Annotated in this window: 50 protein-coding genes; 28 read left to right on the top strand and 22 right to left on the bottom strand. The window is 73.4% G+C overall.

Annotation, left to right across the window (positions count from 1 at the left end; all coding sequences use genetic code 11):
- The first annotated feature begins 36 nt into the window (after positions 1 to 36).
- Both AC3ERT_RS28395 and AC3ERT_RS28390 read left to right on the top strand, forming a co-directional pair.
- Entirely contained in the window at positions 37 to 1,206 is a 1,170-nt protein-coding gene (locus AC3ERT_RS28395) for a DUF3500 domain-containing protein (protein WP_435177578.1), read from the top strand.
- 9 nt (positions 1,207 to 1,215) lie between these two features.
- Positions 1,216 to 2,073, top strand: a complete 858-nt coding sequence (locus AC3ERT_RS28390) for a fumarylacetoacetate hydrolase family protein (protein WP_435177576.1) — start codon at positions 1,216 to 1,218, stop codon at positions 2,071 to 2,073.
- Positions 2,074 to 2,096: 23 nt separating this feature from the next.
- Here AC3ERT_RS28390 and AC3ERT_RS28385 read toward each other — a convergent pair whose 3' ends face one another.
- Complete coding sequence (locus AC3ERT_RS28385) at positions 2,097 to 3,038, bottom strand: SDR family oxidoreductase (RefSeq protein ID WP_435129338.1); 942 nt, start codon at positions 3,036 to 3,038, stop codon at positions 2,097 to 2,099.
- A gap of 233 nt (positions 3,039 to 3,271) precedes the next feature.
- On the opposite strand from AC3ERT_RS28385, the gene AC3ERT_RS28380 reads away from it, so the two are divergent.
- Positions 3,272 to 4,114: a helix-turn-helix transcriptional regulator gene (locus AC3ERT_RS28380; protein ID WP_335974381.1), complete on the top strand. Its 843-nt coding sequence runs from the start codon at positions 3,272 to 3,274 to the stop codon at positions 4,112 to 4,114.
- Positions 4,115 to 4,168: 54 nt separating this feature from the next.
- Here the strand turns inward: AC3ERT_RS28380 and AC3ERT_RS28375 are convergent, their stop codons facing one another.
- On the bottom strand, positions 4,169 to 5,062 hold the full coding sequence (locus tag AC3ERT_RS28375; RefSeq protein ID WP_335974385.1) for a LysR family transcriptional regulator: 894 nt from the start codon (positions 5,060 to 5,062) through the stop codon (positions 4,169 to 4,171).
- Between the two features lie 145 nt (positions 5,063 to 5,207).
- Here AC3ERT_RS28375 and AC3ERT_RS28370 point away from each other — a divergent pair, with 145 nt between their 5' ends.
- The 5 genes from AC3ERT_RS28370 to AC3ERT_RS28350 all read left to right on the top strand — a co-directional run bounded on the left by AC3ERT_RS28370 (position 5,208) and on the right by AC3ERT_RS28350 (position 9,829).
- A complete protein-coding gene (locus tag AC3ERT_RS28370) occupies positions 5,208 to 5,960 on the top strand; it encodes an amino acid ABC transporter ATP-binding protein (protein WP_435177573.1) in 753 nt (250 codons plus the stop codon).
- Positions 5,961 to 6,165: 205 nt separating this feature from the next.
- Positions 6,166 to 7,140: a glutamate ABC transporter substrate-binding protein gene (locus AC3ERT_RS28365; RefSeq protein ID WP_435177571.1), complete on the top strand. Its 975-nt coding sequence runs from the start codon at positions 6,166 to 6,168 to the stop codon at positions 7,138 to 7,140.
- Positions 7,141 to 7,144: 4 nt separating this feature from the next.
- Positions 7,145 to 7,792 carry an amino acid ABC transporter permease gene (locus AC3ERT_RS28360; RefSeq protein WP_335974396.1) on the top strand — a complete coding sequence of 216 codons (648 nt, stop codon included), beginning with the start codon at positions 7,145 to 7,147 and terminating at the stop codon, positions 7,790 to 7,792.
- The gene (locus tag AC3ERT_RS28355; protein ID WP_435177569.1) at positions 7,789 to 8,787 is read left to right on the top strand and encodes an amino acid ABC transporter permease; all 999 of its coding nucleotides are present in this window, start codon (positions 7,789 to 7,791) and stop codon (positions 8,785 to 8,787) included. Before AC3ERT_RS28360 ends, AC3ERT_RS28355 begins: the two co-directional genes overlap by 4 nt.
- Positions 8,788 to 9,088: 301 nt before the next feature.
- Positions 9,089 to 9,829, top strand: coding sequence for a class II glutamine amidotransferase (locus tag AC3ERT_RS28350; protein WP_435177567.1), 741 nt, complete (start codon positions 9,089 to 9,091; stop codon positions 9,827 to 9,829).
- An 88-nt stretch (positions 9,830 to 9,917) separates the two neighbouring features.
- Here AC3ERT_RS28350 and AC3ERT_RS28345 read toward each other — a convergent pair whose 3' ends face one another.
- The 8 genes from AC3ERT_RS28345 to AC3ERT_RS28310 all read right to left on the bottom strand — a co-directional run bounded on the left by AC3ERT_RS28345 (position 9,918) and on the right by AC3ERT_RS28310 (position 19,406).
- Positions 9,918 to 10,235, bottom strand: a complete 318-nt coding sequence (locus AC3ERT_RS28345; protein WP_335974406.1) for a hypothetical protein — start codon at positions 10,233 to 10,235, stop codon at positions 9,918 to 9,920.
- 83 nt (positions 10,236 to 10,318) lie between these two features.
- A complete protein-coding gene (locus AC3ERT_RS28340) occupies positions 10,319 to 11,668 on the bottom strand; it encodes a protoporphyrinogen/coproporphyrinogen oxidase (protein ID WP_435177565.1) in 1,350 nt (449 codons plus the stop codon).
- Positions 11,665 to 13,299 (bottom strand): class I adenylate-forming enzyme family protein, encoded by a 1,635-nt coding sequence (locus tag AC3ERT_RS28335; protein ID WP_435177563.1) that lies wholly within the window; start codon positions 13,297 to 13,299, stop codon positions 11,665 to 11,667. The genes AC3ERT_RS28340 and AC3ERT_RS28335 overlap by 4 nt, the downstream gene beginning before the upstream one ends.
- Positions 13,296 to 14,360, bottom strand: coding sequence for a UbiA family prenyltransferase (locus AC3ERT_RS28330; RefSeq protein ID WP_435177561.1), 1,065 nt, complete (start codon positions 14,358 to 14,360; stop codon positions 13,296 to 13,298). Before AC3ERT_RS28330 ends, AC3ERT_RS28335 begins: the two co-directional genes overlap by 4 nt.
- A 93-nt stretch (positions 14,361 to 14,453) precedes the next feature.
- Positions 14,454 to 16,262: a class I adenylate-forming enzyme family protein gene (locus AC3ERT_RS28325; protein ID WP_435177559.1), complete on the bottom strand. Its 1,809-nt coding sequence runs from the start codon at positions 16,260 to 16,262 to the stop codon at positions 14,454 to 14,456.
- The gene (locus AC3ERT_RS28320) at positions 16,259 to 17,983 is read right to left on the bottom strand and encodes a CoA transferase (protein ID WP_435177557.1); all 1,725 of its coding nucleotides are present in this window, start codon (positions 17,981 to 17,983) and stop codon (positions 16,259 to 16,261) included. Before AC3ERT_RS28320 ends, AC3ERT_RS28325 begins: the two co-directional genes overlap by 4 nt.
- Entirely contained in the window at positions 17,980 to 18,825 is an 846-nt protein-coding gene (locus AC3ERT_RS28315) for a class I SAM-dependent methyltransferase (RefSeq protein ID WP_335974428.1), read from the bottom strand. Before AC3ERT_RS28315 ends, AC3ERT_RS28320 begins: the two co-directional genes overlap by 4 nt.
- Before the next feature lie 77 nt (positions 18,826 to 18,902).
- Positions 18,903 to 19,406 (bottom strand): hypothetical protein, encoded by a 504-nt coding sequence (locus tag AC3ERT_RS28310; protein WP_335974430.1) that lies wholly within the window; start codon positions 19,404 to 19,406, stop codon positions 18,903 to 18,905.
- Positions 19,407 to 19,769: 363 nt separating this feature from the next.
- On the opposite strand from AC3ERT_RS28310, the gene AC3ERT_RS28305 reads away from it, so the two are divergent.
- Positions 19,770 to 21,020 carry a nucleotide sugar dehydrogenase gene (locus AC3ERT_RS28305; protein WP_435177554.1) on the top strand — a complete coding sequence of 417 codons (1,251 nt, stop codon included), beginning with the start codon at positions 19,770 to 19,772 and terminating at the stop codon, positions 21,018 to 21,020.
- A 109-nt stretch (positions 21,021 to 21,129) separates the two neighbouring features.
- Here the strand turns inward: AC3ERT_RS28305 and AC3ERT_RS28300 are convergent, their stop codons facing one another.
- Both AC3ERT_RS28300 and AC3ERT_RS28295 read right to left on the bottom strand, forming a co-directional pair.
- Positions 21,130 to 22,200, bottom strand: a complete 1,071-nt coding sequence (locus AC3ERT_RS28300; protein ID WP_435177623.1) for a DegT/DnrJ/EryC1/StrS family aminotransferase — start codon at positions 22,198 to 22,200, stop codon at positions 21,130 to 21,132.
- Positions 22,201 to 22,307: 107 nt separating this feature from the next.
- A complete protein-coding gene (locus AC3ERT_RS28295; protein ID WP_435177552.1) occupies positions 22,308 to 23,603 on the bottom strand; it encodes a DegT/DnrJ/EryC1/StrS family aminotransferase in 1,296 nt (431 codons plus the stop codon).
- A 325-nt stretch (positions 23,604 to 23,928) separates the two neighbouring features.
- Here AC3ERT_RS28295 and AC3ERT_RS28290 point away from each other — a divergent pair, with 325 nt between their 5' ends.
- From AC3ERT_RS28290 to AC3ERT_RS28265, 6 genes are read left to right on the top strand one after another with little or no spacing between them, the layout of a single operon-like run.
- Positions 23,929 to 25,095 (top strand): Gfo/Idh/MocA family oxidoreductase, encoded by a 1,167-nt coding sequence (locus tag AC3ERT_RS28290; protein ID WP_435177550.1) that lies wholly within the window; start codon positions 23,929 to 23,931, stop codon positions 25,093 to 25,095.
- The gene (locus tag AC3ERT_RS28285; protein WP_435177548.1) at positions 25,085 to 26,101 is read left to right on the top strand and encodes a sugar phosphate isomerase/epimerase family protein; all 1,017 of its coding nucleotides are present in this window, start codon (positions 25,085 to 25,087) and stop codon (positions 26,099 to 26,101) included. The genes AC3ERT_RS28290 and AC3ERT_RS28285 overlap by 11 nt, the downstream gene beginning before the upstream one ends.
- The gene (locus tag AC3ERT_RS28280; RefSeq protein ID WP_435177546.1) at positions 26,098 to 28,770 is read left to right on the top strand and encodes an Ldh family oxidoreductase; all 2,673 of its coding nucleotides are present in this window, start codon (positions 26,098 to 26,100) and stop codon (positions 28,768 to 28,770) included. Before AC3ERT_RS28285 ends, AC3ERT_RS28280 begins: the two co-directional genes overlap by 4 nt.
- On the top strand, positions 28,770 to 29,777 hold the full coding sequence (locus AC3ERT_RS28275; protein ID WP_435177544.1) for a Gfo/Idh/MocA family protein: 1,008 nt from the start codon (positions 28,770 to 28,772) through the stop codon (positions 29,775 to 29,777). The genes AC3ERT_RS28280 and AC3ERT_RS28275 overlap by 1 nt, the downstream gene beginning before the upstream one ends.
- Positions 29,771 to 30,235: a DUF6917 domain-containing protein gene (locus AC3ERT_RS28270; protein WP_435177542.1), complete on the top strand. Its 465-nt coding sequence runs from the start codon at positions 29,771 to 29,773 to the stop codon at positions 30,233 to 30,235. Before AC3ERT_RS28275 ends, AC3ERT_RS28270 begins: the two co-directional genes overlap by 7 nt.
- Before the next feature lie 25 nt (positions 30,236 to 30,260).
- Positions 30,261 to 30,692 carry a carboxymuconolactone decarboxylase family protein gene (locus AC3ERT_RS28265; protein WP_335974465.1) on the top strand — a complete coding sequence of 144 codons (432 nt, stop codon included), beginning with the start codon at positions 30,261 to 30,263 and terminating at the stop codon, positions 30,690 to 30,692.
- A 28-nt stretch (positions 30,693 to 30,720) separates the two neighbouring features.
- Here the strand turns inward: AC3ERT_RS28265 and AC3ERT_RS28260 are convergent, their stop codons facing one another.
- On the bottom strand, positions 30,721 to 32,268 hold the full coding sequence (locus AC3ERT_RS28260; RefSeq protein ID WP_435129270.1) for an FG-GAP and VCBS repeat-containing protein: 1,548 nt from the start codon (positions 32,266 to 32,268) through the stop codon (positions 30,721 to 30,723).
- Between the two features lie 204 nt (positions 32,269 to 32,472).
- Here AC3ERT_RS28260 and AC3ERT_RS28255 point away from each other — a divergent pair, with 204 nt between their 5' ends.
- Complete coding sequence (locus AC3ERT_RS28255; protein ID WP_435177540.1) at positions 32,473 to 33,873, top strand: helix-turn-helix domain-containing protein; 1,401 nt, start codon at positions 32,473 to 32,475, stop codon at positions 33,871 to 33,873.
- A 326-nt stretch (positions 33,874 to 34,199) separates the two neighbouring features.
- On the top strand, positions 34,200 to 35,258 hold the full coding sequence (locus tag AC3ERT_RS28250; protein WP_435129436.1) for a glycoside hydrolase family 19 protein: 1,059 nt from the start codon (positions 34,200 to 34,202) through the stop codon (positions 35,256 to 35,258).
- 108 nt (positions 35,259 to 35,366) lie between these two features.
- Here AC3ERT_RS28250 and AC3ERT_RS28245 read toward each other — a convergent pair whose 3' ends face one another.
- The 4 genes from AC3ERT_RS28245 to AC3ERT_RS28230 form a co-directional block, all read right to left on the bottom strand.
- Entirely contained in the window at positions 35,367 to 36,011 is a 645-nt protein-coding gene (locus tag AC3ERT_RS28245; RefSeq protein WP_435177538.1) for a DUF3159 domain-containing protein, read from the bottom strand.
- Between the two features lie 430 nt (positions 36,012 to 36,441).
- A complete protein-coding gene (locus AC3ERT_RS28240) occupies positions 36,442 to 36,570 on the bottom strand; it encodes a hypothetical protein (protein WP_435177536.1) in 129 nt (42 codons plus the stop codon).
- A gap of 63 nt (positions 36,571 to 36,633) precedes the next feature.
- Complete coding sequence (locus AC3ERT_RS28235) at positions 36,634 to 37,392, bottom strand: ABC transporter permease (protein WP_435177621.1); 759 nt, start codon at positions 37,390 to 37,392, stop codon at positions 36,634 to 36,636.
- A gap of 587 nt (positions 37,393 to 37,979) precedes the next feature.
- Positions 37,980 to 38,837, bottom strand: coding sequence for an ABC transporter ATP-binding protein (locus tag AC3ERT_RS28230; RefSeq protein ID WP_435177534.1), 858 nt, complete (start codon positions 38,835 to 38,837; stop codon positions 37,980 to 37,982).
- Positions 38,838 to 39,087: 250 nt separating this feature from the next.
- Here AC3ERT_RS28230 and AC3ERT_RS28225 point away from each other — a divergent pair, with 250 nt between their 5' ends.
- The 4 genes from AC3ERT_RS28225 (at position 39,088) to AC3ERT_RS28210 (ending at position 43,397) form a co-directional block, all read left to right on the top strand.
- Positions 39,088 to 39,531, top strand: a complete 444-nt coding sequence (locus AC3ERT_RS28225; protein ID WP_435177532.1) for a lamin tail domain-containing protein — start codon at positions 39,088 to 39,090, stop codon at positions 39,529 to 39,531.
- A gap of 361 nt (positions 39,532 to 39,892) precedes the next feature.
- Positions 39,893 to 40,882, top strand: coding sequence for a hypothetical protein (locus AC3ERT_RS28220; protein ID WP_435129255.1), 990 nt, complete (start codon positions 39,893 to 39,895; stop codon positions 40,880 to 40,882).
- 54 nt (positions 40,883 to 40,936) lie between these two features.
- On the top strand, positions 40,937 to 42,475 hold the full coding sequence (locus tag AC3ERT_RS28215; protein ID WP_435177530.1) for an amino acid permease: 1,539 nt from the start codon (positions 40,937 to 40,939) through the stop codon (positions 42,473 to 42,475).
- A 67-nt stretch (positions 42,476 to 42,542) separates the two neighbouring features.
- Complete coding sequence (locus AC3ERT_RS28210) at positions 42,543 to 43,397, top strand: GNAT family N-acetyltransferase (RefSeq protein WP_435177528.1); 855 nt, start codon at positions 42,543 to 42,545, stop codon at positions 43,395 to 43,397.
- Positions 43,398 to 43,431: 34 nt separating this feature from the next.
- Here AC3ERT_RS28210 and AC3ERT_RS28205 read toward each other — a convergent pair whose 3' ends face one another.
- Together AC3ERT_RS28205 and map are read right to left on the bottom strand one after the other, a co-directional pair.
- Complete coding sequence (locus tag AC3ERT_RS28205; RefSeq protein ID WP_435177526.1) at positions 43,432 to 44,790, bottom strand: MFS transporter; 1,359 nt, start codon at positions 44,788 to 44,790, stop codon at positions 43,432 to 43,434.
- A gap of 186 nt (positions 44,791 to 44,976) precedes the next feature.
- Positions 44,977 to 45,744, bottom strand: a complete 768-nt coding sequence (gene map, locus AC3ERT_RS28200; protein ID WP_435129243.1) for a type I methionyl aminopeptidase — start codon at positions 45,742 to 45,744, stop codon at positions 44,977 to 44,979.
- 56 nt (positions 45,745 to 45,800) lie between these two features.
- Between map and AC3ERT_RS28195 the strand changes: the two genes are divergently transcribed.
- Positions 45,801 to 46,067: a helix-turn-helix domain-containing protein gene (locus AC3ERT_RS28195; RefSeq protein WP_335974512.1), complete on the top strand. Its 267-nt coding sequence runs from the start codon at positions 45,801 to 45,803 to the stop codon at positions 46,065 to 46,067.
- Between the two features lie 132 nt (positions 46,068 to 46,199).
- On the opposite strand, the gene AC3ERT_RS28190 is transcribed toward AC3ERT_RS28195, so the two are convergent.
- The gene (locus AC3ERT_RS28190; RefSeq protein ID WP_335974515.1) at positions 46,200 to 47,624 is read right to left on the bottom strand and encodes an MFS transporter; all 1,425 of its coding nucleotides are present in this window, start codon (positions 47,622 to 47,624) and stop codon (positions 46,200 to 46,202) included.
- A gap of 172 nt (positions 47,625 to 47,796) precedes the next feature.
- On the opposite strand from AC3ERT_RS28190, the gene AC3ERT_RS28185 reads away from it, so the two are divergent.
- Both AC3ERT_RS28185 and AC3ERT_RS28180 read left to right on the top strand, forming a co-directional pair.
- Positions 47,797 to 48,519, top strand: a complete 723-nt coding sequence (locus AC3ERT_RS28185; protein ID WP_435129239.1) for a TetR/AcrR family transcriptional regulator — start codon at positions 47,797 to 47,799, stop codon at positions 48,517 to 48,519.
- Between the two features lie 446 nt (positions 48,520 to 48,965).
- Positions 48,966 to 51,389, top strand: coding sequence for an endonuclease/exonuclease/phosphatase family protein (locus AC3ERT_RS28180; protein WP_435177619.1), 2,424 nt, complete (start codon positions 48,966 to 48,968; stop codon positions 51,387 to 51,389).
- A gap of 123 nt (positions 51,390 to 51,512) precedes the next feature.
- Here AC3ERT_RS28180 and AC3ERT_RS28175 read toward each other — a convergent pair whose 3' ends face one another.
- Entirely contained in the window at positions 51,513 to 52,157 is a 645-nt protein-coding gene (locus AC3ERT_RS28175; RefSeq protein ID WP_335974522.1) for a TetR/AcrR family transcriptional regulator, read from the bottom strand.
- 62 nt (positions 52,158 to 52,219) lie between these two features.
- On the opposite strand from AC3ERT_RS28175, the gene AC3ERT_RS28170 reads away from it, so the two are divergent.
- From AC3ERT_RS28170 to AC3ERT_RS28160, 3 genes are read left to right on the top strand one after another with little or no spacing between them, the layout of a single operon-like run.
- Positions 52,220 to 53,152, top strand: a complete 933-nt coding sequence (locus tag AC3ERT_RS28170; protein ID WP_435177524.1) for an SDR family NAD(P)-dependent oxidoreductase — start codon at positions 52,220 to 52,222, stop codon at positions 53,150 to 53,152.
- Positions 53,153 to 53,211: 59 nt separating this feature from the next.
- A complete protein-coding gene (locus AC3ERT_RS28165) occupies positions 53,212 to 53,694 on the top strand; it encodes a cytidine deaminase family protein (RefSeq protein WP_435177522.1) in 483 nt (160 codons plus the stop codon).
- Between the two features lie 19 nt (positions 53,695 to 53,713).
- The gene (locus tag AC3ERT_RS28160) at positions 53,714 to 54,139 is read left to right on the top strand and encodes a hypothetical protein (protein ID WP_335974532.1); all 426 of its coding nucleotides are present in this window, start codon (positions 53,714 to 53,716) and stop codon (positions 54,137 to 54,139) included.
- A 70-nt stretch (positions 54,140 to 54,209) separates the two neighbouring features.
- Here the strand turns inward: AC3ERT_RS28160 and AC3ERT_RS28155 are convergent, their stop codons facing one another.
- Positions 54,210 to 54,620 carry an SRPBCC family protein gene (locus AC3ERT_RS28155; protein ID WP_435129230.1) on the bottom strand — a complete coding sequence of 137 codons (411 nt, stop codon included), beginning with the start codon at positions 54,618 to 54,620 and terminating at the stop codon, positions 54,210 to 54,212.
- Positions 54,621 to 55,130: 510 nt separating this feature from the next.
- On the opposite strand from AC3ERT_RS28155, the gene AC3ERT_RS28150 reads away from it, so the two are divergent.
- A complete protein-coding gene (locus AC3ERT_RS28150; protein WP_435177520.1) occupies positions 55,131 to 56,168 on the top strand; it encodes a glycoside hydrolase family 16 protein in 1,038 nt (345 codons plus the stop codon).
- The last annotated feature ends 60 nt before the right edge of the window (positions 56,169 to 56,228 follow it).

Raw genomic sequence — 56,228 nt, 5'->3', positions numbered from 1 at the left:
CGCGAGGCGCGACCGAAGCAGGGGTGGGGAGCGGAGATGTCTGAGGTGTACGAGGCGCCCGAGGTGATCCGCCGGATGCTGGTGAACACCACCGCGCTGCTGAACTGCCTGAGTCCGGAGCAGCGCGCGCAGGCGTGGTTCCCGTTGGACAGCCCGCACCGCAAGGACTGGGACTTCGTGCCGAAGCCGGACCGGACCGGGGTGCCGCTGGCGGTGCTGGACCGCCATCAACGGGCCCTGGCGCACTCCTTGTTGAGCGCCGGGCTGAGCACGCGCGGCTACTCGATGGCGTTGTCCGTCATGGCGATGGAGAACGTGCTGCGCGAGGTGGGGGCGCACCGGTTCGGGGTCGCGGCCGCGGACATGCGCAACCCGGACCTGTACTTCTTCTCGTTCTTCGGCCGCCCCAGCCACGAGGACACCTGGGGCTGGCGGGTGGTCGGCCACCATCTGTCGCTGAACTACACCATCGTCGACGAGCGTTTCCTGTCCGTCACCCCCTGCAACATGGGCAGCCAGCCGGCGTCCGCCGGCGTCATCGCCCCGCTCCACGACGACGACCGGCTCGGCTTCGACCTGCTGCACGCCCTGTCGCCGCGGCAGCGGTCCACGGCGGTCATCCACCATGTCGCGCCGGCGGACTTCGTCACCCGGCAGGTGCCGCTCATCGGCAAGGTGGAGTATCCCGACTACTGGGACCTCGGCATCCCCTCGTACGTGATCACCGACGAGGACCGGGAGGCGCTGAAGTTCGAGAAGGACACCCCGCGCGGCATCGCGGTCAGCGACCTGGCGCCGGAACAGGCCGAGGTGTTCTGGTCGCTGGCGGCGAACCACCTGCACCGCATGCCGGCGGCCGTCGCCGAACGGCAGCTGGAGCGGCTGCGGGACGAGGGCGCGGACAACATCTTCTTCTGCTGGGCGGGCGGGGACCGGCAGGGGACGTCGCACTACTACCGGATTCAGAGCCAGCGCCTGCTCTTCGAGTTCGACAACGCCATCGACAACGGCAACCACATCCACTCGATGTGGCGGGACTACCGGAACGACTTCGGGCACGAGCTGCTCCTCGACCACTACGAGCGGGAGCGGCTGACCGGGCACCATCTGCGGACCCGGCTGACCTCCTCCGTTCCGGACGACGAGGATGCCCGGCGCGACACCGGCGGTACCCGGCCGGTGGGACCGAGTTCGCACACCATTTGAGGAGTTCCCTTGATTCTCTGCTTCTTCGACGGCGGCCGGCTCGGCGTCGTGGGCGGCGGCCGGGTGGCCGAGGTGCCCGAGTCGCTGGTGCCGGGCACGACCCGGCCGCAGGACCGCCTGGCCGCACTGATCGAGAGCTACGACGAGGTGCGCGACCGGCTGGTCGCGCTGCCCGGGGACGCCTCGCCCGCGCTGGCCGAGGTCGTACTCGAGGCGCCGGTCCCGTCCCCGCAGCAACTGCTGTGCGCGGTGAAGAACTACGCCGACGACCGGCAGGGCGTGGCGGCGGACTTCTTCCTGAAGTCGCCGCTGTCGATCACCGGGACCGGTACGACGGTGACGCTGCCGCCGATCGAGGCGCGGGTCTTCCACCACGAACCGGAACTGGCGGTCGTCATCGGCCGGGGCGGCCGTGACATCGGCGCCGCCGACGCGATGGGCCACGTCTTCGGCTACACCGGGTTCCTCGACCTGTCGGCGCGCGATGTCGGGCAGACCTACTACGTCAAGAAGTCGCTGGGCGGCTTCGGCCCGATGGGCCCCTTCCTGGTCACCGCCGACGCCGTCCCAGACCCGCACGACCTGGTGGTCGAGCTGTCGGTGAACGGCGAGGTGCGGCAGCGCTACTCGACCGGGCAGATGGCCAACCGGATCGACCGGCTCATCGAGGTGGCGTCCTCGGTCTCCGGCCTCGCCCCCGGCGACGTCATCGCCACCGGCACGCACCACATCGGCATGGGCCCGGTGCAGCACGGCGACCGCGTGACGCTGGCCATCGAGCGGATCGGCGAGCTGACCGTCGACATCGCGGACCCGCTGCGCCGCGTGTGGGACTCCGCCGGGCGGCGGCTGGACCCCGCGGTGTAGCGCGGGCGGCCCGGCCCGGCCGGTCAGTCCTCGAAGCGGACCCCGGTGAGGTCCTCGGACAGCTGCCACAGGCGCTGCGCGTCGGCGGTGCCGCGCAGCCGGGAGTAGGGCGGGTGCTCGGCGGGGCGGCCGCCGAGCTGGCCGGGGCCGGCCGGGCCGTAGAAGCCGCCGGGCTTCGCGTCGGGTGAGGTCGCCGCGTACAGCGCGGGGAGCTGGGCGGTCTCGACGGTGCCGACGACGATGCCGCGCGCGGACAGGGCGCGGATGACGCGTACGCCCAGGGTGTCCTTGGCGCGGCCGACCTCGGGGCGGGCCGCGAGGAGGCTGGTGGGGGCGACGCCGGGGTGGGAGAGGTTGCTGCTGACGCCCCAGCCGCCGGCGTCGCTGCGCCGCTGGAGTTCGAGTCCGAAGAGGCCGAGGGCGATCTTCGAGTGGCTGTAGGCGCGCATGCCGTCGTAGGACCGCTCCCAGTCCGGGTCGTCCCAGTGCACGGCATGCCGGTTCGCGGCCACGCTGACCTGCGAGGTCACCCGGGCGTGCCCGGCGCGCAGCAGGGGCAGCAGGTGGGCGGTCAGGGCGAAGTGGCCCAGGTGGTTGGTGCCGAACTGCAGCTCGTGGCCGTCGGCGGTGGTCTGCCGCTCCGGCGGGGTCATGACGCCGGCGTTGTTGACCAGGAGGTGGACGGGCCGGCCCTCCTCGCGCAGGGCCGCGCCGAGCGCGGCGACGGAGGCGAGCGAGGACAGGTCGAGGGTGCGCAGCGAGACCTGCGCGGCGGGGACCTGCCGGCGGATCTCGGCGAGCGCCGCCTCGCCCTTGCGCGGGTTGCGGACCGGCAGGACGACCTCCGCGCCGGCGGCGGCGAGGCGGGTGGCGATGCCCAGTCCGATGCCGTCGCTGGCGCCGGTGACGACGGCGAGCTTTCCGGTCTGGTCGGGAACGGTGATGTCGATGGTCCTGCGCGGCATGTCGTCTCTCCCTGGTGGCGTCCTCTGCTGCCACTGTGGCAACGATCGGCGGTGCCTTTCAGGGACTGCCGATCCGATGTTCCGCGGGGCGGGGGCCGCCGGGTGGGTCCGCGAAGGGGGGATCGGCGATCAGTGGATGGGGGCGGCCGGGGGCGTTAGAAAGGAGGGAACCGCGCGGGACGCGGGCCGCCGGGTGGGCCCGGCCGGCGGGTCCGGCGGGTGGGAGGAGAGCCGTGGAGATCGACCGGAGCGGGCTGGCCGCCTTCCTGCGCCGCCGCCGGGAGCTGCTGCAACCCGAGGACGTGGGCCTGCCGCGCGGGCAGCGCCGCCGGACCCGCGGGCTGCGCCGCGAGGAGGTCGCCGCGCTCTGCCACATGTCGGCCGACTACTACTCCCGGCTGGAGCGGGAGTGCGGCCCCCAGCCGTCGGAGCAGATGGCCGCCTCGATCGCCCAGGGCCTGCACCTGTCGCCGGCCGAACGCGACCACCTCTTCCGCCTCGCCGGCCACGCCCCGCCGGTCCGCGGCGCGGCGGGCGGGCACGTCGGCCCCGGCCTGCTGCGGGTCCTGGACCGCCTGGACGACACCCCCGCGGAGATCGTCACCGAGCTCGGGGAGACCCTGCGGCAGAGCCCGCTGGGCGTCGCCCTCACCGGCGACTCGACCCGCTACTCCGGCCCGGAGCGCAGCTTCGGCTTCCGGTGGTTCACCGACCCGGGCACCCGCGCGATGTACGTACCCGAGGACCACGCGCTGCTCTCCCGGGCGTTCGCGTCCGGGCTGCGCGAGATCGCCGCACTGCGCGGCCCGGGGTCCCGCGCGGACCGGTACGCCGAGCTGCTCCGGGCGCGCAGCGCGGAGTTCCGCGAGCTGTGGGAGCGGCACGAGGTCGGGGTCCGCCTGCACCGCGTGAAGCGCTTCGTCCACCCCGAGGTCGGCACGCTGGAGCTGAACTGCCAGACGCTGCTGGACCCGGACCAGTCGCACCGGCTGCTCGTCTACACCGCCGAGCCCGGCAGCGAGAGCCACGACAAGCTGCGGCTGCTGGCGCTCACCGCGCCCCGCGCCGCCGTCTGACCGCGCCGCCCGGAACGCCCCCGGGCTCCCCCGGGATGTCGCGTGCGGGCGGTGTCAGTACGCCCGGGCGGCCGCGCGGATCGCCCGCAGGACGGTCGCGACCGCCGCCACGTCCGCCATGTCCGGCCACAGCAGCGCGTACGTGCGGCGCAACGGCCAGTCCCGCAGCGGGCGGTGGACGAGCGACGGGACGACCGGGCCGCGCAGCGCCATCTCGCCCATCAGGGTGATGCCCAGCCCGGCGGCCACCAGCGCCTGGATGGCGTGCGCGTCGTCGACGGTCGCGCTGATCTGCGGCTGGAACCCCGCACTGGTGCAGGCCGCGGCGAACCGGTCCCGGTGGCTCTCCATCACCCAGCGCTGGTCGGCCAGTTCGTCCAGGCCGATCGCCGGGCGGTCGGCGAGCGGGTGGTCCTCGCGCATCACCACGCAGCGCCGGTCGGTCATCAACGGGACGCGCAGCATGGCCGATTCGCCCTCGGGGGTGTCCTCGTTCTCCCAGTTGCACAGCAGGCCGAGGTCGGCCTCGCCGGTACGGATGAGGCGGCGGGCCTCGACGGGTTCGGCCTGGGTGACGGTGACCCGCACATCGGGGTGGCCGGCCGCCAGCGAGGTGATCACCTGCGGCAGCAGCGTCAGACAGCTGCTCTGGAAGGCGACCATGCGCACCAGCCCGCCGCCCCTGGCCACCAGGGAGGCGATGTCCTGGTCGGCGGCGCGCAGCACCGAGAAGATCGTGTCGGCGTGCCGGACCAGGCTCTCCCCGGTCGGCGTCAGTTGCAGCCCGCGCCCGACGCGGGTGAACAGCGGTGTGCCGACGGACTGTTGCAGCCGCCGCATCTGGTAGCTGACCGCGGGCTGGGTGAAGCCGAGGGAGGAGGCGGCGGCGGTGTAGGAGCCCGTGCGCGCGATCTCGGCCAGCACCTCCAACTGGCGTACGTCCAACATCCGCAAAGGATAAGCGTCATTGATGGAGAGGTGAAAAAACTCTCGTTGGACCCGGCGGCCGGCGTCCGCTGCAATAGAGGCCGCGAACCCGCGGAGCCCCGGAACCGTCGTTTCGGGCCCGCTTCCCGGCCCCCAGGAGTTCCCCGTGAGCGCGTCCGCCGAACCGCTGGTGAGGATCACCGGAGTCAACAAGCACTTCGGCCGCACCCAGGTACTGCACGATATCGACCTGGATGTCGCGGCCGGTGAAGTCGTCGTGGTGATCGGCCCTTCCGGGTCCGGGAAATCGACGCTCTGCCGCTGCGTCAACCGGCTGGAGACGATCACGTCGGGCACCATCGCCATCGACGGCGTGCCGCTGCCGGCCGAGGGGCGGCGGCTGGCGGAGCTGCGCGCGGACGCGGGGATGGTCTTCCAGTCCTTCAACCTCTTCGCCCACCTGACGGCGCTGCAGAACGTGGTGCTGGCGCCGGTCAAGGTGCGCAGGCGGGCGCGGGCCGACGCGGAGCGCGCGGGCCGGCAGCTGCTGGCGCGGGTCGGGCTGGCCGACAAGGCGGACGCCTACCCCGCCGAACTCTCCGGCGGCCAGCAGCAGCGCGTCGCGATCGCCCGGGCGCTGGCGATGGACCCGAAGGTGCTGCTCTTCGACGAGCCGACGTCCGCGCTCGACCCGGAGATGATCCAGGAGGTGCTGGAGGTCCTGGTCGAGCTGGCCGCCGAGGGCATGACGATGATCGTGGTCACCCACGAGATGGGCTTCGCCCGCAAGGCCGCCGACCGCGTGGTGTTCATGGACGGCGGCCGGATTCTGGAGGTCTCGCCGCCCGCCGAGTTCTTCACCTCCCCCCGCCACGAACGCGCCGCCGACTTCCTCGCGAAGGTGCTGCACCACGTATAGCCGCCGCCCCCAGCCGTCCACAAGCCACCCCCAAGTCACCCCCGGCCGCCCCGGCTCCGCATTCCGCACCAGCCGAATACTCCGCCCGCAGAATATTCCGACCACCGAACACTTCCGCCCCCGAACCGTCGAAACGGACTTTCCGCGCGCCCCTTTTCGGGGCTTTACCGGCGTCCTTTTCCGGTTTCCGTCCTTCAGGAGAGCCATGAATGTCCACCGAACGGCGTTCCGCCGCGCCCGCACGGGCAGCGGCCTCGCCACCGGCCTGATCGCCGCGACCGCGCTCGTCGTGAGCGGCTGCTCCAGCAGCTCCGGCAGCTCCTCGGCGGTGCCCGGCGCGCCCGGCGCGAAGAGCGGCTCGGCCGCCGCCTCGGCGAGCAAGACGGTCGACGCCCTGATCGCCGCCGAGCAGCCCGCCGACGCGTCACTGCTGCCCAGCGGCTCCACCGCGGCGAAGATCAAGGCCAAGGGCACCCTGGTCGTCGGCGGCACCCAGACCGCGGCGCTCTTCTCCCTGCTCGACCCCACCACCGGCAAGGTGGACGGCTTCGACGCGGCCATGTCCGAACTGCTGGCGAAGTACATCATCGGCAAGCCGTCCACGAAACTGGTGAACGTCACCTCCGCCACCCGCGAGGCACTGCTCAAGAGCCACCAGGTGGACACGGTCTTCGCCACCTACACCATCACGCCCGAGCGGGAGAAGTCCGTCGCCTTCGCCGGGCCCTACTACCAGGACGGCCTGGCCATCGAGGTGAAGAAGTCCACCTCCGGCATCGAGTCGGCCGCCGACCTCGCGGGCAAAACGGTGGTCACCGAGTCCGGCTCCACCGCCGCCGCAGCGGTCAAGAAGGCCGCGCCCACCGCCAAGGTGCAGCTCTTCGACACCAACACCGAGTGCCTCCAGGCCCTCCAGCAGGGCCGGGCCGACGCCTACGTCCTGGACCAGGGCATCCTGGCCGGCAACGCGTCGACCAACTCCGACGTCAAGGTGTCCTCCAGCACCTTCAGCCAGGAGCCCTACGGCATCGGACTCCCCCTCGACCAGCCGGACTTCAAGGTCTTCGTCAACAACTGGCTGAAGAAGGTCGAGGCCGACGGCACCTGGGCGAAGGTCTGGAAGGCCACCGTCGGCACCCAGGTCCCCGGCGACGCCCCGACCCCGCCGACGGTCAGCTGACGCCATGGACGTCATCACATCCCACCTGGGCGTCTTCGGCCGCGGTCTGCTGGTCTCCCTCGAACTGAGCGGCAGCACCTTCCTGTTCGCGGGGGTGCTCGGGCTGCTGCTGGCCTGCTGCCGGATCAGCCCGGTGCTCCCGCTGCGCCTGCTGGGCCGGGCCTATGTCGCGGTCCTGCGCAGCGTGCCGCTACTGGTGCTGCTGACGCTGTTCGTGTTCGGGCTGCCCGAGATCGGCATGGTCTACTCGCTGTTCTGGACCGCGGTCACGGCGATGAGCCTGTACTGGGCCGCGTTCTTCTGCGAGGCGGTCAGGTCGGGTGTGCGGTCGGTGCCGGCCGGCCAGATCGAGGCGGGACGGGCGCTGGGCCTGTCCTTCTTCCAGGTGCTGCGGCTGGTCGTGCTGCCGCAGTCCTTCCGGTCGATGGTCCAGCCGCTCGCGTCGCTGCTCATCGCGGTGACCCTCAACTCCTCGCTGGCCTCGGCCGTCGGGGTCACCCAGGAGCTGACCGGGCAGACCGAACTCCTCGACCAGCAGTACGCGCAGCCGCTGGTGACCTTCGGCGCCGCCGCGCTGTGCTACGTGGCGATCACCCTGCTGATCGGACGGCTGGCGGCCCTCACCGAGCGGAAGCTGATGGTGGTGCGATGAAGCAGAGCGCATCCGCCTCCCCCGGGCCCGCCTCCCCCGGGCCCGCCTCTCCCGGGCCGGACCCGGCTGCCGGGCCCCGGCTGTCGCTGCGCGAGCGGCTGGCGGCATGGAGCGACGCGGACGACGGCGTCCTCTTCGACCCGCCCGGCCCGCGCGGCCGGGTCCGGATCGCCGTCGCCACCGCCCTGTCGCTGCTGGTGTGTGCCGCGCTGGTCTGGCTGGCGGTACGGCAGTTCGCCCGGCACGGCCAGCTCGACGCGGCGAAGTGGAACCTCTTCACCCAGCAGGCCGTGATCCGCTACCTGCTCAAGGGGCTGTGGGCGACCGTCAGGGTCACCCTGGTCAGCGCGGCGATCGCGGTGCCCTGCGGCGCCCTGCTCGCGCTGGGCCGGCTGGCCCGCAACCGGCCCGTGAAGTGGCTGGCCGGGCTCTACGTCGAGACGATGCGGGCGGTGCCGCTGCTCCTGCTGATCTACGCCTTCCTGTTCGGCCTGCCCAGCGCCGGGGTGCGCCTGCCGCTGTTCTGGCAGCTGGTGTGGCCGATCGTGATCACCAACGCCGCGGTGTTCGCCGAGATCTTCCGGGCCGGGGTCCGGGCGCTGCCGCGCGGCCAGGCCGAGGCCGCCCACGCGCTCGGGCTCGGCTACTGGCCGGCGATGCGGCTGGTGGTGCTGCCCCAGGCCGTCCGCGCCACCGCGCCCTCGCTGATCGGCCAGCTGGTCCGCCTGCTGAAGGACAGCACGCTGGGCTACGTCGTCAGCTTCCTCGAACTGCTCAACTCCGCGAAGGTCCTGGGCGAGTACGACCACACCATCGTCCAGAGCTACCTGGTGGTCGCGGCGATGTACGTCGTCGTGAACTCGCTGCTCGCCACCGCGGCCGGGCAGTGGGAACGGCGGCTGGGCCCCGCCCGGCGGCGCGGGCGGCGGCGACGGCCCGCCGCCGGGCGCGGTTCAGCCCCTGCCGGTTCAGCACCTGCCGGTACGGCGGGCTGACCCCAAGTCCCCGGCCGGGTGGTGCGGTTCCCCGTCTTTGCACCGGAGCCCGGCCGGGCAGCGGCCGGGCGGACACGGCCCTCCCCTCGTGCACCGCCCGGCCCGCTCCTGCGGCGCCGCCCCGCCGGTTTGGCCCGCACCGCCTTCCGATCGGCCCCGCCGATCCGATCCGACCCGCGCCGCTTTCCGATCCGCACCCCGTCCTCGTTCCGCGCTGCCCGCGGCCGGGCTTCGCCGTGCCCGGACGGCCGGCCGGCGACGCCCTCCCCGAAGAGAGTTGGACCCGCAGATGTGTCGACTGATGGGCGTCGTCGCCCGCCGGCCCCAGCCGCTCGGCGACCTGTTCGCCGCGGACCTCGCCCCCTTCCTCGCACTCGCCTGCGAGCACAGCCACGGCTGGGGCGCGGCCTTCCCCACCGGGCACGGCACCGTCGGATCGGTCAAGGAGCCGGTCCGCGCCGACGAGAGCGCCCGGTTCCGTTCGGTGCTGGCCGGCCGCGACTGCGACGCCGCCCTGCTGCACCTGCGGATGGCCAGCCCCCAGTTCCCGGTCACGGCCGGGAACACCCACCCGTTCGGCGACGAGCGGATGGCGTTCGTCCACAACGGCGACTTCCACTCGCCCGGCTGCCTGGACGACGTGATCGGCGCGCCCGCGCTGGGCGCGGCGGAGGGCGACACCGACAGCGAGCGCTTCTACCTGGCGGTCCGCCGCCGCATCGACGACGGGGTGCGGCCGCCCGAGGCGATCGCGGAGACCGCGGCCCTCATCCGCGGCCGGGCCGCCCGCTTCGCCAGCCTGAACTGCATGCTGCTCACCCCCGAGGCGGTGTACGCCTACACCGCGCACGACCCGCACTCCGAGGTGGTCGGCCGCCGCGGACCGGGCTACTTCGCGCTCAGCTACCGCGTCGACGACGACAAGGTCCTCGTCGCGTCCGAGGGCTGGCCGCAGGACCCGCCGCGGTGGTCGGTCCTGCCCGAAGGCCATGTCCTCGAGGTCGCCCGCGGCAGCCTCTCCGTCAGGGTCCACCCCTTCTGACCGTTGACCGCTGACCGCTGACCGTGCCGGGCCGCCGGGCGCGCCGTCGTACGCGGCCGAGGGGCGCCCGGCGGGAGGGGCGGGCTCGTCAGGCGGAGAAGCTGCCGACACCGGAGACGTGGGTGCCGTAGCCGGGGGCGAGGACGCCGATGCCGGAGCTGGGGAGGGTGGCGGGGATGGTGCAGAAGGGGTCGGCGTAGACCTTGATGGGCGCGTCGGTGAGGTTGTCCAGCACGTGGGCCAGCGGCGGCAGTTGCTGGCAGCCGCTCGGGTCCTGGTAGGTGTCGAGCGGCTGGACCTCGGTGGAGAAGACGACGACCTGGCCGCTCGCCGCCTGGGCGGGCGCGGACGCGAGGCCGACGACGGCGGCGGCGGCGAGTGCGGCCGCGGTGGTGATCAGACGCATGGGGGTTCCTCCGGTGGGTGGGATGTCACTGACGGGTGGGGCTTGCCGATCCGGACCGGCCGGGTGGGCCGGGTGGTGCCCGGTCACCGCGGAGTCCGGACGAGGGGGGCGGCCGTGCGCGCGGCGGCGCGGTGCACGGCCTGTTCCGCCGAGCGGACCGCGCCCTCGCTGTTGGGGCGCAGCAGCGTCCAGTCCCCGGCGTAGTCGATCGGGCCGGGCGGCCGGGCGGCGAAGCCGGCGCGCAGCCGCAGCGCGGCGGGCGTCGCCTCGGGCAGGCCGTGGCGGAAGCGGTGCACCAGGGTGCGGACGGTGGCGGCGCCGAGGCCGGGCAGGAAGCGCTCGGCCTCGGTGAGCAGGGTGCGGGTGATCTCGTGGTCGTCGGCGTCCAGCAGGCCGGGGCTGGTCCAGGGCGAGCCGAAGAGGCTGACCATGCCGCGGCCGGGCGGCACCCGCCCTTCGGCTTTGAGGTGGTCCAGCAGCAGCCCGGAGCAGATCCGGCTCTCCCCGACCGGCACGGACAGCGCGTAGCTGGGGGTGCGGGTGGGGCTGGGCAGCGGCCGGTCCAGCAGGCAGACGGCTTTGAGCATCGGCGCGAAGGTGCACGCTTCCAGGAAGGCCCGTTCCTCCGGCGGCGCGTCCGCGTACAGGGTCCGGGCGACGGGTGCGGGCACCGCCAGCACGATCTGCCGGGCGGTGAGGGTCTGCCCGTCGGCCAGGTGGAGGCGGGCCCCGTCCGGACCGGCGGGTTCGACCGCGGCCGCCGGGCTGTTCAGCCGGACCGGGACGTGCCGGGCCAGCGCGCGCGGGAGGGTGTCCATGCCGGTGGTGTAGGTGGTCCAGCTCGCGCCGGCGCCGCCGACGGAGAGCAGGGTGGCGAGCATGGGCGCGGCCGCGGAGCGCTCCGAGCGCCAGCCGAAGCAGTGGCCGGACAGCGGCTGGAGCAGGCAGTCGTGCAGGTCGGGGTGGTGGCGGGCGGCGTACTCGGCGACGGTCGCGCCCGCCGACGGGGCGAGTTCGGGCCGGTCGGGGTCGAACTCGGCGCGCTTGCGGACGAGTTGCGCGGTGAAGCGCAGCCAGGCCAGCCGGCCGGCCCACGACATGCCCGCGCCGGTGAGCAGCCCGGCCGGGTGGCCGAGGTGCGCGTGGGCGCGGCCGCCGCGCCACAGCGCGAACCCGGCCCGGACCGGCACCACGTGTTCGGCCGGGACGTCGAGTTCGCGGATCAGCCGCCAAGTGGCCTGGTAGCCGTTCGCGGCGATGGTCTCCGCGCCCTCGTCGACGAGGTAGCCGTCCACGCGTGAGCTGGCCATGCGGCCGGCGACGCGCGGGCCGGCCTCGAAGACCGTCGCGGAGCGGCCCGCCTGCTGGAAGCGGTAGGCGGTGGTGAGGCCGCCGATGCCGGCGCCGACGACGGCGACGTCGAGGTCGGTCATGTCCACCTCCCCGACCCGTGGGCGGCGGCGCCGGCCAGGTAGCGGTCGCGCAGTTCGTGGCGGCGGACCTTGCCGGTGGCGGTGCGCGGCACGTCGTCCCACTCGATCACCAGCGGCGTGCCGAGCGCGGGCAGGTCGCGTACCGCCTGCCGCCAACGCTCCTCGTCCAGGGGGGCGTTGACGACCAGCACGATCTGGGGCGCGCGGTCCACGGCGCCGAGCACGACGGCCTCCTCGACCTCGGGCAGCCGGTCGTGCAGCACGTCCTCCAGTTCCACGCAGCTGAGTCCGGGGATCATGTCCACCTCGCGGTCGAGCAGCAGCAGCGCGCCGCCCCGGGTGCGTACCGCGAGGTCGCCGGTGTTGAACCAGTCGCCATGCGCCTTCTCCCGCCAGCGGTCGCCCTCGCCGAGGTAGCCGAGGCAGCGGGCCCTGGTGCGGGTCAGCACCAGGCCGGCCTGCCCGCGCGGCAGGGGCCGGAGGGTCTGCGGGTCCACCACCCGCAGGCCGACCCAACCGGGCACCGGGCGGCCGAGGTTGCGGGTGGTGGGGTGGCGCTCCGCGCGGCGGGCGAGCGCGCGGCGGGTGAGGAAGCGGAAGGTGAGCGGCCCGGTCTCGGTCTGCCCCCAGCCCTGCATCCACACCGGCCGGGCCCTACCGGTGGCGGTGAGGAAGGCCCGCACGGTGGGCGGGTGGATGGCGTCGAAGGTGGAGATGTACATGCGCACGGCGCGGAACGGGTTGTCCGGGCCGGTCGCCAGGCGCTGCCAGCGCACGTAGGTCGACGGCAGCGCCTCCAGGATCGTCGGCGGGTGGGCGCCCAGGGTGCGGCTCGCGGTGTCCGGGTCGGAGTCGGCGACGATCACGACCGCGCGGGGCCGGTGCCACAGGGTGCTGACCGTCCACGCCAGCGCGCGGCCGTGCACGAACGAGATGGCGCTCGCGACGGTGTCGGCGCGGCGCGCGGTGACCACCGGCCAGCGGCGCGCCTCGAATCCGGCGAGGCGGCGGATGAGCGTGGTGGTCGAGTGGACCACCAGCTTGGGCACGCCGGTGGTGCCCGAGGTGTGCAGGACCGCCAACGGGCCGTCGTCGGCGCGCTGTTGCGGCACGGCGGCGTCGGGTCGTACGGGCAGGTCGTGGAAGGCGCGGACCTGGCGGGTGGCGGCGGGATCGGGGGCGGGGCGCCGGGAGTCGGCGCCGTGCTGGTCCAGCGTCACGGTGGCCGACGTGTGTCGGGTGAGGTCCACGCCCGCCTCCGCCGCGCCGCGCAGCACATGGTCCTGCGTGACGAGGACCGCGGGCCGCAGCCGCTCCAGGAGGGTGTCGAGGACCAGGGGTGCCAGGTGGTCGGACAGCAGCGCGGGGACCGCGCCGATCCGGGCCGCCGCGCAGGCGAGCAGCACGCAGTCCCAGTGGTTGCGCTTGACGACGGCGACGTGGTCGCCGCGGCCGGCGCCGGCGGCCGCGAGCCGGGCCGCGGTGTCGCGGACGAGGTCGGCCAGGCCGGGGATGTCCAGCCGGGTGCCCGCCTCGGGTGCCAGGTCGAGCGGGCGGCTGAGGTGGACCACGGTCGGTGAGCCGCGCCGGGCGAGGGCGTCGAAGACGACGCCGGGGTCGAGGGGTTTCACCGCCGGGTCACCGCCAGGAGCAGGTCGGCCGCGGCCATCAGCGCGGTGGCCAGGCGGTGCAGCCGGATGCCGCCGGTGCGGGCGGCCAGCACGTCGCCGCGCAGGTTGCCCTGGACCCACTGCCGGGCCCGCAGCACCACCACGGGTGCCATGAGCACCGCGAACCACCACGGTGCGGTCCCGGTGCACGAGGGCACCACGATCAGCAGCGCCTCCAGCAGCGAAACCGCCGCGATGAAGGCGGAGTTGCCGCGTGCGGAGGCGACGGCGGCCACGGTGAGCCGGCCGACCGCGCGGTCCCCGGCCCGGTCGTTGATGTTGGAGTAGACGCCGAACAGCACCGGGCCGAGCCCGAAGACCAGCGCCTGCACCACCACGAACCCGGGGGCCCGCCCGGACAGCAGCCCGAACAGCGGCAGCACGTAGCCCCAGCCGAGCGCAGCGAGGAACAGCTCCTGGAAGCCGCGGTAGCTGAACTTCAGCCACCAGGAGTACTGGAACCCGAAGGCCACGCAGGCGGCCGTGCCGAGCACCGCCCACATCGGCGCCGCGGGGGCGGCGAGGACCGCGCCGCCCCAGAAGAGCGCGCACAGCGCGACCGCCGCCGTGCCGAAGCGCAGGGCCTGCCGTTCGGTGAGGGTCCCGGCCACCAGCGGCTTGCGCGCGAGGCGGCGGGCGGCGGCGTCGGGACCGTAGTTGGCCGCGTCGCTGCCGTCGCGGTAGCCGGTCACGTCGTCGAAGGCCACCATCCCGGCCACCATGGTGAGTTCGCCCAGGAAGAACAGGAGCAGCACCAGCGCGAGCCGGCCGGCGGACCCGGCGGAGGCCGCGGCCCCGTACGGGACGAACATCGCGGTGGCCAGCGGGATGCTCAGGTAGTAGTCGAGGATGTCGAGCTTGGCCAGCTTGGCGTAGGCGCGCCAGCTGCCGGGGGTGATCGGCGACGCTTCGGCGGCGGCCGGCACGGCTCTTTCCGGGACGGCCTGTTGGGGGACGGCCTGTTGGGGGACGGCTCGGTCCGTCGGCTGGGCCGCGGTGTCGAGTACGGGCGCGCGTTCCATGAGCGGGGTGGTCCTCCTGCGGTGCGGTACGACTTCGGTGCTGCTGAGTGCTGCTGGGTACTGCCGGGTGGTGCCGAGTGCTTTCGGGCGCCGCTACGCGCCTGCCGGATACGGGCGTACGGCGGCCGGTCCGCCGCGGGCGGGCGGCTCGGCGAGGGCGGCGCGCGCGGCAACCGCCGCCTGCGCCGCGGCCGTCAGGGTGCGGCGGCAGACCTTTCCGGTGGCGCCGAGTGGCAACTGCTCCAGGTGCAGCACGAGTTCGGGCGCCTTGCGCCGGGCGAGGCCGCGCTCAACGGTCAGGTAGGCGGCCAGCGCGGCCGTGTCGAGCGGCACCGTGCCCGGGCGCTGCACCAGGCACGCGCACAGGCGTTCGCCCAGGTCCGGGTCGGGCACGGCCACGCACGCGGCCTCGGCGACGTACGGGTGCGCGTGCAGCTGCTCCTCGACCTCGGCGGGGCTGACGGTCCACCCGCCGCGGATCACCGTCTGCCGGAGCCGGTCCAGGACCCGCAGCGTGCCGTCCGGGTCGATCACGCCGAGGTCGCCGCTGCGCACCCAGCCGTCCGCGGTGCGGTAGCGGCGGACCAGGTCGGGCGCGCCGACGTAGCACAGCGGGCTCATCGGGCCGCGGGCCTGGATCTCGCCGCGGTGCCCGTACGGCAGCGGCGTGTCGTCGCTGCCGCAGACGCGCAGTTCGGTGACGCGCGGATCGGGGCGGCCCACGCGGCGCACGTCGTGGTCCGCGCCGGTCCATGTGGCGCGGCAGTTCACGCCGTCGCTGGAGCCGTAGACATTGGTGACCGGGCGGCCGAGCCGGGCCAGCGCGGCGGCGAGCACCGCGGAGGTGAGCTGGGCGCCGCTGGAGACGACGGCCCGCAGCGAGCTCAGGTCCTCCCCCGGCACGGGCGGGTGGCTCGCGATCCGGCCCAGCATCGTGGGCACCGCGAGCAGGTGCGTCGGGCGCCATTCGGTGACGGCGCGGAGGGCGGCGCCGGGGTCGAAGCGGTCCAGGAGGTGGAGGGTCGCGCCGCAGCGCGCGAGGGCGACCAGGGCGAGGGAGCCGTAGGAGGAGGCGAGCGGGGCGAGGACGAGGGCGGCCGGGACGCCGCGGGCAGGAGTGCCGTCGTCTTCGGGCGCGGGGCGGGGGCCGGGGCCGGATTCGGGGTCTGGACCGGGGTCGGGGTCTGGACCGGATTCGGGGCCGGGTCCGGGGTCGGGGTCGCGCAGGACCGCGTCCACATAGGTGCCGCGGCCGCCGAGCAGTGCGTTGTGGCTGTAGGCGGCCATCTTCGGGGCCGCTTCGGAGCCCGAGGAGACCAGGATGCGCGCCGGGTCCTCCGGCTCGACCGCGGCCGGCACGAACCCGTCGGCGTCTCCCCCTTCGCGCAGCAACTCCTCGACGCCGACCTGGTGTTCGAGGTACGGCAGCGGGCCGTGCCGCAGGTCCGCCGGCGTGTCGGCGATCAGCAGCCGGGCCCGCGACCCGGCCAGCAGGGCGTGGCTCTCCCGGCTGCCCTGCCCGGCCGGCCAGGGCAGCGCCACCGCGCCGACGGCCGCCACGGCGAGGTCGGCGGCCAGCGCGGGCCAGCCGCTCGCCAGCCGGATGCCCACCACGTCGCCGGGCCCCGTGCCCAGCGCCCGCAGCCCGGACGCCATCTGCCGTGCCCGCGCGTCGAGTTCGCGGTAGTCGAGCACCGTGTCCGGGGTCCGTACGGCCGTCCGGCCGCCGTGCGCCCGTACCTGCGCGGCGAACGCCTCGTACACACCGCGGTCCGGGCAGTCGCCGCGCGCCACCCACTCCCGCCGTGTCCGCGCGGGCACCGCGTCGCGCAGGACCAGCCCGGCGCGGGACGTCCAGCTGCGGTGGCCGGTCTGCGGCGGTGTCGCCGTGCGGGCCGTCATCGGGCGAACTCCCAGGGGCCGCGCGGCCGTACGCCCGGGCCGTGGTCGAGGACGGGCGCGAAGCGCGGGTCGGCGGCGAGGGCGGCCAGGTCGGTGCAGGCGGGCACGGTTGCCTCCTCGGGGGCGGTGCGGAACTCCGGGCGGCACAGCAGGCGGGCGGCCGAGAGCAGTGAGGTGGTGACGGCCCGCCCGCGTCCGGTCAGGCGGGCCGCGAGCAGCCCGGCGACGGCGCCTTCCGCGCAGGCGACGCCGCCCAGGACGTCGGTGAGGGTGAGCAGGGAGGGCGCCGGGGGCAGACCGGGCGGGGTGACGAGGGCGGCGAGCCCGGACCACGCCTGGACCGGGAAGTCGGTGCCGGTCGGCGGGCGTCGGCCGCGTTCGCCGCCCCAGCCGGACGCGGCGGCGTGCACCAGGCCGGGCCGCAGCGCGATCAGCTTCTGGGCGTCGAGGCCCGCCCGCAGGTCCTTCCCGGGGGCGAGGCTGTGCAGGAACACGTCGGCCGCCGCCACGCGTTCGCGTACCGCGGCGCGCCCGGCCGCCGTACCGAGGTCGGCCTCCAGGACGTCCTTGCCGTGGTTGAGTGCGGCGAAGCGGGCCGAGCAGTCGCCCGCGAGCGGCGGCATGCCGCGCATCGGGTCCCCGCCCGGCGGTTCGACCCGGACGACGCGCGCGCCCAGCAGCCGCAGCAGGTGGCCGGCCAGCGGGCCCTGGACCCGGCGGCACACCTCGACCACGCTCACCCCGTCCAGCGGTCCGGCCCCGCCGCGCCCCAACTCCGCGGGCGCCGGGCCGACTTCCCCGAGGGTGCGCAGCTGCCACGGCTGCTCGTCGGCGGCCTGCGCGGGCCGTGGCGCGACGGCCACGGCGGTGACGTCCACGCCCGTCCCGCGGGCCACGCGCCGCAGGTACGGCATCGCGTGGCGGGCGGTCGCCGCGAGCAGCGCGGGAGGGAGCGGGCACACGGCGGTGGCGTAGCGCTGCCCGAACGCGTGCCAGCCGTGCCCGGCGGCGGCGCGGTCCACGCCGAGCGCGGTCCAGAAGCGCAGCCACGCCCCCGGGTCCAGGGTCTCCAGCTCGAAGCGGCTGCCGTCGGCGGCCTGGAACGGCGGTCCGCCCGGCCCGGCGGGCTCGGTCCAGCCGTCGTCCCCGGCGGTCGCGGCGGCGAGGTACTGGCTGACGGACAGCAGCGCCGCCTCGGCGACCGACGTACGGACCGTGACCGCCGCGCGCGCACCCGTGCCCTTGCGGATCAGGTGTGTGCTGCCGCCGCGGCCTGCTGCGGCGGCCAGGGCGGCCAGTGTTCCGGTGGCGGCGAGCAGGCCGGCGACGCAGCTCGCGTAGGCGACGCCGAGGGCGGTGGGGCGGCCGTAGCGGCGGCCGTGGACGTGCGCCAGGCCGCAGGCGGCCTGTACGTCGGCCTCGCCGGCCAGCGGCAGGTCCACCAGTCCCGCCCAGCTCAGCACGCAGCTCGCCCGTGCCCCGCCGGCCCGGGCGGTGAACGCCGTACCGCTGCCGGGCGGCCCCGGTTCGACATGGCAGCCGGCCGCCCGCAGATGGGACGCCGCGAGCCGCATCGCCGTGACCGGCGGCTCCTGCCGTCCACCAGCCGTACGGGCGGGCGGTGTTGGCGTGCCGGGAGCGGGCGCAACAGTGCCGCGCGTGGCGGCCGCGGCCGTCTCCGCGGGTCCGGGCGGCGCCCCGGCCGTCACTCCCGTGGTCACTCCGGCCGCCTCGCCTGCACGCAGTACAGCACGCAGGACGCGGCCCGGAAGCCGGGATGCCGCATCGCGTCGCGCGCCGCGAGCAGCTCCTCCTCCGTCAGCCCGTGCTCCAGCAGCTGCGCGCGGAGGTGGTAGGTGTGGTGGAGCTGGAGTTGGAGCCCGGGCGAGTCCGCGCGCCAGGGCACGAGGTGGGGTACCGGGTCGATGGCGGTGAACCCGGCCGCGCGCAGGTCCTCTGCGCAGGTCCGCCCCCATGACGGGTCGGCGCCGGCTGCCCGCAGCGCGCGGCCCTTGGCGGCGCGGAACGCCTCGTAGCCGGCGCGGGTGCGCTCGTCGGGGGCGAGCAGCACCGGCGCGTAGTCGATGTCGAACTCCTCCAGTTGGAGGTGGCCGCCGGGGCGCAGCGCGCGCAGCAGGCGGCGCAGTACGGCCCGGCGTTCCGGCAGGTGGGTGAGGACCAGCCGGGAGTGCACGAGGTCGAACCCGCCGTCGGGCAGCGGGTCGCGCACGATGTCGTGGCGCCGCACCTCGAGGCCCGCCTGGGCGGGGATGTGCGCCGGCTTGACGTCCGTGGCGAGCACGCTGCCGCCCGGTGCGGTGCGCCGCGCCAGCCACCGGGCCACGCTGCCGCCGCCCGCGCCGGCTTCCAGGCAGTCCCAGCCCGGGCCGACCCCGGTCCGCGCGAGCGCGTCGGTGGTGATCCGGTCGTGTGCGGCGGCCAGGCAGCGGTGCTGCTCGGTCGCGTGGGGGCTGTCGTTGTCGAAGGCGTAGCCGCCTTCGGGGGCGGTGGCCGCCGCCGTCTCCTCGACGGTGGCGGTGGTGCTGCGGGTCGCGGCAGGCATGGGTTCTCCGGTACGGCGCGGTGGGGGCGGTGGGCCGCCGCCGGGGCGGTGGCCCACCGGATGGTGGTGCGGGTCCGTCAGACGTCCCAGCTCACCGTGTAGACCGCGAGCGCGGTGTTGGTGAAGTGGGCCGCGCCGGTCAGGCCCTTGTAGGCGCCGGTGCCGCCGGTGACGACGCCGTCGAAGGACTGCGGGTAGGTCGCGGTGACCGGGTCCTGGATCGGGAAGACCACCGACAGCGCGACCTGGTCGCCGTTGTCGAAGACGACGTCGGCGTGGCAGAAGGCCGTGACCTGCTTGGCGCTGATGCCGTCCTTGTCGCACATGTCGTAGGCGGTGCCGACCGCCTTCCCGGCGGAGTCCGTGACCGTGGCGCTGCCGCCGAAGCCGGCGCCCAGGGCGTTGGCGGCGTTGGCCTCGTCGTTGTTCGCGCTGAAGTTGAGCGTCAGCGACGGCGGGGCGGTGGCCTCCTGGTGCGCGGCGGTGGCGGAACCGGTGGTGCCGGCCACGAGAGCGATCGCCGCGGCGCCGGTCGCGGTGGCGGCGACGGCCGCACGCTTCGCCGTGACAAAACGGGTCATGGATTCTCCTCGGACGGCCCGGGCCCACTGCCCGGGTTCGGACCGAAGTACACCATGTCCCCACATACTTCGCATCAACCCCATTCCGGTCATCACCCGACGGTGTCGCAGGGCGGCCCGGGCTGCCGAACCACCGCTCGGACCAGGGTTCTTGGGGCTGCCGGCGGTGCCGCGAACCCAACCCCGGCACGCGGTGCCGGACACGGGGCACGCGCCATTGGAGTGAAGAAATCACTCGCTTGAGCGCCGCGGTGCCGCGCCGTCCGCGGGCGGTCCGGGCCAATGGGCAGGATCGCTTCTGCGGCCCCGGGCGTTCCGGGCCGCCTTTCGCAACACGTGCCGCCCCAGGGGAGTTTCGGTCTGATGTCTTTCGATCTGCTGGTGGTCGGCCTGGGCTACGTGGGGCTGCCGCTGGCCCGCGCCGCGACCGGCGCCGGGCTCGCCGTGGCCGGCCTCGACATCGAGCCCTCCACCGTCGCCGCACTGCGCGCCGGCCGCTCCACCGTGCGGGACGTCAGCGACGCGGACGTGGCCGGGATGCTCGACGCCGGATTCACCGCCGGCACCGACCCCGAACTGGTCGCGCGGGCAAAGGCCGTGGCGATCTGCGTGCCCACCGGGCTCGCCGCGGACGGCCGGCCCGACCTCGGCCCGCTGCGCGCCGCGTGCCGCACCGTCGCCGGGCACCTGCGCGCCGGCATGCTGGTCGTCGTCGAGTCGACCTCCTTCCCGGGCACCACCGAGGAGTTGGCCGCGCCGCTGCTGGAGACCTCGGGGCTGGCCGCCGGGGTGGACTTCCACCTCGCCTACTCCCCCGAGCGGGTCGACCCGGGCAACACGCTCTACGGCATCGCCAACACGCCCAAGGTGGTCTCAGGGCTCACGCGGGTGTGCGCGAAGCAATGCGCGGCGCTGTACGAGCAGTTCGTGGACCACGTGGTGGTCGCGCGCGGCACCCGCGAGGCGGAGTTGGCCAAGCTGCTGGAGAACACCTACCGCAGCGTCAACATCGCCCTGGTCAACGAGTTCGCCCGGTACTGCCACCAGGTCGGCGCGGACATCTGGGACGTCGTCGCCTGCGCCGGGACGAAACCGTTCGGCTTCCAGTCCTTCCGGCCCGGTCCGGGCGTGGGCGGGCACTGCATCCCGGTCGACCCGGTCTACCTCCTGCACGGCGCGCCCGACGACGCCTTCCCGCTCGTCCGCGCCGCGCTGCACACCAACCGCGTCATGCCGGACCACGTGGTGGGGCGCGCGGCGCGCCTGCTGGCGGAGCAGGGGGTGGCGCTGCCCGGCGCCAGGATCACGCTGCTGGGCGTGTCGTACAAGCCCGACACCGAGGACGTACGCGAGTCGCCCGCCCTCCACGTGGCGCGCGGGCTGGCGGACTTGGGCGCCGAGGTCGGCTGGCACGACCCGCACGTGGCGGACCTGCCGCTGCACGGCGTACGGCTGCGGCGCCAGGCCGACCCGTACGCCGCCGCGGCCGACGCCCACCTGGTCGTGCTGCTCCAGGCGCACTCCGCTTACGACGTCGGGGCGTTGGCGAAGGGGGCGCGGCTGCTGTTCGACACGACCGGCCGGGCGAGCGGAGAGGGCGTCGTACGGCTCTGAGCGGCGGTGGTGCGGCTCTGAGCGGGGGGACGGGTCGGGCGGTACGGTCGGGTCGGTCGGGCGGCGCGGTTCTGATGCGGGCGGTGGGGGCCGGTGCGGGGGCGGACGCTCAGGTGCCGACGGCGAACTCCCGTACCGCGTCGGCGATGTACTCCACCTGGTCGTCGGTGAGTTGGGGGTAGATCGGCAGGGACAGAATGCGCTCCCCGGCCCGTACGGCGGCCGGCCAGGAGTCGCCGGGCGCCGCGTACCGGGAGAAGGCCGGCTGGTGGGGCAGCGGCAGCGGGTAGTAGACGTGGCTGCGGATGCCGCGCTCGGCCAGGTGCGCCCGCAGCGCGTCGCGCCGGTCGGCCTGGAGCGTGTAGACGTAGAAGCAGCGTCCGTCGCGGCCGGGCGGCGGGGCGAGCACACCGCGCACGGCGAGGTCGGCGAAGCGCTCGGTGTAGCGGGCGGCGATGCGCGCGCGGCGTTCGAGGCGGTCGGCCAGCCCCGGCAGCCGGTGCAACTGGAAGGCCGCCAGGACCTCGTCGAAGCGGCTGTTCCAGCCGATCCGGTGGTGCACAAAGCGGTGCACGCCGTCCTGCCCGTGGTTGCGCAACATCCTCACCGTGCGGCCGAGTTCAGGGTCACGGGTGACCACCGCCCCGCCCTCGCCGGCCGTGCCGAAGGTCTTCACCTGCACGAAGGAGTAGACGCCCGCCTCGCCCGACAGCCCGGCCGGCACCCCGCGCAGCACACCGCCCTGGGCGACGGCCGAGTCCTCCACCAGCCGCAGCCCGCGGTCCCGGGCGAGCGCGGCGAACCGCGGCATGTCGGCCATCACCGAGAACATGTGCGCGGGCATCAGGGCTTTGGTGCGCGGGGTGATCCGGCGCTCCACGTCGTCGGGGTCCACCACCATCGTCCAGGGGTCGATGTCCGCGAAGACCGGCGCCGCGCCGAGCGCCACGACCGAACCGGCCAGCGGCGCGCAGCCGAACGCGGGGACGACCACCTCGTCCCCCGCGCCGATCCCCATGGCCGCCAGCACCAGGGTCAGCGCGCTGGTGCCGCTGCCGCAGGCGACCACGTCCGCGGCGCCGAGCCGCTCGCGCAGCACGTGCTCGAAGCGGGCCGTCTGCTCGCCGAGGATGAACTTCTGGGCCGCTCCGGTGCCGGTCTCCCGCACCAGGCGCAGCAGGTGGGCGCTGTCGGCGCCGAACTGGTCCGGCGGGAAGAAGGGGAGGCGCGTGCCGTGCGCGGGCTGGGGCTGGGGCTGGGGCTGGGGCTGGGTGGTGGCGGTCGTCGTCACGGGCGGGCTCCGGCGTAGAAGTCCTGGATCACGTCGCAGACCCGGTCCACGGCGTCGGGCGGCAGGTCGGGGTAGAGGGGCAGCGCCAGGGTGCGCGTGCAGGCGGCCTCGGCCGCCGGGAAGTCGCCCGGGCGGTGGCCGAGTTCGGCGAAGCAGGGCTGGAGGTGCAGGGGGCTCGGGTAGTACGTCTCGGTCTGCACGCCGAAGTCGGCGAGGTGGCGGGCGAGTTCGTCGCGCCGCTCGAACTCGGCGACATAGACGTAGAAGACCGGCTCGGCCCGCGCCCCGCGGTCCACCGCCGTCGGCAGCCGCAGCACTCCCGGCATCCCCGCCAGCCGCCGGTCGTACGCCGCGGCCAGTTCGGCGCGGCGGGCGATGTCCGCGTCCAGGCGGGTGAGCTTCGCCAGCAGCACGGCCGCCTGGATGTCGTCCATCTTGCTGTTGCACCCCGGCAGCGTGCTGCCGGTGTTGATCGTGGTGAAGTCCCCGAGGGTGCGCCCGAACCGGCCGTGGTGGCGCAGGGCGCCCGCCGTCTCCGCGATCCCGTCGTCGTCCGTGAGCACCGCCCCGGCGTCGCCGATCGCGCCGAGCGTCTTCGTCGGGAAGAACGACAGCACCCCGCCGGCGCCGAGCAGCCCGGCGTGGACTCCCCCCAGGCGCATCCCGATCGCCTCCGCGCTGTCCTCGACGACGGTGAGCCCGTGCCGCCCGGCCAGTTCGCCGAGCCGGGTCATGTCCGCCAGCTGGCAGAACAGGTGCACCGGCATCAGGAAGCGGCAGCGCGGGGTGAGCACGCGCTCCACCGACTCCGGGCACAGGGCGTACGTCACCGGGTCGATGTCCGCGAACACCGGCCGCCCGCCGGCCAATACCACCGACGAGGCGGTGGCGACGAAGCTGAACGCGGGGACGACGACCTCGTCCCCGGGCCGCAGTCCGGCCGCGCGCAGCAGCAGGACCAGCGCGTCCGTACCGCTGTTGACGCCGATGACGTGCCGGGCGCCGGTGTACTCGGCGAGGGCGCGCTCCAGCTCTCCGACCTTGGCGCCGTGGGAGAACTTGCCGTCGGCGAGCACTTCGCCGAGGTGCTGCTCGATGCGCGGCCAGAGGGAGGTGAAAGAGGCGGCCTGGGTGAAGAAGGGTACGGGTTCGGCGTGTTGGGGGTCGGCTGGTCGGCGGTCGGCTGGTCGGTGTCCGGCTGCGGAGCGGGGCAGGCCCGCGGGCTGGTGCGGTGCCGGTTGCGGGGCCCGGTCCGGCGCCTGTCGCGGGGCCGCGGTCTGCTGGAGGTCCATCTCCGCCTTTCTGCCTTGTCGGCGCTGCCCCGGCACTTGGGCCGGGCGCACCGGGCGCACCGGCGCATGGGTCAGGCGCTTGCGCTGGCGCGTGTTCGGCGCCCCGGACCTCGCGCCCCGGACGAACCGCTCCCGACGGTAGGGCAGCCGCTCCAACGAATCGCGGTGGACTGCGCGTTCGTTCGGGGTATTCACGCGAAAAGGGAGTGATCGGCGCGTTTCGTTGACTTCATCCGGTTCGTACGCGCAGGCTGACCGGCGTTGCCCCGCCCCCGCTTGATCCGTTTCCCGCACGAAACGTTCCCCCGCTGTCGACAGAAGGCTGATGCTGGAGATGCTGCGCACGTTGGTCGTCGGCCTCGGCCGGGCGGGGGCGGGTCTGCACCTGCCGGTCCTCGCCAAGGCCCGGGCGCGGCAGGATCGTTGCTTCGCCCCTGAGCCGGTGGTCGGCTACGACCAGGACCCCGCCGCGCGGGCCCGGCAGGCCGGGGCGGGGCGGCACCTGGTGGCCTCGCTCGCGGCGGCCCGGCGGGAGCTGGACCCGGAGCGGACCGTCGTCCACGTCTGCACGCCTCCGGTCGCGCGGGTCGAGGTCGTATCGGAACTGCTCCGACTCGGCTTCCGCAAGCTGCTGCTGGAGAAGCCGCTCGCCGCGGGACCGGACGACCTGGCACGGCTGCTGGCGTCGCTGCGGCAGGAGGGCCTTCGGCCGGACCTGCGAACGGCCGTGGTGGCGCCGTGGTTGGCGAGCACCCTGACCGACCGGCTGGCCGCGCTCGTGGCGGGCCGAGGTGCCGAGGAAACGCAAGGCCCCCGGTCTGCGGTGGGTGCCGCCGCGGGTGCGCTGGATACGCTGGGCGCGCTGCGGCAGATCTCCGTCGTCCAGGACAAGCCGCGTTTCCAGCGCTCGCTGGCCACCTCGGGGCACCCGACGGCGTTCGACGTGGAGGTCCCGCACGCGCTGGGCGTCCTGCTCAGGCTGGCCGGCGACGCCGAGGTGGTCTCCGCCGGCTGTACCGACCTCCGGGTGGACGGGCGGTGCCTGCCCCGGCTCGGTGGCGCCACCCTCGCCCTCGCCCACCGCGGCGGCGTACGCAGCGTCGTACGCTCCGACCTCACCTCGCCGGTGCGGGAGCGGCGGATCACGCTGCTGTTCGAGCACGGCACCGCCGTCGGCCACTACCCGGCCGACTCCTACGACCGGTACGCCCAACTCCGGCTCACCGCCGCGGACTCGGCCACCGAGCGGCGGGAGGTGTTCCGCGACGAGGCCCTGACGGAGTTCATGCTGCGCGCCTACGCGTACTTCGGCGGCGACGGTCCCTGCCCCGCCACCGTCGAGCAGCAGGCACGGGTGGTCGAGCTGCTCGGCCGGGCGAAGGAGTTGGCCGCTGGCGCTGCCGCTTCCCCTTCCGCTGCCCCCTCCGTCGCCGCTGCCGCTGCCGCTGCGGAGATTCCGCTCCAGGGAAGGGAGTTGACCGGTGTCCGCTGAAGCCGTGCGCCCTGGGTCCGTGCCGCGCCCCGGGCCGCCCGTCGACATGTCCACCGCCACGTCCACTGCCGCGTCCGCTGCCACGTCCGGCGGCGTCGCGCTGACCGGGATCGGCGACGAGGCCGCGCTCGGCATCGAGGGCCAGATCGAGGCCGTCACCGCGCTCGGCTGGCGCTCGGTCGAGCTGCGGACCGTGGACGGGACACCGCTCGCCGAGCTGTCCGCGGCCGCGTTCGACCGGGTCGCCGGGGCGCTCGTGGACGCCGGGCTGTCCGTCGTCGCGGTGGACGCCCGGATCGGCGGCTGGGCCCGGCCGGTGACCGGCGACTTCGCCGCGGACCTGGCCGAACTCGACGTCCTGGCCCGGCGTTGCGCCCGCCTCGGCACCCGCTACGTGCGGGTGATGTCGTACCCGAACCCCGCCGACCCGTCCGACGGCGGCCTCGACGCCGCCGCGTGGGAACGCGAAGTGCTCGGTCGCGTACGGGAGTTGTCCACCCGCGCGGCCGCCTCCGGGCTGACGCTGCTGCACGAGAACTGCGCCGGCTGGGCGGGCAGCGACCCGCACCGCATGGTCCGCCTGCTGGAGGCGGCCGGCCCGGGCCTCGCCCTGCTCTTCGACACCGGCAACGGCCCCGCCTACGGCTACGACGGCCACCGGCTGCTGACCGACCTGCTGCCGTACGCCGACCGGATTCACCACGTGCACATCAAGGACGCCGTCCTGTCCCCCGGCGGCGCCGTCCGCTACTGCGTGCCCGGCACCGGTGACCTGCGGGTCGCCGACAGCGTGCGGCTGCTGCTGGCCCACGGCTACCGGGGCGCGCTGTCGCTCGAACCGCACGTCGCGGTGCGGCCGCACGAGGACCACCGCGACCCGGCCGAGGAGTGCCGCGCCGCGTTCGTCCGGTGCGGCCTTGCGCTGCGGCGCCTGCTCGACGAGGCCCACGCGCCCCCGACCGCCGCCGTGGCGAAGGATCTTGAGCGGCAGGAGTCCGCCCGGTGAACCTGCTCAGCTTCGCCGACCACACCTTGCTGCTCGAGCTGCTCGCCCTGCCCACGGCAGGCCCGCTCGAGTGCGGCCCCGGCGCGCCCGCCCCCGAGCTGTGGGCCGCGGGACGGCGCTACGCCGAGGCCGCCGCCGCGCTCGGCTTCCACGTGCTCCACCACGCCGCGGCGCCGCCCGACTGCCTTGCCCGCGACGACGTGCCGGTCCTCGTCCGCCGAACCGCCGCCGCGCAGCCGGAGTTCCTCGCCTGCCAGCCCAGCCTGGTGCTGGCGCTCGGCCCGGCGGACGCGCCGCACGAGCGCACCGTGATGTTCAACGTCCACCTCGACACCGTCGCCGGCGTCGAACCGGTCTCCTTCGACGGCGCGCGCTTCCACGGCCGCGGCGCCATCGACGCGAAGGGACCGGCCGTCGCGCTGCTGGCCGGACTGCGGCGCGCGCTCGGGGAGTTGCCCGGTCTCGCCCGGGACACCCGGGTGCTGATCCAGGCCGTCGCCGGCGAGGAGGGCGGCGCGCTCGGCACCTTCGGCACCCGCCCGCTGGTCGAAGCCGGGCACCACGGGCGGCTGAACGTCTTCTGCGAACCCACCGGCGGCCGCGCCCTGACGCGCTGCACCGCCGCGATGACCGCGCTCCTCAGCGTCCACGGCGACGACGCGATCGACGACCGCCCCGCGGCCGGCCACAACGCCACCGTCCTGCTCGGCTTCCTCGCCCAGCACCTCGCCGCCGTACTCGACCCGGAACTGGCCCCGGCCGACGGCCAGTTGTGTGTCGCCGGCCTGCACACCGGCACTCTCCACAACCGTGTCCACGGGCGCGGGCAGCTGCTCCTCAACCTCTCCTACGGTGCGCCCGCCACCGCGCGGCGGCTGGAGCGTTTGGTGCGCGAGGCCGTCGACGACGGCCTGCGCGCCTTCGCCGCCGTCTTCGGCCGGACCCGCCGGTTCGCCCGGACCGCCCGCGACGCGCCGGGCATCGTACGGCTGGAGTGGCTCAAGCGCGGCCTGCCCGTCCTCGGCGGCGACGCGTCCCCCTGGCTCGGGGCGCTCCTGGAGCGCGCCGCGATCCCGCCGTGGCCGGCCGAGGAGCCCGGGTTCACCTGCGACGCGATCTGGACGTCCGGTGTGGCGGGCGCGCACTGCGTCGTACTCGGCCCCGGGAGTCTCGACGCCAACCGGGCGCACGCGGAAGGGGAGTTCGCGGACCTCGCGGGGCTGGAGGGGTTCGCGGCGACGGTGCCGCGGCTGCTCGGCGCCTTCCGTACGTCCGCGCCTCCCGCGCCGCCCGCTGCGTGCCCACCGCCGTCCGCCCCGTATGCCCCCTTCTCGTCCAGCCCGTCCAGCCCTTCCGCCCCGTCCAGCCTGTCAGGAGAAGACTTCCCGATGCCGTTGCCCAACCCACCGTTGTCCGGCTTCCCCGCGCAGGCACAAGCGCAGGCACAGGCGCCGGCGCAGACGTCCGACGGCACGGTGCGCCTCGCGTACGACGACCTGCTGGCGTTCGTCACCGACGTGTTCGTACGCTGCGGCGTGCCCGCGTCGCGCGCCGCCACCGCCGCCGAGGCGCTGTGCTACGGCGACCTGTCGGGCATGGACTCCCATGGGCTGGCCAACCTCACCCGCCAGTACCTGCCGCTGTTCGAGCAGCGCCGGACCGATCCGGCGGCCGAACCGGAGCCCGTCACCGACCTCGGCGCCGCGCTGCGGGTGGACGCGCACCGGGCGCTCGGCCTGTGGGCGGCGGCGGAGGCGATGGACCTCGCCGTCGAGCGCGCCGAGCAGTTCGGCATCGGCCTGGTCAGCGTGTACGGCGCCACCCACTTCGGCTGCGCCGGCTATCACGCGGCGCGCGCGGCCCACCGCGGTCTGGTCGGCCTGGTGGCCTCCAACTGCGGCGGCCAGCGCATCACCCGCCCGCCGGGCGGCCAGGTCACGATGCTCGGCACCAACCCGCTGGCCATCGCCGCGCCCGCCGGGCCGCACCACCCGTTCGTCCTCGACATGAGCACCACCGTCGTGCCCACCGGCCGCGTCCGCGCCGCCGCTCGCGCCGGACGGCAGGTGCCGGAAGGCTGGCTGACCGGCGACGACGGCCTGCCCGTCACCGACCCCGCGGCCTTCGACCTCGGCCGCGCGCACCTCGGCTGGCTCGGCGGGACTGCCGAGACCGGCGTGTACAAGGGGTACGGGCTCGGGCTCGCGGTGGAGGTGCTGGCCGGGCTGGTGAGTGGTTCCGGCCTCGGTCCGGCGCCGGCGGCGCTGAACGGCGACGGCCGCCCGTCCGGCCGCGACGACGACATCGGCTACCTGGTCGCCGCGATCGCCCCCGCGCTGCTGCGCCCGAAGGAGGAGTTCGCGGCGGACGCGGGCGCGCTGTTCGGCAGCCTGCTGGACTGCCCGCCCCTCGATGTGGCTTCCCCCGTGCGCTACCCGGGGTGGCCCGAGGGCGAGCGGGCCCGCACCCGCCGCGCCACCGGGGTGCCGATCAGCTGCCGCCAGTACCGGGAACTCGCGGACGTGGCCGAGAAGTTCGGGCTGACCACGCCGGTGCCGCTGAACCGTACGGGTGCGGGTGCGGGTGCGGGTGCGGGTGCGGACGAGCGTGCGGGCGCGGACGAGTGTGCCGGTGCGGACGGCGCCGCGCACCTGGACGGTGTGCGCTGATGGCCCGCCCCTCCGTCGCCGTGGTCGGCCTCGGCGTCATCTCCCGCTTCTACCTCGCCGCGCTCGACGCCTCCCCCGCCGTGCAGCTCACGGCCGTCTGCGACCGCGACCCGGCCGCATTGGCGCCCTGGACGGCAACGGGTCCGGGAACGCGTACGGCCGAGGACCCGTCCGGCCCGGTCCTCGGCTACCGGGACCACCACGAACTCCTCGCCGCACACCCTTCCCTCGACGGCGTCATCGTCACCGTCCCCAACGACGCCCACGCCCCGGTCTGCGCCGACTTCCTCCGCGCGGGCGTGTCCGTCTGCGTGGAGAAGCCCCTCGCCCTGACCAGCACCGCGGGCGCCGAACTCACCGCCCTCGCCGGGGAGTACGGCGCCACACTCCTCACCGCCTTCCACCGGCGCTACAACTCCGCCGTCGGCGCGCTCGTCGCCCGGCTGCCGCGGAACGTGCCCGTCGAGCAGGTCACGGTCCGCTACCTCGAACGCATCGAGGAGCATGTCGGGCCCGACCGCTGGTATCTGGACCCGGTCCGGTGCGGCGGCGGATGCGTCGCCGACAACGGTCCCAACGCCTTCGACCTCGTCCGCCTCCTGCTGGGCGAGGTGACCGTCGAACGCTCCCGCATCCGCCGCGACGCCTCCGGACTGGACCGCCAGGCCACGATCGCGCTGCGCTCCCCAGACGGCACCGCCCGCGCAACCGTCGAGCTCGACTGGTCCTATCCCGGCGAACTCAAGGACATCCAGGTCACGTTGGCCGACGGCTCCGTCCACCACGCCGACATGCTCGCCGGCCACCACGGTTTCAAAGCCTCGCTCCACCACGAGTACGAGGCGATCGTCGCCGACTTCGCCCGCCGGCTCGACGCCCCGCCCCGCCCCGACCGCGGCGGCGCCGCCGCCCTGCACCTCGTCGAAGCCGCCTACGACCGCGCCGAACCCTGGCCCCCCGGGCCCGTACCCTCCCACCCCCGACCGGCAGAGGCACCCGCATGCTGACCCCAGCCCCCACCCCACCACCGAGGCCGGCCACCGCACCGACGGCCCTTCGCGAGAACGGCGCCAAGCGGACCGTCCACGGCAGCCTCGTCAAGATCCTCCTCCACCGCCGCGACGACCGCGGCATGACCCTGGAACCCCACGCCAGCCGCTGCGTCCGCGCGGGCGAGGTACACGAACTGGTCACCACCGACCACACGGACCCCGCGCCCGGTGCCCGGATCGACCGCGTCGGCTTCCTCGGCTTCGTCGAGCTGGAGCGCGGCGGCGTCATCGACCGCGGCGACACCGTACGCATCGGGGACCACACCGTCGGCACCGTCCTCGGCTTCGACGCCTGCCACTTCCCCAACCACTACAACATCCTCATCCGCACCGGCACCCCCGTGACCGGCCCCGACCTGGGGCTCTCCCCGGAGCAGCGGGTGAGCTTCGAACAAGCCGCCTCTGACCACTGACCCCCACCGTGGAAGGCCCACCCCCATGTCGAACCTCAACCCCACCGCCGCCGCCCCCGACGCCCTCCAGGCGCTGACCGACCTCAGCCGGATCGCCGGCGACGGCCTCGCCCCCGACCTCGCCGAACTCGTCAGCCTGCACGTCTCCCAACTCAACGGCTGCACCTACTGCACCGGCCTCCACCGCAAGGGCGCCCTCGCCGCCGGACAGTCCTCGGCCAAGCTCGCGGCGCTGGACGGGTGGGCCGACTCGGCCGAGTTCACTCCCGCCGAGCGCGCCGGGCTCGCCCTCGCCGAACACCTCACCCGGCCGGTCGGGGGCACCGTCCCCGCCGACGTCCACGCCGAGGCCGCCCGCCACCTCGGTGACACCGCGACCGTCCGCCTGACCTGGACGATCGCGGCCACCAACGCCTGGAACCGCATCGGCATCGCCGCCACGAGCCTCAACCAGTAGCCCTCCCCGCGGCCCGACCGACCTCCCGTCAGGCGCTCTGGTCCAGGTCCAGATCGCGCGGCGTGGTGCTCAGTTCGTCACCGAAGTAGGCGCCGACACCGCTTGTGCCCATGGTGACGGACCCGAAGTTGACGGTCCCGGTGCCGGTCAGCCCGGTACCGGTGCCGTGCAGCACCCACACCGCGCCGTTCCCGCCGTTCTCGTCCGGGTCGCCGATCACCACCTGGGCCGGGTCGGACGACTCCGCGGGTATCACCCCCGTCACCGCCCCGAACCGGTCCCCGCTCTCGGACACCCCGGGCACCCCGGCGGAGTTCTGGCTGAACACCTGCGAACCGGCCCCCGTCACCCCCTTCGCCGTCCCGCGCAGCAGGACGAACGAGCCGGCATCCGTCAACCCGTCGTAGTCCTCCCCCGGTATGCCCGCCACGATGTCGGCATACCCGTCCCCGTTCACATCCCCGACCGCAACGGACGCCCCCATCCGGTCCCCGGTCTCACTCACACCGGGCACCCCCGCGGTGTCCTGGTTGATCCACTGCGGCGCCAGCGTGCTGCTCTGCCCACCGGGCCCGCCGTACGCGACCGCCACCGCGCCGCCCTTCACCGGCAGGTCCTCGTCGCTGTCGTAGAAGTCGGTGCTGTGGCCGAAGACGATGTCGCCGTAGCCGTCCCCGTTCACATCACCGATCGCCACGCTCTGGCCGGGCAGCCGCTCCCCGCCCGCCTGCCTGGCATAGCCGGCTGACGTGAAGCCGTTCGCGCCGCCCAGCAGGATGTACCCACGATACGCGTCGGACTCGTCCGTGTCCGTCACCAGCGCCACCAGGTCGCTGATGCCGTCCCCGTTGACGTCCCCGGCCGCGATGCTGTGCAGGATCACCGTGATCCCGCTCGCCACTTTCCACAGGTCGAGGTCCGACACCGAGGCGACCTTGCCGTCCCTGCCGATCCCGGACAGCGTCCACAACGACTGGTCACCGTGGGACGTGACCAGCTCCGGCCGGCCGTCGCCGTCGAAGTCCCCGGCCTGGAGGAACCCACCGACTCCCGCGCGGGCCGTGGCACCGGTGTCAACAGCGGTGGCGTCCCCCAGACCGGACGGACCGCCCCACAACACCGTCACCATGCCCGCGTCGACACCCGACGCACCACTGCCGACGTCCTCGCCCGACGCACCGACGACCAGATCCGTGTAGCCGTCCCCGTCGAGGTCCACCGGGACCACCGTGGACCCGAAACGGTCGCCCGTCTCCGACGCACCCGGTATCCCCGGGCTGTCCTGGCCGAACAGATAGTGCTTCGCCTGATCCACGCCCCCGGCCGCTCCATACACGACCGACACATAGCCCGCCGCTGCCTTCCCGCTCGCCGTACCGTTCGGCGAACCGACCGCCATGTCGGCGTGGCCGTCCCCGTTGAAGTCGACCACCGGCACCTTCCGCGCCGTCCCCGCCTCCACTCCCACCGCCCCGGCGGGAGCGGCCGCCGCGCCTGCCGCTCCCGCGGCAACAGCCATGACAACGGCGACCGCCGACGCGACCTTGCGTCTGCCACCGGAAATGCGTCGAGACATATGAGCTCCGTTCCACCGCCACCGGACCGACCGCCGCCCGTACTCCAGGCGAACTCCCGGCGAACACCGCACCGTACGACTCGCCACCCGCGCCAACAGTTGTACGGCCCGCCCCCGACGCACCCGCCCTCCCCCGCACCTGCTTTCGCCGTTCGGGTACCCGAGGTGCTTGGATGAAGGCAACGGCGTTAAGGGGAGGAAGCGTTGTCGGATGCAGCAGAGCCCGGGGAGACCAACGAGTTCGCAACACTGTTGCTCGAACTCAAGAACCGCTCCGGCCTGAGCTACGGAGCCCTCGCCAAGCGGCTGCACATGAGCACCTCCACCCTGCACCGCTACTGCAACGGGACCGCGATCCCCACCGAGTACGCCCCGGTGGAACGCCTCGCCCGCGCCTGCCGCGCCACCCCGCAGGAACTCGTCGAACTCCACCGCCGCTGGGTGCTGGCCGACGCCATCCGGCGGGCCAAAGCCGCGCAACCCGCCCCGCCCCCACCCCCACCCCCGGCCCCAAGCGCCCCGATCCCGGCACCGGAGCACCCCGGCCCCGACAGCCCGGAAGGCTCGGACACGCCGGACGACTCGGACCGCCCTACCACCGGCACGACCACCGCCCCACCGGACCAGCCGGGCCAACCGGCCCACCTCGCGGCACCGACCGCTCCGGACGAGCCCGTCGTCTCCAGCCTCCCGAGCAGCCCCACCTCCCCGCGCCGACGCCGCACCGCTCTGATCGCGTCCGCCGCAGCCGCCGTCATCCTCGCTACTGCCACGCTCGTCACCCACCCCTGGAGCGGCAACGACCACGACTCCCGGGACCAACAGGCGGTCGGCGCCACGGCGAACAGCACCGCGAACGACGCCGCGCCACCCTCCCCCACCTCCTCCCCAACCAGCCCTCACCGCACCCCCACCTCCTCCCCGTCGACCAACGGCTCCGGCGCAACCGGCACTCCGCATCCCAGCTCCACCCCCACGACAACCGCTCCTCCCGACACCCTCGGCAACGCCACTCCTGTCACGGTCGGCGTCCGTCCCTACGTCTACGACAGCCCGTGCAGCCAGCACTTCCTCGTCGACAGCGAACCCGCCCAGGTCGGTCCGCCGGCGGGCGAACAGGACGCCACTCGCTGGGCCGCGGCCTACGGCGCCGTCTCCTCCGACGAGCAGCGCGTCGCCCTCACCGTCCAGGGCACAGGCTCGGAAACCGTCGTCCTGGAGGCCCTGCACGTCCGCGCCCTCACCAAGAGCGCACCGCTCGCCTGGAACGACTACTCCATGGGCGTCGGCTGCGGCGGCGGCGTCGACTCCAAGTCCTTCGACATCGACCTCGACAACGGCAGCCCCACCGTCACCGTCAAAAACGGCCAGCGCGACTTCCCCTACAAAGTCAGCGAGTCTGATCCCGAGGTCTTCTACGTCACCGCCCATACCAAGGCACACGATGTCCGCTGGGACCTCACCCTGGACTGGTCCAGTGGCAGCCACCACGGCACCGTCCACATCGACAACAACGGCTCCGCGTTCCGCACCAGCGCCGATGTCGACCGCCCCGGCTACGACTACCCGCTCGGCAGCAGCGACTGGATCACCCGCGACAGCTGACCAGCGCCGACCCGTACGCCCTCCGGGACGCCGGGGGGCAGCGCCGTGCCGCTCACGGCATCCGGCCACCCCGCTCATCTCCCGTTCTCTCCCCATCTCGCCCCTCCCTTCTGCCGTTTCACACCCTCTCCGTAACCCCTGCACCACGGACAGCATCGGACACCACCGCGCGCACAACGGGCCCAGTCCCACCTCTCACACCTCCCGACCACCACCGAGGATTGGTCTGGACTATTGACAGGTTCAGACCATTTCCGTTTGAGTGCTGCTCCCGGTCCCACTTCGCACCCCCCACTAGGAGTGGTCACGTGTCCAGACAACGGTTCATCGCCTTCCTCACCGCACTCGCGGTAGCGGTCGGCCTGGCTGTCCTGGTCCCCTTCGCATCCACCGCCTCGGCCGCCGACTGCGCGGCCGCTTGGAGCTCCTCCTCCGTCTACACCGGCGGCCAGACCGCCTCCTACAACGGGCACAACTGGTCGGCGAAGTGGTGGACCCAGGGCGAGACGCCCGGTGCCGCCGACGTCTGGGCCGACCAAGGCGGCTGTGGCAGTTCCTCCGGCGGCTCGACCGGCGGCAACGGCAGCTGCAGCTACCCCGCCTGGGTCGCCGGCCAGAACTACGTCACCGGCGACATCGTTCAGTACAGCAACGGCAGCGACTACATCGCCACCCACGACAACCCGGGCTACGACCCCACCATCAGCACCTGGTACTGGAGCCCCTACACCTGCTCCGGCGGCGGCACCACGCCCCCCAGCAGCGGCGGATTCGTGGTCAGTGAGGCCCAGTTCAACACGATGTTCCCGAACCGGAACCCCTTCTACACCTACGCTGGGCTCACCGCCGCCCTCAGCGCCTACCCGGGCTTCGCCACCACCGGCAGCGCCACCGTGCAGAAGCAGGAGGCCGCGGCCTTCCTCGCCAACGTCAGCCATGAGACCGGCGGCCTCGTCTACATCGTGGAACAGAACACCTCCAACTACTCGCACTACTGCGACACCAGCCAGTCGTACGGGTGCCCGGCCGGCCAGTCCGCCTACTACGGACGCGGCCCCATCCAGCTGAGCTGGAACTTCAACTACAAGGCTGCCGGCGACGCGCTCGGCATCGACCTCCTCGACAACCCCAACCTGGTGCAGACCGACGCGGCCGTCGCCTGGAAGACCGGCCTCTGGTACTGGGACACCCAGACCGGGCCCGGCACCATGACCGCGCACAACGCCATGGTCAACGGCGCCGGCTTCGGCGAGACCATCCGCAGCATCAACGGCAGCGTCGAGTGCAACGGCGGCAACCCGGCCGAGGTCCAGGACCGCGTCAACGCCTACGAGAACTTCACTTCCATCCTCGGCGTCCCCGCCGGAAGCAACCTCTCCTGCTGACCTGAGCCCAGCTCCACCCGCGCCCCGCGCACAGACGCGTCCCGCCCCAAGCGGGGCGCGTCAGCGCGTGGCAACGACGATCCTCCAGAACACACCGCCGCCGGAGCATCACCGGCCGCCGACCGCACTCGCCGCCAGGGCCACCGCAGGAGCAGCACCAAACGTCGCGCCCGCGCCACCTGCCGCTATCTCCTGCGAGCCGGCGCCGCTCACCCGCTCACGAACTCCCTTCACGAAGAAGCGCGTGAACACCACCGGCAGCCCCAACCCCACTATCTGGGCGCCGACGCACGACAGCATCCCGGAGTCCACAGCCTCGCAGGCGAGGGTGGCGACCGCGCTGAGCGCGAAGCCGACCGCCCACACGCCGGTCAGCACCCCGCAGATGCGGCGAAACACCGGAGACCCCCAAACCGCCTGCGGAGTACGGCGCTTGGCAATGCCCAGGACGAACGGCCGCCGAACGAGCAGCGTCACCGCCGCTATCAGCGCCGCCAGCCACGCCGGCGACAGCCCACTCGCATAGTCGCGCACGGGCGCGTGCGGGTCGACGAAGGCCACCGCGGTCAGCACGCCGAAGTAACCCACCGCGCCGAACTCCAATATCTGCGCGTCCGCGGGCACGCCGGCTCGGCGGTCCTTCGCCAGGAACAGCGCACCCAGCGCGAGTGAGAGGAGCGCCGCCCACGACCAGACGAGCCCCGATACAGCGGAGAACACGATCCAGGGGAAGAAGCCCCGCAACTGGCTCACGACAGCCGTCCTTTCCGTTAATATGCGAATTCACGGTCTCGCGGGATTTCCCGCTGCTCGAAAATGTACGGGCGAGACCGCGCCGTGTCGTCCACCCCAGGGTTGATTCGCAGGTGGAGAAATTTGTCCACCCTGGCTCCACCCGTGGGTTGACGACATATCGCGCAGCGCGTCGTAGCGTTGACCAAAACGAAGGCGAATCGCGCTTGTTCGGCACGGCCGTTCCCTCGTTTCCTTCCCACGGCTCGAACACGAGAATGCGAGGCCGCCATGTCCATGAATATCAACCAAATTCGCCGTCGGCTCCGAGGCCGGCGCGAACTCCCCACGATCACGCCGGAACCGCCCACGGACCGGCCTTCCCGGCCCCAGCCCCCGCTCCCGCCCCCGCTCCCGCTCCCGCTCCCGCTCCCGCTCCCGCCCGGACGATTCAACGAGCCGCGCGCACGCGCGATATAGCGGACAACCACGGGAGCCCACCACGCACCGCGGTCAGCGCGGTCAGCGCGGTCAGCGCGGTCAGCGCGGTCAGCGCGGTCAGCGCGGTCACCGCGGTCACCGCGGTCAGCGTCGCGCCCCACCGAGCTTCCACCGCCGCACGGCGCTGCCTCGCAGCGCTGCCTCAAGCGTCGTTGCGGCTCTTCCACCGGAAAGTGAACAGACACAGCAGCAGACCACCGACGCACCACGCGCCGAGAACGAGGGCGGTCCGGCCGAACTCCCAGGCGCCGGAGGGTTCGAGGGCGGCCGCGGCCTGCGGGAGGAAGACGCCGCGCAGACCTTGGCAGAGCCATTTGAGTGGAAAGAACGAACCGACCGTGAGCATCCAGTGCGGAATCGTGTCAATCAAGATGTAGACGCCGGAGATGAACTGGAGCACCAGGAAGGGGAGAACGACCACTGAGGTGGCACTGCGACCGGACCTCGGCACACTGCTGATCGCGATGCCGAGAAGCGCACAGCCGGTGATGCCGAGTACGAACACCCAGCCGAAGGTCAGCCACTTGACGGGCGTGGAGGGCAGATCCACACCGTACACAGTGGTGCCGAAGACAAGAAGGATGGCCGTTTCGAGGATACCCGTGGTCAAGACCAGCCAGATCTTTCCGAGGAAGTACGCAGCCGGCGGCATGGGGGTGCCGCGCAGTCGCCGCAGGACTTTCTCGTCCCGCTCGATGGCGATAGAGATGCCCAACGACTGAAAGCTGGTCGACATGATGCCGGAGGCGATCATGGATGTGACGTAGTACTGGGAAGCGCTGGTGCCGGTGTTCTTCATGTTGTCGCTGAAGATCGAAGCGAAGAGGAAGAGGAAGATGATGGGGAAGGCGAAAGTGAAAACAACCTGCTCGCGCTGGCGGAAGAAGAGTTTGATCTCCATCGCGCCTCGCAGCAGGCCGAGTTGCCAGGCCCCGGGCAATCGCACACCGCCAGCGGCGCGGCCGGGCCCCGCGCCAGCACCGGCCTGCGGCCCAGGGCCGCCGACATCCGCCGGCCCGGCAACGGAAGTGGGCACGGTCTCGGACCCGGGAGCCGGCGCAGGACCAACGCCGGGCATGGGCACCGCCCCGGGGTCGGCCACGGACACAGGATCAGCGACGGACACAGAGTCGGACTCGAACGTGGGAGCGAGCCCGACGCGGAACCCGGACCCGGCAGCGGGCGCGGCTGCGGCCACCGGCTCAGGGCCACCCTCGGACGCGGGGCCCGCGCCAGCCCCAGGGGGACCCTCGAACGTAGGGCCCGCGCCGACCACGGCACCGCCCTCGGAACCGCCCACGGAAGCAGGGCCACCCGACGCCCCTGGTTCAGCTGCGCCCCCTGGCTCGGCCCCGGCCTCGGCCCCCGGTTCAGGACAGTGCTCGGGACCACCCTCGGGATCACGCCCGGGACCACCCTCGGGACGACGTTCGGGATCACCGTCGGGGCGACCCTCGGGATCACGCTCGGGAGAAGGAACGGGAGCAGTCATCGCGGGGGCTCCTGTCCGATGAGGCGCAGGTAGACATCCTCGAGGGTCGGTTGGGTGACCCGTAGCCCGGGGATCTCGCCGTCGAAGCGCCGGGCGAGTTCGGTGATGGTCCGGGTCGGGGTGTCGGCCTCTTCGGCGCGCGGGGTGCCGTCGGGTCCGGTCCAGTGCACGGTGGCGCGTGCGTCGGCTCGGCCGGCGAGGGTGCTGGGGGTGCCCACGGCGACGACGCGGCCCGCGGTGACCACGGCGAGCCGGTCGGCGAGGGCTTCGGCTTCTTCCAGGTAGTGGGTGGTGAGGATGATGGTGGTGCCCTCGTCGGCGAGGGAGCGGATGAGTTCCCAGAACTGGCGCCGGGCGGCGGGGTCGAAGCCGGTGGTGGGTTCGTCGAGGAGGAGGAGTCGGGGGTTGCCGATGACGCCGAGGGCGACGTCGAGGCGGCGGCGTTGGCCACCGGAGAGGGCCTTGACGCGGCTGGCGGTTTTGGATTCGAGGCCGACCAGCGCGATCACCTCGGCCGGGTCGCGGGGGTGCGGGTAGTAGCGGGCGAAGTGCCGTACGGTCTCGCCGACGGTCAGTTCGCTGACTGCGGACTCGTCCTGCCAGACGATGCCGACCTGCGCTTTCCATGTGCGGTCGGCGGTGGCGGGGTCGGCGCCGAGGACGTTGACCTCGCCGGCGTCGCGGGAGCGGTGGCCCTGGAGGATCTCCACGGTGGTGCTTTTGCCGGCACCGTTGGGCCCGAGGACGCCGAACACCTCGCCGGTGCCGATGTCCAGGTCGAGCCCGTCGACGGCGAGTACGTCGCCGTAGCGCTTGCGGAGCCCCCGTACGTGTACTGCATCCCCCTTTGACATGTGAACAGTGTGCCGCGCGGCGGGAGTCCGTTGAACGGGATCGACGGAATGGCGTGAGGGCCGGTGTACGGGGGTGGCTGGTGGGGGTGGGCGGGTGGTTGAGGAGGGGGGTGGGTCGGCGATGTGTCCCGGTTGGGTAACGGGCGGACGGTGCGCGGGGTTCGTCCTTACTCTGACTGTCCTACCGGGTTCGCCAGGGGGCTCCCGGGTTCGATCTGGGGACGTCAGGGACATCATGAAGCGATTTCGTATGCTCGCCGCAGGGGCCGTGGCCGGGGCTGCTGTGGCCGGGGCGGTGCTGGTGCCGACGCCGGCGAGTGCGTCGGCCGGGTCCGTGCACCTGTACAAGATCTACTACAACAGCCCGGGGGTGGATCAGCGGACGAACGCCAGCTTGAACGCGGAGTATGTGCAGATAGCGAACACCACGAGCAAGGCCGCGAATCTGAAGGGGTGGACGCTGACGGATGCGTCGAAGCACAAGTACAGCTTCACGAATTACACACTTGGCGCACACAAGACCGTGACCATTCACACCGGTAAGGGGCGGAACACGGCGGCGAACCGGTATCAGGGGCGCTCGGCGTATGTCTGGAACAACGACAAGGACACGGCGACGCTGAGGTCGGCGAAGGGCGCCAAGGTCGACAGTTGCTCGTACAACTCGACGCGGGTGGCCTACAAAATGTGCTGACGCCGGTCGGGCGGGAGGGCGGTCGGCCAGAGGGACAGTTGGCCGCACTCCCACCGTTTTCGGGCGGGACCTTTGGTGGCCTTTGGCGGTCATGCCGCACCAATGCCCCATCAATGCCGCAAAGGCGAGCCGCACGCGGGAGCACCTTGGCAGGTATTTGACACACCGTTAAATCCACTCGTAGAGTCATCCCCCGTCAACTCGGAGTAATTCCCCATGCCATGGGCGGCGCAGAGCGGAATTTCCGTTGTGGCGCGTCCCAAGAGCCGTGACCACCCCCGCTCCGTGCGGGGAGACGGCTTGCCCCTCGGCCACGGGGATACGCACCGACGATGGAGATCGAGGACGGGGATGCACGGTGATGGGCCGGCGCCAGCGCGAGCCACGGAAGAGATTACGGACCCCGTCCTTCGAGGGGCGGTACATCTGGCACTCCGCGGCCGACGACCGCCAGTTGGCCGACGCGTGCGTGGATGTGCAGGCCGGCCGTTATCTGAGCACGTCGGAGGTCCTGCGGGCGGCTAAGGACGACTTCGGGTTGCGTGCGCACCGCTCGCTGGTGCTCGCCGCCGAGGCATGGGACTCGGACCTGACGGAGCGTTGGGTCGCCGAGGAGCCGAACGCCGAGTCCGCGCTGTTATGGGCCCGGGTCGCGGTCCTGCGTGCGGTGCGCGCCGCGGACACCAAGGATGACCGCGCCACCGCGCTGTACCGGATCGCCCACACCGCCTGCCAGCAGGCGGCGGAGCACGCGCCGGACGACCCGACACCGTGGGTGGCCCAGTTGTCACTGGCCCGCTTCCACCGGTCGTTCGACCCGGCCCCGCAGGGACTGTTGACCGCACCGCCCGGCCCCTGGCGGCTGCTGCACCACATCCTGCGGCTCGACCCCTGGAACCGCGAAGCCCACCACCGCTTCCTGTCCATCTACTTCCCCCGCAACGGCGGCAAGGCGTCCGAGGTCTGGGACGTGGCGGCCTTCCTCAGCCAGCGCGCCCCCAGCGGCTCGGCGCTGTCCCTGCTCCCGCTGGTGGCCCTGGTCGAGAACTACAACCCCTCGGCGCCGCTCGCCTACAAGTTGTGGGAGCAACCGCCCTGGAGCACAGCGGCTTTGGGCATCTACCACAAGTGGCTCCCCCACGTGCCCGAGTACCGCTTCACTCCGGTGGTGGACCTGTCCTACCTCGCACACGCGCTGGTGATGGCGCGCAAGGAGTTCGAGGCGCGGGCGGCCTTCATGCTGATGGGCCCGTACGCCTCACGCATGCCCTGGAGCGCGTTCGGCGCCCCGGAGGAACAGCTCACGAAGGCCCGCGAGGCGTGCGGCCTCACCGTGCCCGGCAGTCCGTGAGCCCGACCTGTACCGACCGATCGACCGAGCCCCCCACCAGAACGGATAGTTCGCATGTCCGACCCCGCACTGCACACCCGCTCCGGCAGGACAGACCAGGCGCCGCCGGCCGCCCTCGACGACGACGCCACGCTCCACGCGATGGGCTATCCGCGGAAACTGACCCGCCGATTCCGGGCATTCGACAATTTCGCCATCTCATTCACCATCATCAACATCATATCCGGCATCTTCTCCGCGTTCGGCATGGGTATGGCCGGCGGCGGGCCACGCATCCTCGTCTTCGGCTGGATCGGCGTGTCGGTCATGGTGCTCTTCGTCGGCGCCGCCATGGGCGAGATCGCCTCGGCCTACCCGACCAGCGGCGCCCTCTACTTCTCCGCCGGCAAGCTGGCCAAGCGGCACAGCGGCGCCTGGTCCTGGTACACCGGCTGGCTCAACTTCATCGGCCAGGTCGCCGGCACCGCCGCCACCGACTACGCCGCCGCGACGTTCATCCAGTCCTACCTGGCCATGCAGTGGGACTACACCCCCACCCTGCACAGGACCGTCCTGATCACCGCGGTCATCCTGCTGGTGCACGCCCTGCTCAACACCTACACGGTGCGGTTGGTCGCCCTCATCAACCGGATCTCCGTGTGGTGGCTGATCGCCGGCCTGCTGATGATCGTGATCTCGCTGGTCACGGTGCCCTCCCACCACCAGCACCCGGGCTACGCGTTCCACTACGCCAACACCACCGGCTTCCACAGCGCGCTCTACGCCGGGCTGCTCGGCCTGCTGGTCACCAGCTGGACGTTCACCGGGTTCGACGGCAGCTTCCACATGTCCGAGGAAACCGTCCAGGCCACCGTCAACGCGCCCAAGGGCATCGTGCGCGCCATCGGCTACTCGGCCCTCACCGGCCTGGTGCTCATGCTCGCCCTGGTCTACTCGATCCACGACTACGCCGGCGAGGTCTCATCCTCCGCCCCGCCGGTGCAGATCCTGCTCGATGCCCTCGGCCAGGGCCTGTCCAAGGCGATCCTGGTCGTCATCATCGGCGCGATGCTCTTCTGCGGTCTGGCCAACATGACCTCCAACACCCGGATGATCTTCGCCTTCTCACGGGACGGTGCCATGCCCGGCTCGCAGCTGTGGCACTCGGTCTCCCCGCGCACCCGCACCCCCGTCAAGGCGGTCTGGCTCGCCGCGGCCTCGTCGCTGGTGCTGGTCCTGCCGGGCTGGTGGTCGCACACCGCGTTCAGCGCCGTGGTCAGCGTCAACGTGGTGGGCCTGTTCCTCTCCTACGGCATCCCGATCTTCCTGCGGCTGCGGCTGAAGGACCAGTTCGAGGCCGGGCCGTGGCACCTGGGGCGCTGGAGCACACCGGTCGGCATCGTCGCCGTGGTGTGGATCATCACCAGCAACGTGCTGTTCATGCTGCCGCAGGCCACGCCGATCACGGCGACCACGTTCAACTACGCGCCGATCGCCCTCGCGGTGGTCCTGGTCATCGCGACGCTGTGGTGGTTCGCCACCGCCCGCAAGTCCTTCCACGGGCCGGTCAGTTACGGCGGCCCCGACGAAGTCGCCGCGATGGACCTGGTCTGAACGAGCCCACCCGGCACCCAGCAGCCCGACGCAGGACCGGCACCCGCCGGCGGAAGGAGCAGCACGCATGCCGACCGACCTCATCGTCACCCAGGCGACCCCCGCCGAGTGGGACGAGATCGTGGCGTGGACCGCCGCCGAGGGCTGGAACCCCGGCCACGGCGACGCGGCCCACTTCCTGCCCAGCGATCCGGCCGGCTTCTTCGTCGGGCGGCTGGACGGACGCGTCGTGTCGGCCGTCTCTGTCGTCGTGTACTCCCCGCAGTACGCCTTCCTCGGCTACTACCTGGTCCACCCCGAACTCCGCGGCACCGGCCTGGGCCTCGCCACCTGGAACGCCGCCCTCCCCCATGCCGCCGGCCGGGTGATCGGACTCGACGGGGTCCCGGCCCAGCAGGCCACGTACGCGCGTGCCGGGTTCGTCCCCGCCTACCGCAACGTCCGCCACACCGGCCGCCCCCGTACGTCCGGTGCGGCGCCGGACCCCGCCGCCCTCGCGGTGGCGCCGCACCACCACCCGGCGATCGCGGCGTACGACCGCGGCTGCTTCCCCGCCGCCCGGGCCGGCTTCGTCTCACGCTGGCTGGACGGCCCCGGGCACACCGCCCGGGTGCTGCTCGGCGCCGACGGCCGCGTCCGCGGGTACGGCGTGATCCGCCCGGCGCACCAAGGCCACCGCATCGGCCCGCTGTTCGCCGACCGCCCGGAAGACGCCGCGGTCCTCTTCGACGCGCTCGTCGCCACCCTGCCGCCCGGCGCCGAGGTGGCCATCGACGTGCCCGACCGCTATCCGGCCGCCGCCGAGCTCGCCACCGACCGCGGCCTGACCGCCACTTCGGAGTGCCTGCGGATGTACACCGGTCCGGCCCCGGCCAGCCGGGTCGAAGCGGTCTACGGCACCACGACCCTCGAACTGGGCTGACCCCAGGGCCGAACGGTGCCCCCGGACCCGGCGGCTACGGGACGGCGCCGCGTGAGCGCACCACCACGAAGGCCACCGCCGAGGCGGCCACCACCGCGGCGGACGCGAGGAAGACCGAACCGGTGCCCGCGAACCCGGCCAGCGCGCCCAGCGCCGCGGCATCCACCGCCTGGGACAGGTCCATCGCCATGAAGAACGTCGAGTTCGCCAGCCCGCGCCGCGACTTGTCGGCGGCCAGCACCGCCAGCGCGCTCATCCCGGGCTGCGCGGTGCCCATGCCCCAGCCGTAGAAGGCGCCGCCGGCCATCAGCACGGCCAGGTCCGGCGACCAGTAGACGAGCAGCAGTCCGGCCACCACCGCCAGGATGCCCGCGGCGATGGTCCGCGTCACACCGAACCGCCGTTGCAGCCGGCCCCCGCCGATCCGGGCCACCGCGAGCATCACACCGCTGGCGGTGAAGAACAGGCCGGAGTTGGCGATGCCGCGCCCGGTCGTATAGGCGGCCATGAACGTGTTGATCGCGGCCACGCCCGACATGATGAAGAACATGATGGCCGCCGGGCGGGCCGCGTCCCGGTCCACCAGCCGGCTCCACCACGGTGGCCGGGCGGCGTCGGCACCGGCACCGGATTCCCCACCGGTAGCGGGCGCCTTGCCGGCAGCCCCGCCCGCACTGGCACCGGCACCGGCACCCGAACGCGCGCCCCCGCCCGTACCCGAGCCGGTATCCGCGTCCGCCGCCGCACCCGAGCCCCCCGCCTCCCGCTCCCGCCGGTGCTGCGCGGCCACCCTCCCCAGCGGCAACCGCACCAGCAGGTTCACCCCCGCCAGCACGAACACCACCACGAACGCGGCCCGGTAGCCGTACGCGTCCACCAGCGTCAGCGCCAGCCACGGCGCGAAGATCTGCGCCACGGTCTGCTCGATGCCGAGGTACCCGATCCCCTCCGACATCCGGCTCTCGGGGATCAGGTCGGTGGCGAGCGTCATCACGGCGGTGCCGTTGAAGCTGAACCCCAGCCCCTGCAACGCGCGTACGGCCAGCAGCAGCCACACCGGCAGCGCCAGTACGTAGAGGCCGGTCGCGACGAAGTAGAGCACCGAGCCGACGAGCATGACGGCGAACCGGCCGCGCACGTCCACCAGTTGCCCGGACAGCGGCCGGACCACGACCGCGGCGGCCATGTAGAACGTGGTGGTGAGCCCCGCCTCGGTCAGCGACACCCCGTTGTGCAGGGCATACAGCGGGACGACCGTGATCAGCATGTACGTGCAGATCCGCAGCAGCCCGTTGGCCGTCATCAGGCTCACGAACGGCAGAGTGAAGATCGGTTCCTGCCCCCGCCCGGCCACCGCGACGGCGGTGGCCGGCTCCGCGCTCGCGTCACTCACGCGTCTCGCTGCCTCTCCTCGGTCTCCCCGCCCGCGGAAACGCGACTGCGCGGATTTTCTTACCGTCGGCAATTACCTTAGGTCATTAGTTTGACTAAGGACAGCCCGGACGGAGGTACGGCGGCGGAGACCGGTGGACCTACGGCGACGGTGGCCGCCGGCGACGGAGCCGGCGGCGAGCCCTCTTCACGGCAGGGTCAGCACCCGCGGCCCCTCCTCCGTCACGGCGACGGTGTGCTCGATGTGCGCGGCGCGGCTGCCGTCGACGGTCCGCAGGGTCCACCCGTCGGGGTCGGTGACGTACGCGTCCCTCCCACCGGACATCAGCATCGGCTCGATCGCCAGCGCGAGGCCGTGCCGCAGCCGGTAGCCGCGGCCCGGGCGCCCGCGGCCCGGCACGGACGGGTCCTCGTGCATCTGCCGCCCGATGCCGTGGCCGCCGAAGTCCGCGGGCATGCCGCAGCCGACCGCGCGCGCCACCTCGCCGGTCGCGTGGCCGATGTCGCCGATGCGGTTGCCGACGACGGCGGCGGCGATGCCCGCGTCGAGCGCGCGCCGGGTGGCGTCGATCAGCTCGACGTCCTCGGGGCGGGGGGTGCCGACGATGAAGCTGATGGCGGCGTCACCGGTCCAGCCGTCGAGTCGGGCGCCGCAGTCGATGCTCACCAGGTCGCCGTCGCGCAGCCGGTAGCCGTCCGGGATGCCGTGCACGATGGCGTCGTTGACCGAGGCGCAGATCACCGCGGGGAACGGGGTGGGCGCGAAGGACGGCCGGTAGCCGAGGAAGGGCGACGTCGCGCCCGCCTCGGCCAGTACCGCGCGGGCGGCCTCGTCCAGTTCGGTGAGTGACACGCCGACCGCGGCGGCCGACCGCGTGGCGCCCAGCGCGTTGGCGACCACCCGCCCCGCCTCGCGCATCGCGTCCAGCGCCTCGTCCGTCTTGATCTCGACCATGGGCCGTTCTCCCCATTCTCATACCGGATAAGTATCCCGGTATTAGTATCACGTCCATGGTGCGAACTCCCCTCACCCCCGAAGAGCGGGCCCGCGGCGAGCGCCTCGGCGCCCTGCTGCGCGCAGCCCGCGGCGACCGCAGCATGACCGCCGTCGCGGCGGCCGCCGGCATCTCCGCGGAGACGCTGCGCAAGATCGAGACCGGCCGCGCCCCGACCCCGGCGTTCTTCACGATCACCGCGCTCGCCGGCGCCCTCGGCCTGTCCGCCGACCGCCTCGCCGCGGAGTGCGCGGCGCCCGAACACGAGCCCCTGAGCGCGTAAGGGCTCGGCACCCCGCCCACTACGGCAACCGCCCGCCCGCACCGCCCGGCCGAAGCCGGACGACACGAGCGGGCGGTGCGCCGTGCCGCGGCACCCCTCACGCGGCGGCGCCCCTCACGCCGCCGCACCCCCTCACGCCGCCGCGGCCGCCTCCGCGATCTGCTCCGCGCTCGGCGCCAACCGCGGCGACAGCGCGGTGACCGCGATCGCCACCACCATGAACGCCGCCGCCACCAGCAGGCCCCGGTGGAACCCGGCCACCAGCGCGTCGCTCTGCGCACTGCCGTGCGCCAGGTCGGAGGTGGTCTTGGAGGTGGACAGCGTGGTGACGACGGCGAGCCCGAGCGCACCGCCGACCTGGTTGAAGGCGGTGACCACACCGGAGGCGGCACCGGCCTCGTGGGCGGAGACGTCGGCGACCGCGGCGATCTGCGCCGGCACCGCCACCGACGTGATCCCCGCGCCGAACAGCAGCAGTCCGGGCAGGAGCTGGCCCGCGTACGGCCCGTCGGCGCCAGCCGTGGTGAGCAGCAGCAGCCCCGCGGTGCTCAGCAGCGCGCCGCCGATCTGCACCGGTCGGGTGCCGAACCGGGTGACCAGCGGGGTGGCCGCGACCGCGCCGAAGATCGCGGTGCCGCCCATCGGCAGGAACTCCACCCCGGCGTGCAGCGCGCTGCCGTGCCGGACCTGCTGGAGGAAGATCGCGGTGAGGAAGAACATCGACAGGAAGCCGGCGCCGTTGAGCGCCAGCGCGCCCCCGGCCGTGCTCAGCGCACGCGAGCGCAGCAGCCGCAGCGGGACCAGCGGCGCCACGGCGCGCGACTCGACCACGACGAAGCCCGCCAGCATGGCGGCCCCGGCGACCAGGCAGCCGATCACCTCGGGCGAGGACCAGCCGACCGGCTCGGCGCGCACCACGCCGTAGACGACCGCGAGCAGGCCGCCGGTGCCGAGCAGCGCGCCCGGCAGGTCGAACGACCGGGTGCCGGTGCGCGGCGGGAAGTGCCGGACGAACATCGGCGCGGCGACCACCAGGCCGATGACGATCGGCACGTTGACGATGAACACCCAGCGCCAGCTGAACGAGTCGACCAGCACGCCGCCCGCGACCACACCGAGGGTGCCGCCGAGGCCGGCGAGCCCGCCCCAGATGCCCATCGCGATGTTGCGGCGCCGGCCGTGCTCGAAGGTGACGGTGAGGATGGACAGCGCGGCCGGGGAGAGCAGCGCGCCGCCGAGCCCCTGCACCGCGCGGGCGGCGATCAGCAGTCCGGGCGAGCCGGCCAGGCCCCCGGCGAGCGAGGTCAGACCGAACAGCACGAGCCCGGCGACGAAGATCCGGCGCGCCCCGAGCAGGTCGGCCGCGCGCCCGCCGAGGAGCAGGAAACCGCCGAAGAGCAGGGTGTAGGCGCTGATCACCCATTGCAGGCCGTCGGTGCTGAAGCCGAGGTCGGAACGGATGTCGGGGAGCGCGACGTTCACGATCGTCACGTCGAGCACCACGATGAACTGGGCGAGGGCCAGCACGGTGAGCGTGGCCCAGGGACTGCGTCGCATGGCGTCTCCGCAGGTAACTGGTGTGAGCAGATCCGGACAGCCCGGACCGGGCGGGCACCCGTCGATGTGTACGACGTATGCTTACGGAGTCACCATACATGGAATGTGTACGCCGTAAACCATGGGCCCGACGCAACGGCCCCGAAGCACCGGAAACGACGGGGGAAGGCGGATGCCGGCGCTGCGTACGATGTACACCTACGAGTTGATCGGAAGGCGAGAGATGGCCGCGCACAAGCGACTCAACCGCGACGAGCTGATCGCGACGGCGCTGGCCGTGACCGATGCCGACGGACTGGACGCCGTCACGATCCGGCGGGTCGCGCAGCAGCACGACGTGACGCCGATGGCGCTCTACCGGCACTTCCCCGACAAGGACGGCCTGCTCGACGCGGTCGCCGAGAGCCTGCTCGCCTCGGTCGAGCTGCCCGAGCCGGACGACCGGCCGTGGTACGAGCAGTTGGAGGACACGCTGGCCGCCGTGCTCACGGCACTGGTGCCGCATCCGAACGCCGCCGTGCTGCTGCTCACCCGGATCACCGGGAGTGAGCCGGGCCTCGACCTCACCGAGCACGTGCTCGCGCAGCTCGACGCCGGGGGAATGAACGTCCAGCAGTCCGCCGACAGCGCCTGCCACGTGCTCACGGCACTGATCACGCTGGTGGTCGGCGAGCCCGGGAAGACCTCCGGCGACGCGGAGGACCAGGAGGCCGCGGTGCGCGCCGACCGGGCCCGGCTCAGCTCCCTGTCGCCGCGCCGCTATCCGCACATCGTCGCCGCCGCCGAGCCGCTGTCGGCGTGCGTGAGCGCCGAGTCGTACTACCGGCGCGGCGTCGAACTGATCGTCACTGGCCTGCGCGGCCTGACCGGCGCCACACGGCCGTCGGCAGGGTGACCACGGCACGCCCCGGCCCCGACTCCCCACCCCGGCCCGCCCGTTCCGCCCGTTCCGCCTGCTCCACCCCTTCCGGCCCGGTCCGCACCCCGGCGGAAGGCGGTGCTCGCGCCTGCTGACGCGCCCCGCCCGCACCGCCCGTCCCGAACGCCCGCTCCGCACCAGGGACATGCGGCGCGACCCCGCCGGCAGCGGCGGGTACCGAGAATTAACTCCGAATACCTTCTGCGGTCAGATCTACGCGCGTATCTTGAGCGCGTTCGCGCGTGTCTCCTCCTCCCTCCCCGGGGGCGGTGCGCCCGCGGCACCGTAAATCGCCCACCGCACAAAGGAGATCCACTCCGGTGTCGCACTCCCCTGAGGGCGCCTCGCGCCCCGCGAGACCCGGTACGACCGGCCCGGCCGAACCGGCCGCGTCCGCCACGCCCACGCCGCGCCCGGCCCTGCTGCGCAAGCGGGTCCTGCCGTTCGGCATAGCCGGCGCGGTGGTCCTGGCGGGGATCGGAGTCCACTCCGCCTTCGCCACGCCGTCCGCCGACGCGGTCGTCGCCGAGGTGTACGGCGGCGGCGGCAACTCCGGCGCCACGTACACCAACGACTTCGTCGAGCTGGCCAACTCCGGTGCCTCCGCGCTGGACCTGAGCGACTACAGCATCCAGTACCTGTCCGGCTCGCCGACCGCGACCTCCAAGTGGCAGACCACCGCGCTGACCGGCTCGCTGGCCGCAGGCGGCCGCTACCTGGTCGGCGAGGCCGCGGGCACCGGCGGCACCACCGCGCTGCCGACGCCGGACGCCACCGGCACCATCGCGATGTCCGGCACCTCCGGCACCATCGCCCTGGTGCAGGGCACCGACGCGCTGACCTGCGTGACGGCCGCCGACTGCGCCGCGGACTCCCGGGTGAAGGACCTCGTCGGCTACGGCACGGCCGTGGTCCACGAGGGCAGCGGCCCGGCCGCCGACGCGAGCAACACCGCGTCGGTCGCGCGCGGCGCCGGCCTGGCCGACACCGACGACAACGCCGCCGACTTCACCGCGGGCGACCCGACCCCGCAGAACTCCGCGGGCACCGGCGGCAGCGACCCGACGTCGCCGCCCACCACGCCGCCCACCACGCCGCCGACCTCCCCGCCGGCCACGGTGAAGATCCACGACATCCAGGGCGACACCCGGGTGTCGCCGTACGAGGGCAAGGCGGTCAGCGGCGTGACCGGCATCGTCACCGGTGTCCGCGCCTACGGCTCGTCGCAGGGCTTCTGGTTCCAGGACCCGAACCCGGACAGCGACCCGCGCACCAGCGAGGGCATCTTCGTCTACACCAGCTCCACTCCCACGGTCTCGGTCGGCGACAGCGTCACCGTCGCCGGAACGGTCTCCGACTACTACCCCGGCGGCTCCACCGCCGGCGGCCAGGCCGTCACGGAGATCACCAAGCCCACGGTGGCCACGGTCTCCAGCAACAACCCGGTGCCCGCCCCGGTCGTGCTGGACGACAAGGAGGTGCCCGACTCCTTCGCACCCAGCGCGGGCGGCGGTTCCATCGAGAGCCTCCCCCTGCGCCCGTCCGAATACGCGCTCGATTTGTATGCTTCCCTCGAAGGGATGAACGTCCAGATCGGCAGCAGCCGGGTGGTCGGCGCCACCGACCCGTACTCCGAGCTGTGGGTCACGGTGAAGCCGAAGCAGAACCCGACCAAGCGCGGCGGCACCCTCTACACCGGCTACGACGCCCCCAACTCCGGCCTCCTGATGGTGCAGTCGCTCATCCCGACCTCCACCTCCGCGTTCCCGACCGCCAACGTCGGCGACACGCTGAAGGGCACCACCACCGGCCCGCTGGACTACAACCAGTTCGGCGGCACGTACGCGCTCCAGGCCCGCACCCTCGGCACCGTCAAGAGCGGCGGGATCACCCCCGAGGTCACCGCGAAGGCGTCGTCGGACCAGGCGACCATCGCGACGTACAACGTGGAGAACCTCGCGCCGGACAACGACCAGTCGAAGTTCGACGCCCTGGCCAAGGGCCTGGTCACCAACCTGCGTTCGCCCGACGTGGTGGCGCTGGAGGAGATCCAGGACAACGACGGCGCCAAGGACGACGGCGTGGTCGCCGCCGACCAGACGCTGACGAAGCTCACCGCTGCGATCAAGGCGGCCGGCGGCCCGAGCTACCAGTGGCGTGAGATCGACCCGGTCAACGACAAGGACGGCGGCGAGCCCGGCGGCAACATCCGCTCGGTGTTCCTCTTCAACCCGGACCGGGTGAGCTTCGTCGACCGCGCCGGCGGCGACGCGACCACCGCGGTCGGCATCACCGGCACCGGCGACAAGACCGAACTGACCGCCTCCCCCGGCCGGATCGCGCCGAACGACTCCGCGTGGGACAGCAGCCGCAAGCCGCTGGCGGGCGAGTTCACCTTCCGCGGCAAGAAGCTGTTCGTGATCGCCAACCACTTCGACAGCAAGGGCGGCGACCAGGGCATCGACAGCCGCTTCCAGCCGCCGGTGCGCAGCTCCGAGGTGCAGCGGGTGCGCCAGGCCATCCTGGAGCACGACTTTGTGGCGCAGTTGGAGGCCGCCGACCCGAAGGCCGACGTCGTCGTCCTCGGCGACCTCAACGACTACCAGTTCTCGCCCGCGGTGACCTCCCTCACCGACAACGGCAAGGCGCTCACCGACCTGGTCAACACCCTTCCGGCCGCGGAGCGCTACTCCTACGTCTACGAGGGCAACTCCCAGGTGCTCGACCACATCCTGGTCAGCCCCGGCCTCGGCAAGCACGCGGACTACGACGTAGTCCACATCAACTCCGAGTTCGCGAACCAGACGAGTGACCACGACCCGCAGATCGTCCGGCTGAAGCCGTAACTCCCCACCGCACAGCGGTTCCCGGACGGCCGGCGGCGGCAACGCAAGTTGCCCCGCCGGCCGTTCGCCGTTCGCCGTGCGGCGATCCTGCGATCCTGCGATCCTGCGACCACCCGCCGCGGATCAGCCGCCGCGGACGAAGAGCGCGACCGCGTCGGCGATGATCGCGTCGACCTGGTCGGCGGGCATGCGGCGCGAGGTCACCAGCGCGGCGATGCCCTGGAAGGTGGCCAGGACGATCAGCAGCAGGCGCTCGGGGTCACCGGGCCGCAGCCCGCCGGACGCGTGGCCGCGGCGGACCAGCTCGTCGATCAGCACATACGGGCGCTCGTACGTCTTCGTGTCCGGCCCCTCGTCCTGCTTGACCGACATCATCAGGCCGAGCAGCGCGGCGTGCTCGGTGGCGAAGCGGACGTAGCTCGTCGCCACCGCGCGGAGCTGCGCCCCGAAATCCTCTCCCGCGCCGTCCGCCCCGTCCCCCGCGTCCCCGGCCTCCGCCCCGCGCACCTTCCCGCGCGCCTTTCCGCGTACCTCGTCGACCGCCGCGGCGATGTCCGCGCCGAGCCGGGCGAAGCCGACCTCCGCGAGCGCGTCGAGCAGCGCCTGGCGGTCGCGGAAGTGGCGGCTGGGGGCGCCGTGGCTGACCCCCACCTGGCGCGCGAGGTCGCGGAGCGCGATCTGCTCGGCCCCGCTCTCACGAAGGGTGCGCTCGGCGGCCGCGAGCAGGGCGGCGCGCAGGTGTCCATGGTGGTACGGGCGGTCCGGCATGCTGCCAGCATACGACGATGTTGTCATTGACATCATTGTAGGCAGCGCCTACTTTGGAGGGCATGACGACATTCACCTCCTCGGACCTGCCGGACCTCGCCGGCCGTACGGCGATCGTGACCGGCGCGAACAGCGGCGTGGGCCGCGCCACCGCCCACGCGCTCGCCGGAGCCGGCGCCCGCGTCGTCCTCGCCGTGCGCGACGTCGCGAAGGGCCGCGACGCGGCCGCCCGCATCCCGGGGACGACCGAGGTCCGCGAACTGGACCTCGCCGACCTCGCCTCCGTACGGGACTTCGCCGCGCGCTGGGAGGACCCGGTCGACCTCCTGGTCAACAACGCCGCCGCACCGCCGCCGTCCGGACTCCGGCACACCGCCGACGGGTTCGAGCTGCAGTTCGGCACCGGCCACCTCGGCCACTTCGCCCTGACCAACCTGCTGCTCCCCCACGTCACCGGCCGCGTGATCACGCTCGCCTCCCAGGCGGAACGGTTCGCGCACCTCGACCTCGCCGGACTCGACGCCCTGGCCGCGATGAACCGCGGCCCGGCGCAAGGGAGTCCGGCATCCGCCCCGTACAAGCCCTCGCGCGTCTACGGCCAGGTGAAACTGGCCAACCTCCTGTTCACCGCCGAGTTGCAGCGGCGCCTGACAGCCGCCGGGTCCGGCGTACTCGCGCACGCGGCGCACCCCGGCTACGTCGACACCGCCATCTACCGCGAGAACGGGCGCGTGTCCAAGGTCATGCTGCGCCTGCTCGCGCAGAGCCCCGAACAGGGCGCCCTCCCCGTCCTGTACGCGGCCGTCGCCGACCTGCCCGGGAACAGCTTCACCGGCCCCCGCCACCTGGCCCACATGCGCGGGTCCGCCGAGCTGATCCGCCGCTCCGAGGCGGCGCAGGACGCCGAACTCGCCGGCCGGCTGTGGACCCTGTCGGAGCAACTGACCGGCGTCGGCTGGCCGCTGGGGTCCGACCGGGCCGGCTCCCCCGTGTGAACCGCCGGGCAGGGCAAGCTGGGGACCGACCGACCAGACCCCACCCGAAGGCGCGAACGATGACCCCACCGAGCCCGAGCCCCAACTCCAGCCCCGACCCCAACCCGGCTGCGTCCACGGCCGCACCGCACCCGGTCGACCACGAACTGGTCCGCGCGGCCACGGCCCTCGCCGCCACCGCCTGCCGGGGCGACAACCACACCGTCGCGGCGGCGGGCCGCGCCCGGGACGGCCGCATCGTCACCGCCGTGAACGTCTACCACTTCACCGGCGGCCCCTGCGCCGAGCTGGTGGCGATCGGCGCCGCCGCGACCCAGGGCATCGACGACCTCGTGGCGATGGTCGCCGTGGGCGACCGCGACCGCGGGGTGATCCCGCCGTGCGGCCGCTGCCGCCAGGTGCTGCTCGACTACTTCCCCGCGCTCCACGTCGTCGTCGGCCCCGCGGACCGGCTGCGGTCCGTCCCGGTCGCCGAGTTGCTGCCCGAGAGCTACGTGTGGGCCGACCACCAACTCGACGCGTCCCAAGGCGCGCCCGAATAAAGGGAGTTACGATCGAAAGGTGGCGCGCAGCAGCTCCCGGCCCCGCCGGCTCACCGTCGGTGACACGACGTTCCTGTGGTCCGTCCGGCACCGGCACGACGGCGAGCCCGGGCGCTGGACCGACTGCCGCGAAGTGCTCTGCGTGCGCCGGCTCGACACGCGCGGCGGGCTGCGGATCGTCTTCCGCGGCGGCCCCGGCCGGCTCGTCCCCGACGGCTACGCCCCCTCCGGCGCCGTCGGCACCGCGGACGGCCCCTGGCTCAACCTCCACGAACCGGGCACCGTAAGGGCGTTCCTCGACGAGGCCACCGCACGCGGCTGGGACCCCGCCGCCCCGGCGCCCCAACAAGTCGACGGCTGGCCCCTGTTCAGCGCCGCGGCCGCGCGCAGACGAAGCACGGCACCTGGTGCGGCCTCGGGTGCGCCGCCGCACCGATCCCCCTGAGGCCCGGCGCCGGGCGCGCCAGCCCCTACGCCGCGCCCGCCCCACGCGAGTTCATGACCGGGGTCGGGCCCTACGCGGACTCCACCAGGTCGCGCAGCCGCTCCAGGTCGGCGGTGACCATCGCGGCGTCGCGCGCGAAGTCGGCGTCGCTCGTGCCCGGTTGGCGGCGCAGCGTGAAGACCACCACGCTGCCCACGCCGTCGGCGATCACCCGGACCGGGTTGTGGACGGTCTCCCCCGACGGCAGTGTCACGTCGTGGTCGAGCACCCCCAGCTCGTTGTGCGGGGCGAAGGCCACCACGACCCGGCCCATCGGCGAGTCCGCCGCGACCCACTCGCCCCCGACCTGCTCGATCGACCCGCCCAGCCCGCGGGCCCAGGCGGGCAGGTTCGCCGGGTCGGACGCGTACGCGTAGACCTCGCCGACCGCGCGGTCGATGTACACCCCGATATTCCGTGACCCCGCACCGTCGTTCGCCATACGCCCGATCCTAGGGCGGCCCGCCCTCCGCCGTCGCAGGCCGCGCGAAACGCGCCGCCGGCCGCCGCACTCGGCGGGCGTGCCTCCCCCCGGGCACCCGGGCATCCCCGGCACCCCGGCCCCGCAGGAGCCCGGCACCCCGGATGCGCGGGGCGGGAGTTGCGCAGGGTTTGTGTGGGACGCGCCTGGCGTCGGGGACACGGGTTGACGGGGCGAAACCGGGGCACTAGACCTTCTGTCTGACCAGAAGAGAGCGCTCTCACAGAGCGGTGCGGCCTGTACACGGTCCCCCACCCGGACAGGAGCAACTCATGGCAGCAGTATGCCCGCGGCAGGCGCGGGAGCCGGGTCGCAAACGGTTCCGGCCGCCCCCGGCCCGCCGCGAACCGCCCGCGTGGCCGGCCGCGCGCACCGGGCCGCGGCGCGCCCCGTGAACCGCGCACGCCTTCCGGTCACTTCGGCGCCGACGGGCGCTACCCCCCACATTTTCCGATCGGGACAGGAGACCACATGTCCAGCGGACCACTGCCAGAGCAGGAGATGACGCAGGGCGCCCCGCCGCTGACCGGCCGGGCCGCGCGGCGGCGCCGCAGGTCGCGGGCGCGGCTGGCGCTGACCGCGGTGGCCGTCGCCGCGCTGAGCCTCGCCGGGATGACCGCGGCGACGGGCACCGGCAGCGCGGCAGCCCCGGCCTCGCACGCCGCCGTCGCCGTCGCGCCCAGCGACGTGCCCGCGCCCCCGGCCGGCTTCACCACCACCTGGAGCGACGACTTCAACGGCGCCTCCGGCACCGGCGTGCCCTCCTCGGACTGGAAGTACGACACCGGCCCGGGCAGCAACTTCGGCACCGGTGAGATCGAGACGATGACCGACAGCACGTCGAACGTGTACGAGGACGGCAACGGCCACCTCGTGCTGAAGGCGCTGCACGACGGTTCGGACCCGGCCTCCGGCTGGACGTCGGGCCGGATCGAGACGCAGAGCGACAGCTTCGGCGCGCCCGCCGGCGGCGTGGTGATGATGCAGTCCTCGATCCAGCAGCCGGATCTGACCACGGCCAACGGGGCCGGCTACTGGCCGGCGTTCTGGATGCTCGGCTCGACGCTGCGCGACGGCGTGACCTGGCCGACCTCCGGCGAGGTGGACATCCTGGAGGACATCAACGCCCGCAGTTCGGTCTTCGGCACCCTGCACTGCGGCACCAACCCGGGCGGCCCGTGCAACGAGTCGACCGGCATCGGCTCCGGCGAGCACGCCTGCTCCGGCTGCCAGACCGGCTACCACACGTACGCGGTGCAGATCGACCGCTCGACCTCGCCCGAGCAGATCCGCTGGTACCTCGACGGGCAGAACTACTTCACCGTCAACTCCACCCAGGTCGACGCCACCACGTGGGCGAACGCGGTGGACCACCCGTTCTTCATCATCTACGACCTGGCGATGGGCGGCGGCTTCCCCGACGCGTTCGGCGGCGGCCCCAACGCCTCGACCGTCTCCGGCGGCCAGATGAACGTCGACTACGTGGCGGTCTACAACAAGGCCCCGTAAGGCCACCGGTCGCAAGCGCCACCGCACGGGACGCGGGGGGGGGGGGGGGGGGGAGAAGGA

Source organism: Actinacidiphila sp. bgisy145 (genome assembly GCF_057708125.1).
The sequence above is the reverse complement of the archived record's forward strand: the minus strand, read 5'-3'. Positions and strand labels throughout refer to the sequence as shown.

Excerpts from the sequence above, each read along its gene's own strand:
- AC3ERT_RS28340 (WP_435177565.1), bottom strand. The coding sequence starts at position 11,668 with ATGACCGACCTCGACGTCGCCGTCGTCGGCGCCGGCATCGGCGGCCTC.
- AC3ERT_RS28210 (WP_435177528.1), top strand. The coding sequence starts at position 42,543 with ATGCCGACCGACCTCATCGTCACCCAGGCGACCCCCGCCGAGTGGGAC.
- AC3ERT_RS28385 (WP_435129338.1), bottom strand. The coding sequence starts at position 3,038 with ATGCCGCGCAGGACCATCGACATCACCGTTCCCGACCAGACCGGAAAG.
- AC3ERT_RS28175 (WP_335974522.1), bottom strand. The coding sequence starts at position 52,157 with ATGCCGGACCGCCCGTACCACCATGGACACCTGCGCGCCGCCCTGCTC.
- AC3ERT_RS28220 (WP_435129255.1), top strand. The coding sequence starts at position 39,893 with ATGGGCCGGCGCCAGCGCGAGCCACGGAAGAGATTACGGACCCCGTCC.
- AC3ERT_RS28345 (WP_335974406.1), bottom strand. The coding sequence starts at position 10,235 with ATGCGTCTGATCACCACCGCGGCCGCACTCGCCGCCGCCGCCGTCGTC.
- AC3ERT_RS28225 (WP_435177532.1), top strand. The coding sequence starts at position 39,088 with ATGCTCGCCGCAGGGGCCGTGGCCGGGGCTGCTGTGGCCGGGGCGGTG.
- AC3ERT_RS28350 (WP_435177567.1), top strand. The coding sequence starts at position 9,089 with ATGGGCGTCGTCGCCCGCCGGCCCCAGCCGCTCGGCGACCTGTTCGCC.
- AC3ERT_RS28395 (WP_435177578.1), top strand. The coding sequence starts at position 37 with ATGTCTGAGGTGTACGAGGCGCCCGAGGTGATCCGCCGGATGCTGGTG.
- AC3ERT_RS28235 (WP_435177621.1), bottom strand. The coding sequence starts at position 37,392 with ATGGAGATCAAACTCTTCTTCCGCCAGCGCGAGCAGGTTGTTTTCACT.
- AC3ERT_RS28330 (WP_435177561.1), bottom strand. The coding sequence starts at position 14,360 with ATGGAACGCGCGCCCGTACTCGACACCGCGGCCCAGCCGACGGACCGA.
- AC3ERT_RS28290 (WP_435177550.1), top strand. The coding sequence starts at position 23,929 with ATGCTGGAGATGCTGCGCACGTTGGTCGTCGGCCTCGGCCGGGCGGGG.
- AC3ERT_RS28375 (WP_335974385.1), bottom strand. The coding sequence starts at position 5,062 with ATGTTGGACGTACGCCAGTTGGAGGTGCTGGCCGAGATCGCGCGCACG.
- AC3ERT_RS28270 (WP_435177542.1), top strand. The coding sequence starts at position 29,771 with ATGCTGACCCCAGCCCCCACCCCACCACCGAGGCCGGCCACCGCACCG.
- AC3ERT_RS28195 (WP_335974512.1), top strand. The coding sequence starts at position 45,801 with ATGGTGCGAACTCCCCTCACCCCCGAAGAGCGGGCCCGCGGCGAGCGC.
- AC3ERT_RS28325 (WP_435177559.1), bottom strand. The coding sequence starts at position 16,262 with ATGACGGCCCGCACGGCGACACCGCCGCAGACCGGCCACCGCAGCTGG.
- AC3ERT_RS28185 (WP_435129239.1), top strand. The coding sequence starts at position 47,797 with ATGCCGGCGCTGCGTACGATGTACACCTACGAGTTGATCGGAAGGCGA.
- AC3ERT_RS28295 (WP_435177552.1), bottom strand. The coding sequence starts at position 23,603 with ATGGACCTCCAGCAGACCGCGGCCCCGCGACAGGCGCCGGACCGGGCC.
- AC3ERT_RS28365 (WP_435177571.1), top strand. The coding sequence starts at position 6,166 with ATGAATGTCCACCGAACGGCGTTCCGCCGCGCCCGCACGGGCAGCGGC.
- AC3ERT_RS28170 (WP_435177524.1), top strand. The coding sequence starts at position 52,220 with ATGACGACATTCACCTCCTCGGACCTGCCGGACCTCGCCGGCCGTACG.
- AC3ERT_RS28360 (WP_335974396.1), top strand. The coding sequence starts at position 7,145 with ATGGACGTCATCACATCCCACCTGGGCGTCTTCGGCCGCGGTCTGCTG.
- map (WP_435129243.1), bottom strand. The coding sequence starts at position 45,744 with ATGGTCGAGATCAAGACGGACGAGGCGCTGGACGCGATGCGCGAGGCG.
- AC3ERT_RS28265 (WP_335974465.1), top strand. The coding sequence starts at position 30,261 with ATGTCGAACCTCAACCCCACCGCCGCCGCCCCCGACGCCCTCCAGGCG.
- AC3ERT_RS28155 (WP_435129230.1), bottom strand. The coding sequence starts at position 54,620 with ATGGCGAACGACGGTGCGGGGTCACGGAATATCGGGGTGTACATCGAC.
- AC3ERT_RS28190 (WP_335974515.1), bottom strand. The coding sequence starts at position 47,624 with ATGCGACGCAGTCCCTGGGCCACGCTCACCGTGCTGGCCCTCGCCCAG.
- AC3ERT_RS28305 (WP_435177554.1), top strand. The coding sequence starts at position 19,770 with ATGTCTTTCGATCTGCTGGTGGTCGGCCTGGGCTACGTGGGGCTGCCG.
- AC3ERT_RS28230 (WP_435177534.1), bottom strand. The coding sequence starts at position 38,837 with ATGTCAAAGGGGGATGCAGTACACGTACGGGGGCTCCGCAAGCGCTAC.
- AC3ERT_RS28150 (WP_435177520.1), top strand. The coding sequence starts at position 55,131 with ATGTCCAGCGGACCACTGCCAGAGCAGGAGATGACGCAGGGCGCCCCG.
- AC3ERT_RS28310 (WP_335974430.1), bottom strand. The coding sequence starts at position 19,406 with ATGACCCGTTTTGTCACGGCGAAGCGTGCGGCCGTCGCCGCCACCGCG.
- AC3ERT_RS28275 (WP_435177544.1), top strand. The coding sequence starts at position 28,770 with ATGGCCCGCCCCTCCGTCGCCGTGGTCGGCCTCGGCGTCATCTCCCGC.
- AC3ERT_RS28355 (WP_435177569.1), top strand. The coding sequence starts at position 7,789 with ATGAAGCAGAGCGCATCCGCCTCCCCCGGGCCCGCCTCCCCCGGGCCC.
- AC3ERT_RS28315 (WP_335974428.1), bottom strand. The coding sequence starts at position 18,825 with ATGCCTGCCGCGACCCGCAGCACCACCGCCACCGTCGAGGAGACGGCG.
- AC3ERT_RS28165 (WP_435177522.1), top strand. The coding sequence starts at position 53,212 with ATGACCCCACCGAGCCCGAGCCCCAACTCCAGCCCCGACCCCAACCCG.
- AC3ERT_RS28260 (WP_435129270.1), bottom strand. The coding sequence starts at position 32,268 with ATGTCTCGACGCATTTCCGGTGGCAGACGCAAGGTCGCGTCGGCGGTC.
- AC3ERT_RS28215 (WP_435177530.1), top strand. The coding sequence starts at position 40,937 with ATGTCCGACCCCGCACTGCACACCCGCTCCGGCAGGACAGACCAGGCG.